We start from the raw sequence: 55749 nt of genomic DNA on the forward strand, positions 1-55749 counted from the left end.
CTGGTAATTATTGATGAGCAACATCGCTTTGGTGTTAATCAACGCCAGCAGCTTAAAACCAAAAGTCGATTCTTCCCGCATTTGCTGAGCATGACAGCTACTCCAATTCCGCGTAGCTTAGCGCTAACCGTTTATGGCGACCTGGATGTATCGATTATTGATGAGCTCCCGGCCGGTCGCAAGCCAATTGCTACCAAGGTAGTTAGTGGACGCGACAAGGAAGTGGCGTATGGTTTTATTGATGGCCAGATCAAGCTTGGCCGTCAGGTGTTTGTGGTTTGCCCGTTAATTGATGATTCTGACAGCCTGGATGCCAAAAGCGTTAATACCGAAGTGGAGCGGCTGCGGTCGGGCCTGTTCCGCCATCGTCGGATTGAGGCGCTCCACGCCAGGCTGACTCCGCCAGAACGCCAAAAGATTATGGAGCGGTTTGTGGCTGGCGATATTGATATCTTGGTCTCAACCACTGTGGTCGAGGTGGGGGTGGACATTCCCAACGCTACCGTCATGTTGGTTGAGGGGGCGGAGCGATTTGGTCTGGCAACTTTGCACCAGCTGCGCGGCCGAGTTGGTCGAAGCCAGCACGATTCGTACTGTTTTTTGGCAAGCGACAGCAGTGCCCCTGGCGCTAGAGAGCGGCTTGAGGCGATGGAGCGGACCCAAGATGGTTTTCGGCTGTCGCAAATCGACCTGGAGCTGCGCGGACCCGGCCAGATTTATGGCAAGCGCCAGCATGGACTACTTGATCTGCGCCTAGCCAATCTAACCGATACCAAGTTGGTGAGCGAGGTGCGCGCAGCCGCCCGCCGCTTTGTTGATGATCCGGCGATCATGGTACAATATCCACAGATAACCGAGCGCATTCAGCGGCTTCAGGCGATTACCACTCTCGATTAACATTAAAGAATGATTAAATTATGTATTCTGGCTTTGTAAGCTCAAAGCGAACCGTTTCGGCCCTTGGTGTGCACCAGCGATTTGATACGGTGGCCTATCGTTTAACTCAGTCTTATTTTCACCCCCAAACCTTTCCGAATCTGGCCCAAATACTGCATTTTGAGGGCATTAACGGTCCAGACGGCATGAAGGTTAAGTCGCCCGGTAAGGGGGAGGTGGGTCACCTTTATGATCCATTAACCGAGCGCGGTGCCATACCTGATTTGATCGAGCAGCATTACCAGGGGCTGGTGCTAGCACTGCAAAAAAACAATCAGGTGCGGGCGGCGTTTGAGGCGGCCTGGTTGGCTCACTACGTTTGTGACGGCTTAACACCAGCTCATCACTTTCCGCTGGACGAAGAGCTGGCTAAGCACCGGTTAACTAAAACCGACAAGAACCGCTACAAGGTGCGCCAGGCCGGTGAGCCGGCGCGTGAAACGCTTAAAAAGGGGTGGGCTGTCTGGGGTGGTAAAGGTCTTTTGACCACTCACGTCAACTTTGAGATGGGCGTAATGGCGGCTTTGGTCGGGCAAAAAATTAAGGTACAGCTGGATGCTAGTAAGCTGGCTCATGCTCGCCAGGTTGGACCGGTTGAGTTCTTTAAGCAAGAGGCGCGCGAGATCGCCAACTTGCAGATGTATGAGCGCTTTTATAAGCAGGGATGGAGTATGAGCCTGGGGCGCGAGGTTAAGTCGATTTTGGCGCCGGTTAGCGTCCAGGCTATCGCGATTATTTGGCTGCTTGCTTATTTAGAGAGCGGCCAACAGCTAGCCGAAGCGGCGCATCGGTCTAAAGCGGTTGCCGAACTGTGAGGATTGTTTCTGGATCACTTGGTGGCAGAACCTTGACTATGCCGTCAACGCGCAATACTCGGCCAATGACGCATAAGGTGCGCGCGGCACTTTTTGATATGCTTGGTCCGATTGATGGCTTGCGCGTGCTCGATACCTATGCCGGCAGTGGCGCACTTGGCTTTGAGGCGCTGAGTCGTGGTGCAGCACACGTTGATGCGGTTGAATTGGCAGGGCCAGCGCTCAAGGCGATTCAAACTAATATTGAGGCGCTCGGAGTGAAAAGTCAGTACAAGGTCTTTCCAGTGCGCGTGGAGTCATGGCTTGAAAGCTTCAAATCTATTTATGACCTTATCTTCGCAATGCCTCCATATAGTTTTATTGACAAGGAAATTTTAGCTAAAATTGGGGAGCGTCTAAAAAAAGATTCAATTATGGTTATTGAGTTTTCGCGTCACTCTCGGCCGATGGAGCTAAAAGGGCTGAACCTTATTAAGCAAAAAGACTATGGAGATCAAATTTTAGCAGTATACCGTAAGCTTTAGCTTGCAACCGGTATTAAAAATTGCTAATCTAGCTCTAGTTAAGTTTGGCGAGACTTGCTGCCAGGTGGCCATCGGGCCACCTTTTGCGTCTGGTGGAGCTATCGGGAATCGAACCCGACAGTCAAGTTTGGCGAGACTCAATGCCGCACCAGCGGTAGCCCCCTGCCACTTAACGTGCTACACCAGACAAAACCGAGCTTAACAAACAAATATTAACGAATTCTAAATCCACTTGGGCGAGTGGTGAAATGGTAGACACGCTAGCCTTAGGAGCTAGTGGGGGAAACCCCGTGGAGGTTCAAGTCCTCTCTCGCCCACCAGGAATTATTGTAAAAACGCTAATTTGTGTTATAATTAAGTCATTGATACGCAGTCAAGCACGCAAATCGACTAGGGGGATGATGTCAGAGCAAGTTGTGAAGGTTTTTTACCTCAAAACCTGTAACGGCATGGGCGAAGTGGAGGTTCAACTGATCGCAATTGGCGCTGGCCGGTTTCGATACGTCTGGGACCCAAGCGCCCAGGCGAATCGCTACGACGCCTGCCAGTTGCAGCAACTCTTTGACCGGGGCCGCCGCGCTGGCAGCCTAGACCCGGTTCAAGAAGACCGAGCGACACAGGGCTTCTACCGGTCTGGTCGTCGGCCAACACGCTGGATGATCGGGCAGCACGAGTTCACCGCGCAGGAGCTTACCAAGCTCCGCCTAAATCAGCCCGGCTGGTTCGAGGTCCTGAGAGGCATCGGCAAGGATCTGCTCGCCGCGTTAATCGCGACGGTGAGTCCACGACGGCGGCACTGCAGCTGACGTATCTAAAACCCCGCTGCGACCAAGGTCGTGGCGGGGACTTTAGTTTATATAGCTCACAAATTGTCACGAATAGGTGGTTGGACGCAAATGGAGTGACAAGCTCCCTAATACCTGGTACAATCAGCACTTATGAAAGCCGAAATTACCAATCAAACCGACAACCAAGTTACCTTAAAGATCGCTGCCACTGCCGATCAAATTAAACACGCGCTGGAGCACACTTATGACCACTACCGCCCCAAGGTAAAAGCCTCGGGTTTCCGGGCCGGTAAGGCACCAGATAATATTGTTGCTCGCGAGATTGGTGATGAGGCGATTCAGGCCGAAACACTTGAGCACACCATGAGCCATGCTTATTCTGACGCGCTGGCAGAATACGACGTGGCGCCAATCGACCAGCCTAAGATCAACCTAATTAAATGGGTACCCTATGAGACTCTAGAGTTCGAGGCAACGGTTGAGGTGATGCCATCGGTTGATCTGCCAGATTACAAAAAGATTAAAAAGGCAGTTAAGCCGGTTAAGATTGAATCGGCCAAGGTTGATGAAATGATTGAGGATTTGCGCCGCCGCGTGGCTAAGCGCATTCCGGCGCTTAATGCAGCCGCCATGGGTGATGAGGTTAAGATCGATTTTGAGGGCAAAAAAGAGGGTAAGATTATTGAGGGAGCGGTCAGTAAGAATTACACCCTCAAGCTCGGCTCAAACACCTTCATCCCCGGCTTCGAAGAAGAGCTAGTTGGCGTTAAGGTTGGTGAGGGGAAAAGCTTTGAGGTAACCTTCCCTAAGGATTATCACGAAAAAAGTCTAGCCGGTCAGCCGGTCACCTTTAAGGTTAACGTACATGAGGTGACGCGATTAAAATTGCCCGAAGTAAATGACGAGTTCGCCGGTGAGGTTGGACCGTTCAAGACGGTAGCCGAACTAAAAGCCGATATTAAGGATCAGTTAAAAGCTGAGGCAGAAGAGTCGGCCAAGCGCGAATACGAAAATGAGCTGCTCGATGAAATTGCTGGCAAGGTTAAGTTTAAGGTGCCAGAAAAAATGGCCACCCAGCAGCTAGAGCGAATGAAGTCTGAGATTAGTCAGCGTTTAATGTCGAGCGGCATGACTATGGAACAATACCTAGAGATGCAGGGCAAAACTCAGGACGAACTTGAAAAAGAGCTACGCCCGGATGCCGAAAAGCGAGTTATTTTGTCCCTAGTATTGCAGGAAGTGGCCAAGGCCGAAAAGCTGACCGCGACCGAAGACGAGATTGAGGCTGAGCTGGATGCACTACGAATGCGTTATACCGACCCCAAAATGCAAGAGCAGCTAAACAGCCATGATGTCCGGAACGACATCTTTAATCATATTCTCACCACCAAGACCATCGCTAAGTTGGTCGAGTACGCCCAAAAGAAGTAGCTAAAACTACTTCTTAGAGCCTTTTTTCTCAGCTTGAGACTGTTGCAGTTCAGACATGCGCTGATTTATTAATTGAAGGTTTTGCTTCGAAATCTCTAAACGCTGCAACTCGTCGTAGGCAAGCGCTTTTAACTTATCTATATCAGAAATTTGACTGAGATCCATAGTACTCCTCGAAGTAATCTGTTTAGTATGTCTTATAGTATATCAAACCAGGCGCCGTTGGCCGGAGCGGTAAATATCCAGCCAGTGTTGCCAGATACATTAGTGGAGTTGGCTCCGGCATACCAAGCTGCTCCTCCGGTGGCAGTTGAGTCTTGAATCGAAAGATAGTCGCAGCTTACCGTTCCACTTGATTTTGAGAGGGTAGCGGCTGAGCCCCCAGTAGAGCTGTTGATTGTCATGAGCTTACCGGATGTTCCATTAACGTTAAACGCGCCCGTTATTGTGGTGGTAGTGCCACTAGTAAATTGAAGCGTCCTGGCGTTACTCGAGTCAGAGAAGTTGATGGTTCCAAAAGTGTTTGATCCGGTAATAATTAGGTTTCCAGTTGATCCGGCTAAAGTGTAGGTGAGAGTACCATATGTTTTATCTGCGCCGTTAAAAGTTCTGCTACTTGAGGTGGTCGTTGTGATGACAATAGTAGCACTACTTGAATTAACCACCGCGCCTGTACTAGTTACATTCCATACCGCACTAGGAGATACCAGTGTCCCGGTTAGGGTCCAGGTGCCAGTTCCCATGTTAACGGTTGCTCCATTGTTAATCTGGTAGTTACCAATCGTGACATTATAGCTATTTGTTTCAAAGACCAAGCCAGATCCAACCGTTACTAAATTGTTCATCTGTAGCGCATCCTGCAAAGAGTATGTTGCGCCAGGTGCAGCTACCTGTCCAAACAAAGCCATGGACTTCCCGGCCGAGGTTATTGTATGTGAGCTCCGACCTGCAAGCGTAAAGGTAGTACCTCCATTTACTGTGCCGACATTTGTCAGGTTGAGGGAGCCATACATGAATGCTGTTGCAGTAACCGACCAGGTTGGGCTGCCGGAGCTTCCTGTCCAGTTTATGTCCTTACCGAGTCTTGGCATGTCTCCCGTAACTGTCTGACTCGCTGAGAATGCACTACTTATTACTACATTGTCTTGCGGTAGCGGCACACGGCTGGTCCATTTTGATACATCAGACCAGTTGCCTCCACTAGTGCCCTGCCAGGTTTGGGTAACCGAAGTGTCGAAAGTTATATTGCTGTTGCCTAGGCAGTTGCCTAGCGAAGTGCCAGTAAAAGGTATGGCTGCACCGCTTGCGTTAATGTCTCTAAAGTCAACATTGGTTAAGGATACCGATGCCGCGCTTACGGTGGCTGCAGAGCCTAGTGACAAAGATGTAGCGAGCACCCTATTGGTAACACTATTGCCGGTAATAGTTAAAGTTCCAGTTACGATAGAGGATCCGCCGTTGAACTGGATGGTGTCTGTTTTCGCCGCCGTGCCAGTACGGGTAAGGTTTTTGCACGTAAAGGTGTTTGCGACAATTGCCACACCAGAACCAGCCATAACAATAGATCCGCCATTAGTGTTAAAGCCAGAGCCACCAAACCAAGTCGAGGTAGCGCCATTTAGAGTAACGGTTGATGTGTTGGTGGTTACGGTAAGGTTGGTAAATGTACTTGTGTCCCAAGCAGTCCCAGTAGAGGTTAGCGTGATGGCGGAACTGCCCATTGTCAACGTACGAGCGCTGCTATTAGAAGATATTAGCTTGCCCCAGTTACAGGTTTGGCCATTTGCATTTAGGGTTCCAGTGGTAAGTGTGACTGCGCCCACCACGGTTGAACCAGCGTTGTGCAGTAAAGTTAGGTCAGACTTATTTATCGTAATGGTGTTGGCGTTGGCGGTTGCGCCAGTAATAGTTACGGTGGCGGCTGTGCCGGAGTTGCTGTCAAAGGTAACGTCGTCAGAAGATGTGGGTACTGACGCTCCACTCGAGCCCCCAGTGGTGGCGGACCAATGAGAGGTGTCCGACCCATCCCAGTTACCGCTACCTCCAACCCAAAAACGACTGGCCATTTAAGCTTCCTGCGAGACCGCCAAGCAGTCCCATTTACTATCGGCGCTGTTATATATGAACCCTAGGTAGTGCGTCTTACTAATAACGGTAGTTGTTGGCAAAGAGGTCCCAACCGCTCGGTAAATCGCATTCCAGGCCAGAGATCTGGCAGTCCCATTATCTTTAATGCGGATAATTAGCGACTGGCCATCGGTTGGTGTCCCGGTTGGCGCGCCGAAGGTGGCGCCAACCGCCAGGGCGGTCAGAAGGTAGACATCGGTAGTGTCGGCATTTGGCGTGGGAGTGGAGCTTGAGGTGTTGCTGGATATTCGCTTAGTGATACGCTTGTTGGTCAGGGTTTGGGTGGCATCGATGTTGGCTACCGAGTTAGCCGCCGTACCGGCCGCAGCAACAATTAGGTTGTCATCGGTCTTGAGGGTGTCGGCAGCTGAGCGATAAAGGTTGGTGTCAGCTGATGCTCCTTGGCCAAACAATATGCCAGCTCCGGGTGTAGCAGAAGCGGTTGCGCCAATGTAGACTTGGTTTGCGGTTCCGTTATTGGCGCTTAAATAAGATGCTGATAAAAACTGATCATCGGTTTTTAGGGTGTCAGCGGCGCTTCTATATAAGTTGGTGTCGGTTCCAAATGTAATACCACTAGCTGCCGTACCAGCGGTGCTACTTAACTGTAGTGTATATGTCGAAGCACCCGCGATACGTACCCCAATATTAGATGAACTACCAGCTGTTTGAGCTGCGACATCTACGCCATATAGATTGACGGGTACTATTGATCCCAAGCTTGGGGCAGATATATACATCGCTACTGCATTGGTTAGAACCCCGGAGTCAGTACCAGTGTCAATGCGATTAAACCCTGCGTAGGCAGTACCAATAGTCACTCCTGTAGGGGGAGTGCTTTTAGCAATATTAATAAACCCATACACCACCGTTGGGTCGGTAGATGGCTTAAATTCGGGCTGTACCGCTAGGCCACCAGGACCAGCGGCGCTACCTGAAAAAATTGGGCTAACCTGCTGGCCTCTTGCGTTTGCTGTTGAGGTCGTAGTGGTGCCGGTAACAAGCATAAGTGTACTTGGGTTGGATGTAGGCTCAACACGGAGCATGTCATCTGTCTTTAAGACATCGGCCGCTGAACGGTAAAGGTTAGTGTCGGTTGCGCTGGCTCCACCGGCTCCCCACTCGTGCTTGCCATCGCCAAAAATTCGAAAGGCGGCGTTTGTATCACCGTTGATTAAATAGTTTGCTATAAATGCGGTTACAGCTGTTTGTGAACCTTGGAGCGCAACCGTTGTAGCTGTATCGGCAAAAAAACCAACAGCTGCGCGTAACCTGTCGTCGGTTTTTAAACTATCTGCTGCCGAGCGATACAGGTTGGTATCGGCACCGAACAAAATACCACCGGCAGCGGTTGTGGCACTATCAAACGTAAGGGCCGAACTAATCGTGGCGCTTGATCCGATTCGGACCTTACCGGAGTTATCGATTCGCATACGCTCGGTTACGGTCGTTGTGCCAGCGGGGGTGGTGTAGAAAGCCAGGCGTCCTGGCATGTCGGCAGCGGCCGGAGTGCCGTCAACCTCCGCCCGGATTAAGGCCGCAAAGGTGTTTGAGTTTGAGCCGTTAGCTCCAATAAAACTGATCTGACCAAGGTTATCGCCTGACTGCACAATTGTCGTGGAGCCATTGGCTGTTCCGCGCGATTTTACAAAATATATACCGGGCGGGTTGGCGTCGGCCGAGTTTCTGGTGGCGGATATGGTGGATCCAGCCGCATCGGTACCTTCTAATTGAAGTTGAGGAATTAGGCCGTTGATTGTTCTGAGAGTTGTATTGTTGTTGCTAATTAAGGTTGCGCCACTAGGATTGACCGTGATCAGCGATGTACCAGAGTACTGTAAACGATAAGCGGTTGTGGCGGCAGAGGTGACATTAAGGCGAATACCAGAGGTATTATTGGTTGAAGTAAACTCCAGGATTGGTGCCGCTGCCGTAAAACGCAGAGTCCCGGTATTGGTCCGGGCAAAGGTGGAGTCGCCACCAAAAGAAAGACCCCCGCTGGTGCTTGCGTTATCGGGGAACAGTATTTGGGTGCTAGCCCCTGACATATTGAGGCTGCCATTCATGGTGTCGCCGGTATCATCCACCTTGCCAGCAATTGCACTGGTATTTGCCTTTAGGTCGAGTGCGGCCTGGGTGGCAGTTGAGATTGGTTTACTTAAGTCGGAGGTATTGTCGACATTGCCCAGGCCTACCGCCGACTTATCTAGCGTTTGCCAGCTTTTGTCGCCCCGCCAGTATTGAAGAGTAGTACCAGCGGTGATAGTTGGCTCTTTGCCGGCTAAGTCGCTGGTTAGATTGGCGACTTTTGCCTGGGCGATATTGGCGCCAACCGCTACCTCGGTGTCGGTTATGGCTAGCGCAATCTTGTTTTGAGAGATATTGGCCGAGTTTGATATATCAATATCGAGGATGGTGCTTGGGGCGATTTTGCCGGTAGTAACGGCATCGTCAGCCAGCTTAACCTCGGTGACCGATCCGTCAATAGGGGTTCGCGCGTTGGTCAAGCGTGAGTCGTCGCCTTTAACAACCTGGGTGGCCGTTGCATCACCGCTAGCGGCAACGTCTTTAGTGGCGGCGGTTCCCAGGCCCGAGACGTCATTGGTATCGAGTGTGACTGCCCCGGTCTTACCGGCGACACTGGTTACCGGTGCGCCTGGCGGGGCAGACCATATACCATCGCCGCGCAAGTAGGTACCAGAGTTGGCAGCGCCGCCGCCAAGTTGACCGGCAACAACTAGCCCCCCGCCATCCAACTCAGCCACACCACCAGGTTGGCCTTTTTGGGCAGCAGGAATAGGCTGAATCTTAAGTGAGCCATCATCATTATGCTCAACTTTTAAGAAATCATTAAGTAACTCACCCCATTGACCATTATCTGATCCTGGAATAGGTAAACGAGTCATGTTTTAGTTCAAAACCCTACACACAAACATTTAGACATACTTCTTATGATTACATTATATTCTGACAGAGCAATTAAACCAAGTAATTTTGCTTATATATTAGAGTTAGTATAGCTAAATTAGCAGTCTAGACAGGGGAGTGCTAAAAAGCTATACTAAAAACCAAGAGATTTGGCAGGAGTAACTCATGAATCAGACCCCAAAAAATTCAATCTTAGTCCCAACCGTTTTAGAAAAAACTCATCAAGGTGAGCGCGCCTACGATATTTACTCGCGCCTGCTTAAGGACCGAATTATTTTTGTTGGTACTGCTATTGATGATACGGTGGCGAATCTAATAATTGCACAGTTGCTTCATCTCGAGAATGAAGATCCTAAGGCTGATATCCAGATGTACATTAACTCGCCGGGTGGATCGGTTTATGCTGGCCTAGCTATGATTGATACGATGAACTACATTAAGCCAGAGGTTTCGACTATTTGTGTTGGGATGGCGTTTAGTATGGGGTCGCAGTTGCTGGCTGCGGGCGCAAAAGGCAAACGCTTTGCACTCCCAAATTCTAAGGTCATGATTCACCAGGGGTCGGCGGGATTCCAGGGGAGCCCATCGGATATCGAGATTACTGCTAAAGAGGTCCTGTCGCTTCGTGAGGTGTTGGATCGGCAGCTAGCTGAGGCTACCGGAAAGTCATATGAGCAGGTTCGTAAAGACTCTGATCGTGACTACTACATGACCGCAAAAGAGGCTAAAGAGTATGGCATTATTGACGAGGTAATTAGCCGTAGCTCGTAAGGTTCATGGCGGGATTGTAAAAACTGTATAAAAAGCGTTGACAATCCTGTCATAAATCGGCACAATAGAGTCTAAGAGGAAGCTTAAATCAAAGGTAGGGCGCACCTACTTGGTTTTTTGCGTGTAGGACTTCTGTACTTGCGAGCTGGTACAAGTGCAAAAGTTCTAGAAGCATCACACACGTACGCGTCACTGCCGATTTAGAAACACCTCTTGATTATTGCTAGGACGAATGTCCCCCTGGCGCCCCACATTACCAATAATCAAGAAGGAGGATGTCTTGGCACAGGCCACCGAGCGTCGATTCTTTAACAAAAACCGCGAAGTTATCGCACTACCAAATTTAATTCAAAATCAAATTGCCTCGTTTGAGTGGTTCACCACCGAAGGCCTTAAGGAGCTGTTTGCTTCGGTTAGTCCAATTGAGGACTTTACCGGTAAGAGCCTAGCGCTCTACTTTAAGGACTTTTACTTTGAAGAGCCCAAGATCGATGAGGCTACCGCTAAAGGTAAGAACATAACCTACGAAGTGCCGCTTAAGGCAGTGGTTGAGCTGGTTAATAAAGAGACCGGCGAGAAGAAGAGCCAGGAAATCTTTTTGGGTGACTACCCCTGGATGACCAGTAAGGGCACCTTCATCATTAATGGTGTTGAGCGAGTAGTGATTAGCCAGTTGGTTCGTTCACCTGGCGTATTCTTTGCTTCCGACATGGTTGGCGACGAGCACCTATTTGGCGCCAAGGTTATTCCAAGCCGTGGAGCTTGGTTGGAGTTCGATACCGCTCCAAACGGCGTGATTTCGGTCAAGATTGATCGTAAGCGCAAGCTGCCGGTTACCACTCTGTTGCGCGCCTTTGGATTTGCCGATGATTCCGAAATTAAAAGTCTGTTTAAAGACGTTGATACCGGTGAGGTTAAGTACATCAATGAGACCCTCGATAAGGACGCTACCAGCAACATGAGCGAGGCCTTGATGGAGGTTTATCGCCGGATTCGTCCGGGTGATTTGGCTACCGTTGATAACTCAAAGCAGTTGATTGAAGGCATGTTCTTTGACCCTAAGCGTTACGACTTTTCGAAGGTCGGTCGCTACAAGATTAACCGCCGATTTGGTACCAAGGTGCCAAACACGGTTGAAAACCGCATCTTCCGCCGTGAGGATTTGGTAGACATCTTGCGCGAGATCATCCGTCTTAACAACGACCCTCAGGCTAAGCCAGAGGATATTGATGATCTGTCAAACCGTCGCTTGCGAATGGTTGGTGAGCTGATTCAGGATCGTTTCCGAATTGGTCTTTTGCGCATGGAGCGCAACGTTAAGGATAAGATGAGCTTGTACGACCGCGAGACAGTTACCCCAGGTCAGCTGGTTAACGTTCGACCGGTAGTGGCTAGCGTTAAGGAGTTCTTTGCTAGCTCGCAGTTGAGCCAGTTTATGAACCAAACCAACCCACTAGCCGAGATTGCGCACAAGCGACGCTTAACCGCGACCGGCGCCGGTGGTTTAAGCCGCGAACGAGCCGGTTTTGAGGTGCGCGATGTACACCGTAGTCACTATGGTCGTATCTGCCCAATTGAAACTCCCGAAGGTCCAAACGTTGGTTTGGTGTCCAACCTGGCTACTTATACTCAAGTTAATGAGTACGGCTTTTTGGAAACTCCTTATCGCAAGGTACTAAATGAGGTTCCGGCGGCTGAGGCGGCGGGGCATATTGCTCGAACCAACATCAAAGACTCTAGTGGCAGTGTGATCGTAAAGACGGGTGAGGTTATCACCGCAGCAGCAGCTAAAAAGCTAGCTAAGCTAGACAGCGAAATGGTGCCGGTTAAGGCTAAGGTTACCAGCGACGTGGTCTACTTGGATTCTGCCGACGAAGCCCAGGCTGCTATCACCGAAGCTTCAACCCCACTAAACGATGACAACTACTTTGCTGAAAGTCGCGTACCGGTTCGTCGTGGTGGCGAGACGGTTGAGGCCGACTCAAACTTGGTCAACTACATGGATGTATCAAGTAAGCAAATCATCTCGGTTTCAACCGCTTTGATTCCATTTATTGAAAACGATGACCCGAAGCGAGCGCTGATGGGCGCGAACATGCAGAAGCAGGCCGTTTCGCTAGTTAAGCCAGAGGCGCCAGTGGTTGGTACCGGTATGGAGGCGATTGTGGCTCGCGATTCAGGTCAGGTGATTGTGGCCGAAGAGGATGGCGAGGTGATTACCGCTACCGCCAGCAAGATCGTGGTTAAGTACAAGAAAAAGGGCGAGCAAACCTACGAGCTGATTAAGTTTTCGCGCAGCAACGAAGGCACCAGTGTTAACCAAAAGGTAGTGGTAACCAGCGGTCAGAAGCTCAAGCAGGGTGACGTGTTGGCCGATGGTATGTCGACCGATAATGGTGAGCTGGCGCTGGGCCAGAACGTGCTGGTGGCATTCATGTCATGGGGTGGTTACAACTTTGAGGACGCCATCATTATCAGCCAGCGGTTGGTACAGGATGATCGTTACAGCTCAATTCACATTGAGACCTACGAGGTCGACGTGCGTGACACCAAGCTGGGGCCGGAGATTGTTACTCGAGACATTCCAAACGTTAGCGAAGACAGCCTTAAAGACTTGGACGAAAACGGTGTGGTCCGCATTGGTGCGGAGGTTAGCGCCGGAGACATTCTAGTCGGCAAGATTACTCCTAAGGGTGAGCAAGAGCTGTCGAGCGAAGAGCGTTTGCTGCGAGCCATCTTTGGCGAAAAGGCCCGCGACGTTAAAGATACCAGCCTGCGGATGCCAAACGGCGAACGTGGTAAGGTGGTTGGCGTTAAGGTCTTTAGCCGCGAAAACGGTGACGAGCTACAGGCCGGAGTAATCGAGCAGTATCACGTATCGGTAGCTCAGCTACGTAAAATGAGCGCCGGCGACAAGATGGCCGGACGCCACGGTAACAAGGGTGTGGTTGCTAAGGTTGTGCCAATCGAGGATATGCCATATCTCGATGATGGTACTCCAGTCGACATGATTTTGAACCCGCTTGGCGTAAGTTCACGTATGAACATCGGACAGGTGTTTGAGACTCACCTGGGTCTTGCCGCTCGAGCGCTGGGTTACAACGTGGCTACACCAGCCTTTGACGGTGTTAACGTCGAAAAGATTAAAGAAGAGCTCAAGCGAGCCGGCCTCCCCGATGATGGTAAGTCGCAGCTGTTTGACGGTAAGACCGGCGAGCCGTTCCAGGAGCGAACTACGGTTGGTTACAAGTACATGCTTAAGCTCGACCACATGGTTGACGACAAGCTGCATGCTCGCTCAACCGGCCCATACGCTATGGTGACTCAGCAGCCACTTGGCGGTAAGGCACAACGTGGTGGTCAGCGCTTTGGTGAGATGGAGGTGTGGGCACTCGAAGCTTACGGTGCCGCTAACACCCTGCAGGAAATCCTGACTATTAAATCAGACGACGTGGTTGGTCGCTCAAAGGCCTACGAGGCCATCATTAAGGGCGAAGAGATCCGCGGACCACGTATCCCCGAGTCATTCAACGTGTTGGTTAAGGAGTTGCAGAGCTTAGGTATGGCAATCGACTTAATCCGCGAAGATGGCGGCGAGGAAAAAGAGCTGGATGCCGAAGAGGTACTAAGCGACCAAATTACGGCTGAAGCCAATGAACTAGGAAACGATAAGTTAATGAAGGGTGATGAGGTAGCTGATATGCCGCTGGTTGATTTAGCTGGTGGGCAAGAAGATCCATTAGAGGTTGAGGCAGAGGTCGCTGCCGAAGCCGCTACTACAGACGCCGTAACTACGGAGCAAGAGGCCTAAGATGATAGCAGAAAAAACCGATAACAATATGCTCAACCAATCCGCTAGCGAGTTCGACGCGGTTCGATTGAGCCTGGCTAGTCCAAAGCAGATTTTGGACTGGTCTCACGGCGAGGTAACCAAGCCGGAAACCATTAATTACCGCACTCAAAAGCCAGAAAAGGACGGACTGTTCTGCGAAAAGATCTTTGGTCCGACCAAGGACTGGGAGTGCTACTGTGGTAAGTACAAGCGAATTCGCTACAAGGATGTGGTTTGCGATAAGTGTGGCGTGCGCGTAACTCGTAGCATTGTCCGCCGCGAGCGCATGGGTCACATTAGCCTAGCCGTACCCGTCACTCACATTTGGTTCTTGCGTGGTACTCCTTCGACCGTTGGCCTGGCTCTGAACATGAGCATTCGTGATCTAGAGCGAGTGGTTTACTTTGCCAACTACATCGTTACCGATGTTAACGACGAGCGCCGCAAGGGTGCCCTCAGCGATTTAGAGGCCGACTATAAGAGCCGTCGTGACGAGGTGGTTAAGGGTCATGAGCAAAAGGCAGCCGAGGCTGATGCCGATGTTAAAGCCATCGCCGAGGCCCAAAGCCGCGAGCTTAGCGATCTTGAAGTTACCTATGATGCCGCAAAGACCGAGCTTGAGGGCTTGGCCCCACTTACGCTGCTAACTGAGGCTAAATACCGTGATCTCAACCTAAAGTACGGCGACGTATTTAAGGCCGATATCGGTGCCGAAGCTATTCGTAACCTACTGGCTGAGATTGATCTTGATAAGCTGGTTGATGATTTGACCAAGGAGGCCGATGAGGCTGTTGGCCAAAAGAAAAAGAAGATCTTAAAGCGCCTCAAGATGCTTGAAGGTATGCGTAACGCTGGCTTGCGTCCTGAGTGGACGGTTATGACCGAGATGCCGGTGATTCCACCCGATCTGCGACCAATGGTGCAGTTGGCTGGTGGTCGTTTTGCGGCTTCCGACCTCAACGACCTTTACCGCCGCGTGATCAACCGTAACAACCGGTTGAAGCGTTTGATTGAGCTGGATGCGCCAGAAGTGATTCGTCGAAACGAAAAGCGCATGTTGCAAGAAGCGGTTGATGCCCTCATGGACAACAACGCCCGCCGCGAACGTGCGGTTAGCTCTACCAGTACTCGTCGCAAGCTCAAGAGCTTGAGCGATGTGCTAAAAGGTAAGCAGGGTCGCTTCCGCCAGAACTTGCTGGGTAAGCGCGTCGACTACTCCGGACGTTCGGTAATCGTTTCCGGTCCAAACCTCAAACTGTATGAATGTGGTTTGCCAAAAATGATGGCCCTGGAGCTGTTTAAGCCGTTTGTGATGGCCAAGTTGATTGAGCGTGATTTGGCTCACAACGTTAAGTCGGCCGGTCGCATGATTGAGCGTGCTCGTACCGAGGTATGGGACACTCTCGAAGAGATCATTGCCGAAAAGTATGTGCTACTAAACCGTGCTCCAACCCTTCACCGTCTTGGTATCCAGGCCTTTAAGCCGATCTTGATTGAAGGTAAGGCGATTCAGCTGCACCCGCTAGTATGTTCGGCCTTTAACGCCGACTTCGATGGCGACCAGATGGCGGTTCACGTACCACTATCTGATGCCGCTCAAAAAGAGGCTCGCGAGATCATGTTGTCATCGCACAACCTGCTCAAGCCAGCCGATGGCTCGGCGGTGGTGAACCCAAGTCAAGATATTGTGCTTGGCTGCTACTACCTAACCTACGACAAGTTTGGCGATGATCAGCCGGTGAAGCACTTTGCTGATGCATCTGAGGCAATTTACGCCTATGAGAATGAGACCATTAAGCTGCAAAACCGCGTCACGGTGCCAATTAACGGCGAGCGAACTCAGACCACCGTTGGTCGAATCTTGCTCAACGAGATCTTGCCAGAAGAGATTGATTTCCGTAACGAAACCATGACCAAAAAGAAGCTGCAGAACTTGGTGGCCGAGGTGTTTACCGTTAGTGGCCCAGAGGTTACCGCGGTAATTGTGGACAAGATTAAGGATCTCGGCTTCCGTCACTCAACCAAGAGTGGTGTGTCGATCGGTATTGACGACTTTGTAACTCCGCACAAAAAAGAGGGTTACGTAAATGATGGCGAAAAGCAGGTAATCGAGATCAGTAAGCAGTACGAAATGGGCTTAATTACTGAAGATGAGCGCTATCGTCGCACAATTGAGGCCTGGCAGGGCACCAACGAGAACATTAAGGGTGATCTTCAGGACGAGATGGCGGTTAGTGATTCTACCATCGGAATGTTTGTTGAGTCCGGTGCTCGAGGTGACTTCAGCCAGGTTAACCAGATTTCTGGTATGTTGGGTCTGGTCAACAACCCAACCGGTCGCATCATCGAGCTGCCAATTCGCAGTAGCTACAAAGAAGGCTTCTCGATGCTTGAGTACTTCAGTTCGACTCACGGTGCCCGTAAGGGTCTAACCGATACCGCTCTGCGTACCGCCGAGTCAGGATATTTGACCCGCCGATTAGTGGACGTGGCTCAGGACATCATCGTAACCATCGAAGACTGTGGCGATAAGCACGGTAGCTTGGTTACCCGAGCCGAGTCTGAGGCGATGGGCGAGGGCTTTGCAGCTCGTTTGGCCGGTCGCTTTGTAGCCGCCGCAGTAAAAGACGGCTCCAGCACCCTAGTTAAGGCTGGTGGGCTGATTACCGATGAGCTGGCCGAGCAGATTGCCGAGACCAAGAGCATTGACGAAGTTCGCTTGCGTAGCGTGCTTGAGTGTACCTCGCAGTGGGGCGTCTGCCAGAAGTGTTACGGTGTTGATCTCGCTCGCGGTCAGGTCGTTAAGCTGGGTGAGCCGGTTGGTGTAATCGCCGCCCAGTCTATTGGTGAGCCTGGAACTCAGCTAACCATGCGTACCTTCCACAAGGGTGCTGCCGCGACCGGTGCCGACATTACTCACGGTTTGCCACGCGTAGAAGAGATTTTCGAAGCTCGTGCTCCTAAGGGACAGGCAGTGCTGTCTGAGGTTGACGGTGTGGCTAGCGTTAAAGAAGCTGGCGGCAAAACCACCATTCGAGTAACACCAGCCAACGTTAAGATTACCGAGTATGCCCTCGAAGAGCGCATCCCAGAGGTTAAGAACGGTGACAGCGTGGTACCAGGAGACATTTTGGCTGCCGACGGCAAGGGCAAGAAGGCGATTAAGGCTAAGGCCGAAGGTACGGTTGAGGTTAAGAAGGATAAGATCCTGCTAACTCACGCCGGCGAAGCTCACCGCGATCATGTGGTGCCAAGCTACCAGCAGGTAGAGGTCTCTAACGGCGACCTAGTCACTCGTGGCCAGCGCCTAACCGAAGGTTCAATCAATCTTCAGGATATGCTCAACCTGTTAGGCGAGCAGGCGGTTCGTCGCTATATCGTATCTGAGGTCCAGTCGATTTACGCCTCACAGGGTCAGACCATTGCCGACAAGCACATCGAGATCATCATTCGACAGATGTTCTCGCGCGTACAGATTGAGGAGCCGGGTGACAGCCTGTTTGTAACCGGCGACATTGTATCGCGTACCGCTGCTAACGAAGAGAACGCAGAGCTTGTAGCTAACGGTAAGAAGCCGTCGACGTATGAGCAGCTACTACTGCCAATCACTAAGATCTCAATCTCGTCCGACTCATTCTTGAGTGCGGCCAGCTTCCAGGACACCAGTCGCGTGTTGATTGGTGCTGCCGTTCGCGGTAAGGTCGACAAGCTACGTGGCCTCAAAGAAAATGTGATCATTGGTCGCTTGATTCCAGTTGGAACCGGCTACAATGTTGACGGCGAGGCTGATGAGGCGGCTGAGCTAGAGCACCCAGTTGTGGTTGGCGCGGTAGAAACCGAACCGACTCCAGCAGCTACTGAGCCGGTCACAGATTGACGGATGAGCCAATTTCTGTTTAACTATCTAGGTCTATAAGGAACACACATGCCAACAATTAATCAATTAATTCGTAAGCCACGCCAGTCTAAGGGACAGAAGTCAAACACTCCTGCCCTAGGCCGGACGTTGAACGCGCTTAAGGGTAAGACCTATGCCAAGGGTGCGCCCTTAAAGCGCGGTGTGTGTACCAAGGTGTCTACCACCACCCCAAAGAAGCCAAACTCGGCTTTGCGTAAGATTGCACGTGTACGCCTCTCTAACGGAATGGAAGTCACCGCTTACATTCCGGGTGAGGGCCACAACCTGCAGGAGCACAGCGTGGTACTGATCCGCGGTGGTCGTGTAAAGGACCTTCCGGGTGTGCGTTACCACATCGTGCGCGGTGCGCTTGATACCGCTGGTGTCAGCAACCGCAAGCAGGGTCGTAGCAAGTATGGCGCTAAAAAAGATAAGAGCTAACAATTTAATCACACCCGCCGTCTAATACGGAGCTCGGGTAGTAACTCATAAAGGAGTGAAGCATGCCACGAAAAAAGACCAAGTCATTTAAACGCCAAATCAACCCGGATCTTCAGTATCAGAGCGTATTGGTATCCAAGATGATCAACAAGATCATGCGCCATGGTAAAAAGCGTCTGGCTGAAAGCCTAATGTATGGCGCAATGAGCGAGATCAAAGAAAAGCTGAAGCAGGATCCGCTAGAAGTGTTTGAGACCGCGATTAAGAACGTCTCACCTCAGCTACAGGTACGAGCTAAGCGAATCGGCGGCGCCACCTACCAGGTACCAATGGAGGTCAAGGGCGATCGTAAGACTCACTTGGCCATGACTTGGATTCTTGATTCGGTGCGCAACAAGTCGGGTAAGCCGTTCGATAAGCTACTAGCCCAGGAGCTAATGGACGCTTACAATAACACCGGTGACGCAATTAAGAAAAAAGAAGACACCCACCGCATGGCCGAGGCCAACAAAGCCTTTGCTCACTTTGCGCGGTATTAAATTAGAGGGAATGCACGATAATGGCACGCGAATATAGTTTAGATAAAACTCGTAACATTGGCATCATTGCCCACATTGACGCTGGTAAAACCACCACTACCGAAGGTATTTTGTACCGTACCGGTAAGACTCACAAGATTGGTGAGGTTCATGAAGGCGAAGCCACCATGGACTGGATGGAGCAAGAGCAAGAGCGCGGTATTACCATTACCTCGGCTGCGACCACCTGTTTCTGGAACGATACTCGTATCAACATCATTGATACGCCGGGCCACATCGACTTTACCGTAGAGGTTGAGCGGTCTTTGCGCGTGCTCGACGGCGCGGTGACGGTGTTTGACGGCAAGATGGGTGTGGAGCCACAGTCGGAGACGGTTTGGCGTCAGGCCGACAAGTACGGCGTGCCTCGCATTTGTTTTATTAACAAGATTAACCAGACCGGCGGAGACTTTTACAAGAGTCTCGAGTCGATTCATGAGCGTTTGAGCAAGCGCGTCTACGCCATTCACCTGCCAATTGGTTTTGAGCAGAGCATCAACGGAATCGTTGATTTGGTTGAAATGAAGGCCTTTACCTACGGCGACTACACCGACAAGGAGCTGAAAGAGGTTGAGATCCCAGCCGACATGAAGGAAAAGGTTGAACGCTACCGCAACCATTTGATTGAGGCGGCGGTTGAGGCCGATGACGACATGATGGAGAAGTATCTGGAAGGTAACGAGCTAACCGTTGAGGAGCTCAAGGGCTTGATCCGTAAGAGCGTGCTTTCGGGTGAGTTCTACGCCGTTAGTGGTGGCGATGGTCGCGGCGTGATTGTTGAAAAACTGCTTGATGCGGTGGTTGACTACCTACCAAGCCCGCTCGACGTTCCTCCAGTTACCGGTACCGATCCAAAGACCGGCGAGACCTTGCTGCGTAAAAGTAGCGACGAGGAGCCATTTTCGGCCCTCGCCTTTAAGATTGCCGCCGACCCATTTGTTGGTAAGCTCGCCTTCTTCCGCGTTTACTCAGGTACGCTTAAGTCCGGTTCATACATTCTTAACTCAAGCACCGGCCAAAAGGAGCGCATCGGTCGAATCCTACGTATGCATGCCAACAGCCGCGAAGAAGTGCAAGAAGTGTACGCCGGTGAGATTGCCGCTGCCGTGGGTCTTAAGGGCACCATGACCGGCCACACCATGAGCGATCAAGCTAACCCAATTATTCTTGAAAGCATCGAGTTCCCGGATCCAGTTATCCAGATCGCGATTGAGCCAAAGACCAAGGCCGACCAAGAAAAGATGAGTTTAGCTCTCCAGCGCTTGGCCGAAGAGGATCCAACCTTCCGGGTTTCGACCAACCATGAGACCGGTCAGACCTTGATTGCCGGTATGGGTGAGCTTCACCTGGACATTTTGGTAGACCGCATGAAGCGTGAATTTAAGGTTGAGGCTAACATCGGTACACCACAGGTAGCGTACCGTGAGACTATCCGCAAGCCGAATCAGGTTCAGGGCAAGTTTGTCCGTCAGTCGGGTGGACGCGGTCAGTATGGTGACGTCTGGCTAGAACTAACCCCACAGGAGCCTGGTGCCGGCTTTGAGTTTGAAAACGCCATCGTTGGTGGTGTGATCCCACGCGAGTACATCAAGCCGGTCGAAGAGGGCGTTAAAGAGGCCATGCAAAACGGCGTGTTGGCTGGCTACCCGGTAGTCGACATCAAGGCCAAGTTATACGACGGCTCGTACCACGATGTTGACTCCAGTGAAATGGCCTTTAAGATTGCCGGTTCAATGGCGCTGCAAGAGGGTGTACGCAAGGGCGATCCAGTTATGTTGGAGCCGGTAATGAAGGTCGAGGTAACCGTACCAGAAGAGTTTATGGGCGACGTAATTGGTGACATCAACTCCAAGCGTGGTCGTATCCAAGAAATGACCGATCGTGGTCAGGCCAAGGTGGTTCAGGCCTTTGTGCCACTGGCTGAGATGTTTGGTTATACCACTACCTTACGTTCGATGACCCAGGGCCGTGCCTCAAACTCAATGGAGTTTGATCACTACGCCGAGGTCCCACCTAACGTAGCCGAGGATATTATCGGCAAGCACGCCGCTTCTAAAGCCTAAGCGGCGGCTTCCGATTTACCTCTTTACAGAGGCGGAAATTCCTCCTATACTATGAGGGTCCGTTTTGGGCAGTTACTCTATTGCCTAAAATATTTAACAACTAATAAATGTTTCATTGCAGATCGCTGACTCTAGTCGCGACACCCTCGATTGGCAGGGTTAACAATCTGAAATGAAACAATAAAAGGAGAACCAATGGCAGAATTTCAGCGAACCAAGCCCCACGTCAACGTTGGTACTATGGGTCACGTCGATCACGGTAAAACTACCCTGACCGCTGCGATCACCACCGTATTGGCTAAGCGCTTGCCAGATGATATTAACAAGCCGGTTAATTACGACCAGATTGATAACGCTCCCGAAGAGAAGCAGCGCGGTATTACCATCGCCACCTCTCACCAGGAGTACAACAGCGAAAAGCGACACTACGCTCACGTTGATATGCCAGGTCACGCCGACTACGTAAAGAACATGATTACCGGCGCTGCCCAGATTGATGGTGCTATCCTGGTAGTTAGTGCGGCTGACGGCCCAATGCCTCAGACCCGCGAGCACATCTTGCTGGCAAAGCAGGTTGGTGTTCCTTACATCCTCGTGTTCATGAACAAGATGGATATGGCCGATCCAGAGCTAGCCGAGCTAGTTGAGATGGAAATCCGCGAACTGTTGGCAGCTCAGGGCTTTGACGAGAATGCCCCAGTGATTAAGGGCTCGGCTCTAAAGGCGCTGGAAGGCGACAAAGAGTACGAGGATAAGATCATGGAGCTGGTTGAAGCAATGGATGCTTCGATCCCAGAGCCAAAGCGTGAAGTTGATAAGCCGTTCATGATGGCCATTGAGGATGTGTTCTCAATTAAGGGCCGTGGTACGGTTGCTACCGGTCGCATCGATCAGGGCAAGTTGGCAGTAAACGACGAGGTTGAAATCGTTGGTATTCGCCCAACCAAAAAGACCACCGTTACCGGCGTAGAGATGTTCAAGAAGTTGCTACCTGATGCTCAGGCTGGTGACAACATTGGCGCCTTGCTCCGCGGTATTGAGCGAACCGATATTGAGCGCGGTCAGGTATTGGCCAAGCCAGGTTCAATCACTCCCCACACCGAGTTTGATGCTGAGGTTTACGTACTAAAGAAGGAAGAGGGCGGACGCCACACCCCATTCTTTAAGGGCTACAAGCCACAGTTTTACATCCGAACCACCGATGTTACCGGCGAGATTCAGTTTGAAGGCGAAATGGTGATGCCGGGCGACAACGTTCAGATGAAGGTTAAGCTGATCGCTCCGATCGCCATGGAAGATGGCCTCCGCTTCGCTATTCGCGAGGGTGGACGCACCGTTGGAGCCGGAGTCGTAACTAAGATTACCAAGTAACACAGAACCATGACCAAAGAAGACGCACCTAAACAACGAATTCGCATCCGCTTAAAGGCCTACGATAACAAGGTTATCGACCAGTCGGCCAAGCAGATTCTTGATACCGCTATTCGCACCGGCGCTAAGGTTGCGGGGCCAATTCCGCTCCCAACCGACCGCAAGGTGACCACGGTCATCAAGAGCCCGCACGTCTTTAAAAAGGGACGAGAGCAGTTTGAGATGCGAACTCACAAGCGGCTATTAGACATCACCGAGCCAACCCCACGAACCGTTGACTCGCTGATGAACCTCAATTTGCCAGCTGGCGTCGATATTGAAATCAAGATGTAGCCATTAAGGCTGATCGCAAAGAAGTCCCGAAAGGGGCTTTTTTGTTTTTAACATTCCAGATGTATTAGTTTAATACTACAAGCGCAGATATGAAATTAAGGCAATATTTGTAATTATTCACCAATGACAATATGATAAAGATAAGAGCATTGTAGAAATAGCTTAACAAAGGAGTTTTTAGTAATGAAAGAGTATCTCCAAACAATGTGGTGGCTTTTGCTACTACGCGGCATATTTCTAATCCTACTAGGATTTTTTGCGGTGGTGTGGCCTGGTCTCACCCTGTACAGTTTTGCCCTCGGCTTTGCGTTGTACCTGGTGCTAGCAGGCATCGTCAATGCAATTAGCAGCCTGATGGGTATTGGTAAGTTGCCACTGTGGTTTTTGTGGCTAGTGGTTGCCATTCTTGAGATTGGCGTAGGTGTATATGCACTTAAGCACCTGACTCTAACGGTGGCCACCATGATCTTGTTGGTAGGCCTGGTCTTTGTGGTCCGCGGCCTAATGGAGCTGATCTCCGCCTTTGGCGATGGCTTTGACGGCAAGCAGCGCACCCTGTACGCCCTGTTGGGTGTATTGAGCTTGATTGCTGGTGTGGCGGTTTGGCTGTACCCGGTTGCGGGCGGCCTAGCCTTTACCTGGATCATTGGTTTGTACGGTATTGCGGCCGGCGCGTTCTTAATTGCGATGGCAATCGAGGCCAAGGGAGAGCTGAACAAGCTTGCGGCCTAACTAGAGCGTCCATAACAGCCACCCTTGATGCTCTGGGTGGCTGTTTGGATCTGCTTATGGTTGCGTTTAGATAAATCACAGGCCACAATGGGTGGCATACGGTAAGGAGAAGTATGGATTTTCAGCAGGCAATTGAGTTTATGGCGGCGGTGTTAGTGGTAGCCGGTTCCGGAATTGTCTTGGGAGTGGCGATTAGAGGTAGAGGGCAGGTTAAGGCTCAAGCTCAAGCGAACCAAGCCCAGAGTAAGTTGGCTGATCTGTATGCAGAAATTATTGGTGAGTTGGACGAAGTTACAAAGGCCGATGAGCGGCGGAAGCAGTGGTTTATACATCGCTACTATCAAGCCTTGGTGACTGCTCCAGATTCGGTGATTCGGGCGCTCAACCGTTATCTCGACGCGGTTGGTACGGTCGAAGATGTTGATACCAAACAGATTATGGAGCTGCGTGGAGCCTTGATTAAGGCGATGAGACAGGATATTCAGCAGTCGGTAGGGACAAAAACCAAGCTGCACCCGCAGGAGCTTTACAAGATTGAGATCCGCTCTGGCGTAATTGATGAGGCGTCCGCCAAAGATACCCGCCGCGAAAGACAAACCTCACGCTAGTAGTAGTAAATTCCTAGCATAAGCAGTATTATCAAAAAGTAAAACTATCAAACGGAAGCAGTTAAATGGCTAGACCAACACAGCGGCGAGTGTATCGCCAAGCTAGTGGCAATCAAAACCTCGCTAGTCGCTATAATAGCCGTCGCTGGTATGAAATTCCCGACTGGGCAAAGGTTTGGGTGGTGGATAATGCCGGATGGGTTACCGCTATCATTGCGCTGGTTTTATTCCCACCGACTTTGCTAGCGCTGGTATTGGGGGTGTACCGACTGCCCTTCCTCGATTTTTTGGGTGTACCGACCAGCGCCAATGGGCTTGGTTTGGCCGCCGCGGTCTTAATTATTAAATTTATTTTTGTGGTGGCAGCGATCCGGCCGCTATTTAAACGAGAAATAAAGGGCTGGTATTTCCTGGTTGCCGCCGCCACTGTCCACTTGGCGCATAGTGTGATCCTCCAGCACGCTATTACTGGTACGGCAGTGCTATTGGGTACGGTGTATCTCTACGTTATGGTGCGCCGTCGATATCACTAAAGGTGTGTTTGCTTTAGTATAAGCATTAGTAGTATGATCACCTTGTAATAAAAGGAAATTATCATGGCAACCTCCCAACCACCAAAAGAGCTAATGGGATGGCTTGAATATTATTTAGTGACCAAGGCTCCGTTTCAGATCCCGCCCAACGCGCGTGAGTGGATTGTAAAATATAGCCCCTGGATTAACATCGTACTGTTAGTATTGTTCGCACCGGCAATTTTGCTTGCACTAGGAGTTGGAGCGGCGTTGGTGCCATTTAGTGCGGTCGGGGGAGCGAGTGCAGCCACCGGACTATCTTTTGCGCTGGTAGCCCTGGTGCTTCAAGTTGGCTTGATGATCGCTGCCCTACCTGGTTTGTTTGCGCGCAAAAAGATTGGTTGGCAACTGGTATTTTATAGTGTGGTGCTGAACCTGATCTTTAGCCTCCTTAACTTTAATATTGTTGGCGGTTTACTCAGCGCGGTATTAGGGTCATACGTTCTGTTCCAGATCAAGTCCTACTACAAATAGGCCGAAGCCGCCTCGGGCCAAACATTAACCGTTGTCAGCTAACGATCTGAAGCGGATAATGACGACATGAGTTTGTTTGCCAAAAATACGTCGCCACTTGCCGATCGGATGCGCCCCTCGAGCCTTGACGAGGTGGTGGGGCAGGACCATGTGGTCGGCCCCGATGGGTTGTTGCGACAGATGCTTGAGTCCGGCAAAATTGGCTCGCTTATCTTGTGGGGGCCTCCAGGAACCGGCAAAACAACCTTGGCCCGCATTATGGCGGCTCACGAGGGGTACGCTTTTGAGGAGCTTTCGGCGGTAACCTCCGGCCTGCCCGAGGTCCGCAAGGTCATGGAGCGGGCTCGCCAGCGGCAGGCGATGGGGCAGTCAACCATTCTGTTCGTGGATGAGATCCACCGTTTCAATAAGGCCCAGCAAGATGCTTTTTTGCCGCACATTGAAGACGGCACAATTATTTTAATTGGGGCCACCACCGAAAACCCATCGTTTGAGGTTATTTCACCACTGCTTTCACGCGCGCGAGTGGTGGTATTAAAGTCGCTAACTAAAGATCAGCTTGAGTTGCTACTCGACCGCGCCGCCGATAACCTTGAGGGCGCAACCGTCACGCCGGAAGCAGTTGAGTTATTGGCTGAACTGGCGGCGGGAGATGCTAGGGTCGCATTAGGTGGGCTGGAGGCGGCTGCCACCCTAGAGCCAAAGGTAACGCCTGCTACCGTGCGCAACGCCATGCAAAAAACTAGCTTGCGCTACGACAAGGGTGGGGAGTTCCATTACAATTTAATATCGGCCTATATTAAATCGATGCGCGGAGGCGCGATTGATGCGGCCTTATTTTACCTAGCTCGCATGTTGGAGGCGGGCGAGGATCCAAAGTTTATTGCGCGCCGAATTGTCATATTTGCCTCCGAAGACATTGGTCTGGCCGACAACAACATGCTCTTACTGGCAACATCGACTTTTCAGGCAATTGAGCGAATTGGCATGCCGGAAGGTCGTATTATCTTGAGTCAGGCCACCATCGCTATGTGCCAAGCGCCTAAAAATCGTGACGCTTATAACGCTATTGGTGCGGCTAGCCAGGCGGTTCGTCAACATCCTGCCGCCGAGCCACCAGCGCACTTACGCAACGCCCCAACCAAGCTAATGAAGGAGTTGGGGTATGGCAAAGAAACAAAATGGGAGCCTGGATTTAAGCACCCCAAGGGTTTTATGCCCGAAGGCTTAGATGACCTTACGCTATATTCGCCGGATAACACTAGTAAGCATTAGAGTTTTGAGGTATATTCTGAGGCATGGCTCGAACTATTAAGTCGACAAACACAGAGTACGACAGCGTTTATTTTTTGAAGGTGTTGTTGTATCTAGTTTTGGCAACAACCTGGCTAGCCCCTTCTGGCCATCGCTATGTACCGGTTGGCCTTATTATTGGTGTGATTATAGTTCAGCACGAACGCTTCCAGATTGATCGAAAGATAGAATATGCGGTGATGTTGGTTGGAGCGGTGCTTGGTTTGGTGGGTATTGGTATTACTATTTCGATTTAGCCCCACCTCCTTATTGCCCTTACGCTTACATCCAGCTACAATAAGTAACAAGTTAAGTGTGAGTTAATTAGCATTCATGGCCCGTCTCCCAACAATAGGAAGCGATAACGGTAATTGGGGAGCTATCCTCAATGACTACTTGTCTCAAGAACTAAACTCAGATGGCTCCCTTAAGATCCGTACCGATGGCACACTATCCTCAGCTGTAGCTGACGGTTCCATTACAGCCTCTAAACTCTCACCCACCGTTAACAACTATCTAGCTTCCGCCCAAACTGCTGTACAGAGTGTTAACGGTAAGGCTGGTACCGCTGTAACTCTAGCTGCCGCAGATATCTCGGGCGTGGTACCCTCCACTCAGTTAGGAGCAGCCTCCGGCGTAGCCACCTTAGACGGCTCAAGCAAGCTTACTAGTAGTCAAATACCAGCAACGGTGTCGACAGCGAGTGGTGGCAGTGACGGCCAGATTTCGGTAGTTTCAGGTGGTTTGTTCACGCTCAAGGACCCTTCGGTAATAGATATAACAATGCCGCCATACAACGCCGACCCAACCGGCACTACTGATGCTTCAGCAGAGTTTCAGGCTGCAATAAATGCACTTTATTCAGCCGGCGGCGGCACTATATACGCCCCAACCGGCACGTACTTATTTTCTAATACGCAAATGTCATGGCGGACCAAAGTATCTTTAAGGGGTGATGGACCTGGGCAAACTATTTTTAAAATGGTTGGCTGGGGAGGGTCATTAATTGAAAAGGGCAATAGCTATGCTTCGCCAATGAAGGATTGTACGTTCTCCGACTTTGAGGTTGATGGCTCACTTATTGATGGTCGAGTTTGTTCTGCGACAAATGGTTCAGCGACGATTACGAGCGCTGGGCATGGATTGAGCAACGGTGACGCTGTTCGCTGGGCAAGCGGTCTTGCTCCTACCAACTTCACCGCACTTACAACAGCGTATTATGTTGTCAACAAGACAACCGATACATTCCAGCTGTCGGCGACACTTAACGGTGCGGCAATTAACGCTGGGTCAACTGGCGGTGCATATAAAACCTTTACGACAGCAAAGGCAATCTATACCACATATAACGTCCGTAACCGTTACGTTAACCTGTATGTTCACGACACCACTGCAACCGGCCTGGGAGTCGATTTTCTTGTCGATTGCGCTTTTGACCGGTGCGTTGTCGAAAATGCCGGGCGCGACTCAGGCGGGAGCCTATTGGGCTCTTCGGGGATTGGCATTGGCACCGGAGCTTGGGATGTCGAAAGCACCACTATTACCGACTGCATAATTCGTAGCAGCGCACGTAATGGAATATTTTTCGAAAGGCAGGCCACATTGCCTAACGGTGGAGGGTCGGGCGGAACCCCATATTATAGCCGCGGAGCCATAGTCCATGGTAATACAATCATTGCTTGCAAGTATGGTATTGCGGATAACGGAATAGAAGGGGCCCAAATTTGGGGTAATAGGATCGAAGACAGCACCTCCTACGGTTTTTATGTTGGTGCCGGGAACGCGGGCACAGCAGGGCGCAAGGGTAAGTTTTTTAAGAACATTGTTAAAAACTCTACCAGTTATGGTATTTACCTTGATGCCAGTACGACAACATTGTCTGGCTATGAGATCAGTTCGAATGACGTTTATGAAAACGATATTGGAATTAAGGTCGCGTCGTCTGCGGCTGTACCGGAGCTAATTATTACCGATAATGATGTTCGCAGTAACGAACGGCAGGGTATGCACGGTGGTGGTTCCGGAGCACTTACCGACGCTACCGTTATTGGCAACAGGTTTTTTAATAACGGCACCGTTACCACCAATGCCGGTCTGGAACTAACAATGGACCTAACCCGATGTCGTATAAATCGCAATCGTGCGTTTGACAACCAGGGCGTAAAGACGCAGAGTACGGGGGTTATTTTATCGGGCACCAATATTGCTGGGGGTGAGATCATGGATAATGATGTTATAGGTAACTCGGGGACAGGTTTAAGCATCACCAATGATACTCAGAGCGGGTGTCTGGTTCGTCGAAATCGAGGCGCAACAACGTATCGCCAGGCTACCGCTACATCAGCGACGATGCGCCTAAACGCCGAAGTGCTTGCCGTAACCGACACATCGGCATTGCGTACCATTACTCTTCCTGGTGCTTCGGGTTTGCCGGTTGGTTCGCGAATTACGGTAAAGGACGAAAGTAATGCAGCTGGAACCAACAATATTACAATTCAGCGTGCTGGTTCGGATACGATTGATGGATCGACATCGACTACCATATCGACCAACAGTGGTTCGAAGTCATTTTATACCGATGGATCCACTAAGTGGTTTAGCGTCTAACAATACAAACGTTACCTGTTGACACCTGATGGTTTTTACTGATATAGTTGTCGGGTAACTTTAGCTCAATGTATTGGGAGCTATCCGCTAGGAGATGAGCAGGTCTGCACTTAGCAGAAACCGTTCAGATCCTAGAATTATTTTTTGTTTAAGGAACGTAATGAAAGCACTGCTTGGCCGAAAACTTGGTATGACTCAACTGTTTGATGAAAACGGTACGGTTTCGCGTGTCACCATCGTGGAGACTGGCCCTTGCGTGATTACTCAAGTAAAAACCGGTGCTCGTGATGGCTACAGCGCAGTACAGCTTGGCTTTGGTAGTGACAAGCATCCATCCAAGCCGTTAGCCGGCCACGCTAGCGTTGACGGTATTACTCCTAAGCACTTTAGAGAGGTTCGCATGGACCAAGACGTAGCCGACATCGAGGCGGTGGAAGGTGACGAAGCCAAGACTCAGGTTAAGGTTGGTGCCAAGTTGGACGTGACTACCTTTGAGGTCGGAGATGCGGTAGAGGTAACCGGCACCAGCAAGGGCAAGGGATTTGCCGGCACCATTAAGCGTCACAACTTTCACCGCGGGCCAATGAGTCACGGTTCGCACAACCACCGCGCACCGGGTTCGATTGGGGCGATGTACCCACAGCACGTATTTAAGGGCATTAAGATGGCCGGCCAGATGGGTGGCGACAAGGTGACAACCAAGGGTCTTAAGATCGTCCAGGTTGACGCCGAAAACAACCTGCTGGCAATTAGCGGCGCAATCCCCGGTCCGCGCAAGGGCATCGTAATGATTCGAGGAGCCAAGTAATGGCACAAGCGGTATTATATTCAAAAACCGGCTCCAAAAAGGAGACCCCAGTTAAGCTGAGCGCAAAGGTGTTTGGCGCCGAAGTTAACCACGACTTGGTTGATCTGGCTTATCGCGCCTACCTGGCTAACGGCCGCACCGGCTCCGCTCAAACCCTGAGCCGCGGCATGGTTCGTGGTGGTGGCCGCAAGCCTTGGCGCCAGAAGGGAACCGGGCGAGCTCGCGCCGGCTCAACCCGCCTGCCGCATTGGACCGGCGGTGGAGTGGCTTTTGGTCCAACCGGTAACGAAAACTACCGCATTGATCTGCCAGTTAAGGCTAAGCGTTCGGCGATTCGTCAGGCACTAAGTTTGGCGGCTAAGGCTAAAAAGGTGTCGGTAATTGAGGCGTTTGACGGTGGCGATGGTAAGGCTAAGCCGACCGCTGCACTGCTTGATAAGCTTGGTCTAGAAGGAAGAGTGGTCCTGGTTGTCGCCAATAAGACCGAAGTTATTGATCGAGCTACTCGCAACCTGCCGGGTCTTACAGTAGTAACCGCAACCTACTTAAACGTGTTTACCATTGTTAACGCCGACCACGTACTAATGACCAGCGAGGCCGAGCAGGCGGTAACCAAATGGCTGGAGGGCGCAGCATGAGTCAGGTAGTTCTTATCCCTCATATCAGCGAAAAGGCAATTGCCCTGGCCGATACCGGCACCTATGTGTTCCAGGTACCGACCAGCTCAAACAAGATTGAGATTGCTAAAACGGTGGAGCAGACCTTTAAGGTTAAGGTGGTCAAAGTAACCACCATGATTACTAAGGGCAAGCAAGTTTCTCGTCGCTATGGCAAGCATGCTGGTAGTCGCAAGGAGGTTAAGAAGGCTTTAGTTACCCTTAAAAAGGGCGACAGCATTAAGCTGTTCGAAGAGGGGGCTAAGTAATGGCAGTTCGTTTATATAAGCCAACCACTCCAGCTCGCCGTGGCATGACCACCGCCGATACCGCTGCTTTAACCAAAAAGAAGCCAGAAAAATACCTGCTGGTTGCTCGCACCGCTCGGGCCGGGCGCAACAACCAAGGTAAGATCACCATTCGCCACCGAGGTGGAGCGGTTAAGCGCCACTACCGACTGGTTGATTTTGCGATCGAGCCTGGTTTTAAGGGTAAGATTGTTGCTCTCGAATATGATCCAAACCGTACCGCTCACCTGGCGCTGGTTGAGCTCGAAAAGGGCGGCAAGGCTTACATTTTAGCTGGTAGCGGCATGAAGGTTGGCCAAATTGTAGAAAGCGGCGCCGAATCGGAGATTCGTCGTGGCAACCGGTTGCCTTTGGCTAAAATTCCTCTAGGTACTCAGATTTATAACGTCGAGTTGGTACTCGGTAAGGGTGGTCAGTTAGCCCGCAGCGCTGGCACCAAGGCCTATTTGGTGGCTAAAGAGGGTGAGTTCTGTCAGGTCCGTTTGCCGAGCGGCGAGGTTCGCCTGGTTCACCAAAATTGCATGGCCACCATTGGAGTGGTCGGCAATGAAGCTCACCAAAACATTAAATATGGTAGCGCTGGCCGCCGCCGCCGCTTAGGGTGGCGACCTCAGGTTCGTGGTAAGGCTATGAACCCAGTGGATCACCCACACGGTGGTGGTGAGGGTGGTACCTCAACCGCTATTCATAAGTACGGTCAAAAGACTCCATGGGGCAAGCCAGCTCTAGGTCTTAAGACGCGCCGTCGTAAGCTAACCGATGCCATGATTGTGCGCGGTCGCAAGAAGGGAAGGAGACGCTAAATGAGTCGTTCACTTAAAAAAGGTCCATTTGTGGACGAAAAGTTGATGAGCAAGGTGGCCAAGCTCGGTCCCAACGATAAGACTGTGATTAAGACCTGGGCACGCTCAAGCACTATTACCCCAGAAATGGTAGGCTTTACCTTTGCTGTGCACAATGGCAAGCAGCACACCCCAGTGTTTGTAAGTGAAAACATGGTAGGCCACAAGCTGGGAGAGTTTTCTCCTACCCGTAAGTTCCGTGGTCACGGCGGTAAGCTAGCTAAAGGTGGCAAATAATGAACGTTAAAGCTACAGCTAAGTACGTTCGTACCTCGCCCCGCAAGGTTGGACTGGTTGCGGCTCTGATTCGTGGCCGAAAAGCTCAGGAGGCAATGACTGTTTTGGCTAACACTCAAAAGGGTGCTGCCGATCCAGTTGGCAAGGTACTAAAGAGCGCAATTGCTAACGCCGAGAACAACCACAAGTTGTCATCTAGCGATCTGTTGATTGAATCGGTATTGGTGGGTCCAGCCGCTACGCTTAAGCGATTCCGCCCGCGAGCTCGTGGTCGGGCAGCGGCTATCCGCAAGCGCAGCAGCCACATTACCGTGGTGCTAACCGATGCCAAGGCTGCAGCTAAGCCAGCCGCCAAAACAACCGCCAAGAAGGAGGCCAAGTAATGGGTCAGAAAGTAAATCCGCGCAGTCTGCGCCTACAGCTAGATAAGGATTGGTCTTCAAAGTGGTTTGCCTCTAAGGATTACGCCGATCGCCTGATCGAAGATGTCAACTTGCGCCGAGCTGTTGCCAAAAAGCTATCGCGTCGCGCCGGTGTGGCCCGAGTTGATATTGAGCGTTCAGCCAACCAAGTAACGGTGACCATCTACACCGCTAAGCCGGGTGTGGTGATCGGTCGCGGAGGTAGCGGTGCCGAAGAGCTTAAGAAAGAGCTCAACAAGCTAATTGGCGCACCGGTTAAGGTCAGCATTGAAGAAATTAAGCGACCAGAGACCAATGCTAAGTTGGTAGCCGAAAACATTGCCGGTCAGCTAGAGCGCCGTATTTCGTTCCGTCGCGCCATGAAGATGGCGGTTGAAAACGCCATGAAATCGGGCGCTAAGGGCGCCAAGGTGATGGTAGCCGGTCGACTGAACGGGGCCGAGATGGGTCGCCGCGAAAAGGTAGCTCAGGGATCGATCCCGTTGCACACTTTGCGTGCCGATATTGATTACGCTCACGCTGAAGCCCGCACCACCTACGGTGTTATCGGGGTAAAGGTTTGGGTCCATAAAGGGACGAAGTTTTAGAGGTTTATTATGTTGATGCCACGTAAGACAAAATATCGAAAGCAGTTCAAGGGTCGCATCCCCAAGGGTGTGGCTACCCGCGGTACCGAATTGAGCTTTGGCCAGTTTGGCCTCAAGGCCGAAGCAACCGAGCGGATTACCTCGCGCCAGATTGAGGCTGCTCGACGCGCAATGACTCGCCACATTAAGCGTGGTGGTAAGGTTTGGATCCGGATTTTCCCTGATCTACCGGTTACCCGCAAGCCGGCTGAGGTTAGCATGGGTAGCGGTAAGGGAGCCATTGACCACTACGTTGCTAGGGTTCGTCCTGGCCGAGTGTTGTTTGAGATGGATGGCGTTAGCGAGGAGCTGGCTCGAGAGGCGATGCGCCTAGCTGGTCGCAAGCTGCCAATTAAAACCAAGTTTATCAGTCGCCAAAGCGCGTCGGAGGCAGGTGAATAATGAAGTATAAAGATTTAACCGCAAAAAGCGATAAAGAGTTGCAGAATTTGCTGCAAGATACCCGTAAGGAGTTAGCTCAGGCCGCTCAGGACCTGAGAGTTAAGCAGGTGTCTAACGTAAAGCAGATCCGAGCTCATAAAAAGACTGTGGCCAGAGTTTTGACTCTGCAACAGCAGCGCTTATTGCAGCACAAGGAGGAAGCACATGGCTAGAACACTGCGAGGAACGGTTTCCTCTAATGCAATGGATAAAACGGTAGTCGTAACCGTTGAGCGGGTTAAGGAGCATCCTATTTACCGCAAGAAGTACACCGTAACCACTAAATTTAAGGCTCATGATGAAAAAAATGAGTGCCAGGTTGGTGATGTGGTCGAGATTGTTGAAACCAAGCCAATCAGCCGTGACAAGCGCTGGCAGGTTAACAGCCGGCTCGAAAAGGCTGGAGGTGCCGCATGATTCAAGCTGAAACTCGCATGAAGGTAGCCGACAACAGCGGCGCCCGCGAGGTGTTGTGCATCAAGGTGCTGGGCGGTTCTCGCCGTCGGTACGCTGGTGTCGGTGATGTGGTTACCTGTAGCGTCAAAAGCGCCACGCCTAATGGCGGCGTCAAGAAAAAAGAGGTGGTACAGGCGGTAGTGGTTCGCACCACCAAACCAACTCGTCGACCAGACGGCTCGCAGATTCGCTTTGATGATAACGCTGTAGTGATTATCAACAAGGACAAGCAGCCACGGGCCACTCGCGTTTTTGGACCAATCGCTCGCGAGCTGCGCGAAGCCGGCTTTATGAAGATCATTTCGCTGGCTCCGGAGGTGCTCTAATGAAGATCCAGAAGAACGATCAGATTATGGTGCTAGCCGGTAAGGATAAGGGTAAAACGGGTAAGGTGACTGCGGTTTATCCGGCCAAGGACAGTGTTTTGGTCGAAGGCATTAATGTGGTTAAGCGCCACACCAAGCCATCCAGCAAGAACCCGCAAGGCGGTATTCTGGAGATTGCTAAGCCAATCGCCGCTTCAAAAGTGATGGTGATTGATCCAACTAGCGGTATTCCAAGTCGAGTAAGTTACACCAAGACAAAAGACGGCAAAAAGGAGCGGGCATTCAAACCCTCTCGTTACGCCAAGGTTAAGAAGGCATAGTCATGAGTAGACTAAGAGATAAGTATTACAATCAGGTACGCCCAGAGCTGGCTAAGCAGGCTGAGTACACCAATCCCCACCAGATTCCGAAAATTGAAAAGGTGGTGGTTAACGCTGGTGTCGGTCGAGCGGTTAGTGACAGTAAGCAGTTGGAGCTGGTTGGCAGCACCTTGATCAAGGTTACCGGCCAGGCCCCGGTTCAAACTGTAGCCAAAAACTCAATCGCTGGCTTTAAGCTTCGCGATGGCAACAAGATTGGCACCATGGTGACTTTGCGCGGCGAACGAATGTATGAGTTTTTGGACCGAGTGGTCGCAATCGTGCTGCCACGAATTCGAGATTTTCGAGGTATTTCTGACACCGCTTTTGACGGTCAGGGTAACTACAGTATTGGTTTGCGCGAGCAGTCGGTATTCCCAGAGCTGACCTTCGAAGAGACCCAGGCGACTCATGGTTTACAGATTAACATTATTACTTCTGCCCAAACCCCGGCAGAAAGTAAGCAACTGCTAACATTAATGGGGTTCCCATTTAGGAGGAAGAACTAATGGCGCGAAAAGCACTGGTAGTAAAGGCTCAGCGAAAGCCAAAGTACTCAACTCGCCAGGTAAATCGCTGCAAGTTATGTGGTCGACCTCGTGGGTATATTCGCCAGTTTGGCATGTGTCGTATTTGTTTCCGCGAACATGCTAGCCGCGGGCAAATCCCTGGCATAACCAAGGCCAGTTGGTAAGGAGAGAGATGATGACAGATCCAATAGCAGACATGTTAACCCGAATTCGCAACGCCGTAGCTGCTTCACGCAGCCACGTGGTGTTGCCGCATTCCAAAATCAAGGAGGGTATTGCCCAGATCTTGAAGGACAACAACTTTGTGGCCGACTACAAGGTTGAGGACAGCAAGGGCTTTAAGACCATCTCAATTACGCTTGCCAAGGACAACCAGTCGGTTGCAATTAGCAACCTGCAGCGAGTGTCTAAGCCAGGACGACGCGTTTACACTAGCAGCCAGGACATTCCCTTGGTGCTTGGTGGACGCGGAATGGTTATCCTGTCGACCCCTGGTGGGCTGATGACCGGCCGAGAGGCTCGCAAGCAAGGCCTTGGTGGTGAATTAATCTGTAAGGTGTGGTAAGATGAGTCGAATTGGACGCAGCCCAATTGAAGTTCCAGCTGGTGTTACGGTTGAAATTACCGATAGCCAAGTTACTGCTCGCGGCCCTAAGGGCGAGCTATCGGTAGCTTTGATGCCTGGACTAGAAGTTAAGCAACAGGATAGCGTGCTACAGGTTAGTCGCCCGGTTGAAAACGCCGAAACCCAGCGTACCTTTGGCTTGCAGCGTACTCTAATCAACAACATTGTGGTTGGAGTTAGCAAGGGCTATGAGCGACGCCTCGAGATTAACGGCGTTGGCTACCGCGCTAACGTAGCCGGACAGACCGTCAACCTTACACTAGGTTACTCGCACCCAATTGCCTTCAATCTGCCGCAGGGCATTGAAGCAAAGGTTGAAAAGAACATAATTGTAATCAGTGGCGCCGATAAGCAACAGGTTGGCCAGGTTGCGGCTAACATTCGCGCCCTGCGCAAGCCGGAGCCTTATAAGGGCAAAGGAATTAAGTACGTCGAAGAGCACATTCGACGCAAGGCCGGAAAGGCGGCAGCAAAGTAAGATGAGTAAGATGATGATTTCACCAGCACAACAGCGACGACGTCGCGTTCGAGCCAAGGTCCAGGGCACTACCCAGCGACCCCGATTAAGTGTGTTTGTAAGCAATCGCCAGGTATCGGCTCAGCTTATTGATGACAGCCAGGGAGTCACGCTAGCTAGCGTTACTTCTCTAGGTACTACCGGCACAATGACCGAAAAGGCCACCAAGGTTGGTGAGCAAATTGCGGCAGCTGCCAGCAAAAAGAAAATTAGCGCCGTGGTGTTTGATCGCGGTTCTCGACTGTATCATGGGCGGCTTGACGCTCTAGCTACCGCCGCGCGCAACAAAGGACTGGAGTTTTAAATGGCAATTCAAGCTCAACCAAAAGAGTTCGAAGAGAAAGTAATTGCAATCGACCGAGTCGCTCGAGTGGTTAAAGGCGGTCGACGTTTCCGCTTCCGTGCCATCGTAGTGATTGGTGATGGCAAGGGCCGAGTTGGTCTTGGTATTGGTAAGGGCGGTGAGGTTATTACCGCGATTGCTAAGGCGGTTTCCCGAGCACGCCGCAACTTGATTACCGTGCCAATTCATAACGGGACCATCCCTCATGAGGTAAAGGTACGTTTTTCTGGCGCCCATGTACTGCTTAAGCCCGCCTCAGAAGGTACCGGTGTGATTGCCGGAGGGGCGGTACGTAACGTGGTGGAGGTAGCCGGTATTCACAACCTGCTAACCAAGTCACTTGGTTCGACCAACAAGGTTAACAATGCGTATGCCACCATTATGGCGTTGTCGCAGCTGCAAGAAGTGCCTGCAAGTAGCAAGCCAAAGGCCGATTCTAAGCCAAAGGCGACTGCCAGTAAGACCAAAGAAGCTGCGGTAGCCTAGGAGATTTTATGAAGATTCACGAACTTACAGTCACCAAAAAGGCAAACTCAAAGCGAGTTGGTCGCGGTATTGGTTCCGGCACCGGTAAGACCGCCGGTCGCGGTACTAAAGGTCAGAACTCACGTAGCGGCGGTGGCGTACGACCCGGTTTTGAGGGTGGTCAAAACCCCCTCGCCAAGCGTCTGCCTAAAAAGCGCGGTTTCCGTTCGCTCAATCCAACCAATTACGCCGCTATTAATTTGGCACGTCTTGATGAGCTCAAGGCTGGATCAACCGTGACCAACCAATCGTTGGCGCAGGACGGCTGGGTTGACGATGTCCATACTCCAGTTAAAATTCTGGGTAAGGGTACGCTTACCAAAAAGCTGACAGTTCAGCTCCAAGCCGCTTCGGCAACTGCCCAGCAGGCAATCGAAAAGGCTGGTGGCAGCTTTGTAGCCACCGCGCTGGCTAAGCGCCCCAAACAGCCATCGGCACGTAATCGAAAGTCGTAAAATATGACACTGAGGGTTTTTAGAGAAGCGTTTCGTTCGCCAGACCTACGGCGACGAATCTTGTTTGTGCTTGGCATAGTGGTGATTTACCGCTTCCTGTCTTATGTTCCGGTTCCAGTGCCCGACAATGCTGCTCTGGCCCAGTTTCTAGAGAGGCTATTTAATAGCAGCCAGCTGCTTGGCTTTGCTAACCTGTTTACCGGGGGTAGCTTGGGTAACTTCTCGATTGTAATGATGAGCCTGGGGCCGTATATTAACGCTTCAATCGTGATGCAGCTGTTTACTAAAATTATTCCCTCGCTAGAGGCGCTAAGCAAAGAGGGTGAGAGCGGCCAACGCAAAATTATTCAGTACACCAGGCTGCTCACGCTACCGTTTGCCATCTTGCAGGCGATTGGAATGGTCATATTGATCCGCCAAAGCTCAATCCAGATCGCGCAAACCGATTTAATTGGCAACCCGGACTTGGCGCAGTGGTTCCTGATGATTACGGTGATGACGGCTGGTAGCATGCTGCTGATGTGGCTGGGGGAGTTGATTACCGAAAAAGGCGTCGGCAACGGAATTTCAATTATCATTTTAGCCAGCATCGTCTCAACCCTACCGGGCACCTTTGGGCAGTCGTTGGATCTAGCGGCTAACGATAGCACCAAGATAATTCAGATTATACTGTTTGCGGCCGGTGCGCTGGCGGTAATTATGGCGATGGTGTATCTAAATGAGGGTCAGCGATCGATACCGGTGTCGTATGCGCGTCGAGCCCGCGATAATCGTATTTACTCGGGGGTAGATACTCATCTGCCAATTCGCTTGATTACAGCCGGGGTTATTCCAATCATCTTTGCGCTGGCATTTTTGGCGGTACCACCGTTCTTGGGGCAGCTGCTTAGTGGTGCCAGTACTCCATGGGTAGCAGGCTTCGCTCAGTGGCTGACCACCACCTTTGCCACCACCAATCCCTGGTATGCTGCCGCTTACTTTGGACTGGTAGTGGTCTTTACCTTCTTTTACACCTCTATTGTGTTTAACGCTAAGGACATTGCTGAGCGGATTCAAAAGCAGGGAGGGTTTATTCCCGGTATCAGGCCGGGTAACGAGACCGCCAAGTACCTGGCAAACGTGGTCAACCGCCTGACGTTAACCGGAGCGGTAGCGCTTGGTTTAATCGCGATTCTGCCCTTTGTGGTTGAGCGCTTAACCAATACCCAGTCTTTGACCATTGGGGGTACCAGTTTGCTGATTATTGTGAGTGTAGCGCTTGAGACGATGAAGCAGATTGAGTCGCGGCTGATCCAGACTAGTTATGACGGCTATAATGTTCGTTAAAACTCTTTACAGATCAGGTAAAAAAACATATAATACCCAATTGTAGCTCACTATGGCAGGAACAAAGGAAGTAATCGAATTCACCGGGACCGTTCTGGAGACCCTACCAAACGCAATGTTTAAGGTAGAGCTTGAGAACGGCCACGTTATTTTAGCCCACATCTCGGGCAAAATGCGCATGCATTATATTCGGATACTTCCCGGTGACAAAGTGACGGTGCAGATGACCCCATACGACCTATCTAAGGGCCGTATAACCTATCGTCATAGGAATTAAAGGATTAAGGGAAACAGATGAAGGTACGCGCTAGCGCCAAAAAAATGTGCTCAAAGTGTAAGATCGTTCGACGACAAGGAACGGTGTATGTTATCTGTGATGACCCAAAGCATAAGCAGAGGCAGGGCTAAATGGCACGTATCGCTGGCGTAAACATTCCAACCGGTAAAAGAGTAGAGATAGCACTTACCTCTATCTACGGCGTTGGTTTGAGCACTAGTCAAAAGATTCTAGCTGAGACCGGCATTGATCCTAGCACTCGAGTTAAGGATTTAACCGAGTCGGAGATTTCTAAGCTGCGAGAAGCGATTGATAAGCAGCTAACCGTTGAAGGTGACTTGCAGCGTTTGGTATCGCTATCAATTGGTCGTCTCAAGGAAATCAACTCCTATCGCGGCCTGCGCCACAAGAACAGCTTGCCGGCTCGGGGTCAGCGCACCAAGACCAACGCTCGAACCAAGCGTGGCAAAAAGGTAACCATGGGTAGTGGCCGTAAGAAGGCTGCGGCAAAGACCTAAAATTTACGAGGAATATAAGAGATAATGGCAACCAAAACCGCATCTAAATCAAATCGTCGTCGCAAGGCTAAGCGCACACTGTCAACCGGACAGATGCACGTCCATGCGACCTTCAACAACACCATCATCAGCATGACCGATGAGCAGGGTGGAGTGGTTGGCTGGGCTAGCGCCGGCGGTAGTGGTTTCCGCGGTTCACGCAAGTCTACCCCTTATGCTGCTCAGGTAGCAGCAGAGCGAGTCGCCAACCTCGCCAAAGACATGGGCTTGCAGCGAGTAGCGGTACAGGTTCGAGGTATTGGCAGCGGTCGCGAATCCGCGATTCGAGCGCTGTCAGCGGTTGGCATTCAAGTAACCAGCATTAAAGATGTGACCGGCATTCCGCACAACGGTTGTCGTCCACGTAAGCCGAGGAGAGTGTAGTATGGCTCGCGATTTAGCCCCAATTGTTAAGCGCTCTCGCCGCGAAAAGGTAGCTTTGCACCCTAAGGCGGTTAAGGGACTGACCCTGCGTAATTACGCACCGGGTGAGCACGGTCAAACCACCATGCGCGCCAAGCAGAGCGAGTACGCCCTGCAGCTGCGTGAAAAGCAAAAGGTAAAGCGCATGTACGGCTTGCTCGAAAAGCAGTTTCGTCGCGTGGTAGCTGAGGCCGATCGTCGTCCTGGCGTAACCGGTGAGAACCTATTGCAAATCCTGGAGCAGCGACTAGATAACGCCATCTACCGACTCAACTGGGCGATTAGTCGTCAGGCCGCTCGTCAGGTTGTGACCCACGGTCACGTTATGCTAAACGGTCGTCGTGTGGATATCCCTTCGATTCAGCTAAAGCCAGGTGATGAACTTGAGATTCGTCCTAAAAGTGCTTCTAACGCCTACTTTACTACTCGTAAGCAGGAGCTAGAGAATGATCAAACCGCCATCAGTTGGTTGAGCGGAGATCATAAGAAGCTGAAGGCTAAGGTAACCGGTACCCCGTCACGTGAAGACGTGATTGAGGAGATAACAGAGCAATTAATCGTTGAGTTCTACTCAAGGTAAGTAATAAGGAAGGAATAAGAAGGTGTTGTACGACATTCAACTACCCAATCTAACCACCACTAAAGAGGATGGCAACCGCGCAACCTTTGCGATTGAGCCACTCCACCCTGGCTATGGTATGACTTTGGGAAACTCGCTTCGCCGTGTGATTCTTTCAAGCTTAGGCGGTGCAGCTGTTACCGCGGTTAAGATTGACGGCGTGTCACATGAGTTTTCGACAATTGACGGCGTAAAAGAGGATGTGGTCGAAATCATTCTCAACCTTAAGCGATTGCGCTTTAAGGTATACAGTGACGAGCCGCAGTATCTGATGCTGACCAAAAAAGGTAAGGGCGAGGTTACCGCAGGTGACATCAAGACCAATGCCGATGTTGAGATCGTAAATGCAGATCAGGTTATTGCAACCATCGACAACGATAAAACACAGGTTGGCATGGAAATTAAGATCGAAAAAGGCCGAGGTTACGTGCCGGTAGAAGCCCGCGAGAACGAGAAGCTTGAGGTTGGCATGATTGCGGTTGACGCTCTCTACAGCCCGGTTAAGCGCGTTCGTTACAACGTTGAAAATACCCGCGTGGGTCAGGCTACCGACCTAGACCGCTTGGTGCTTGAGATTGAGACCGATGGCTCAATCACCCCTCATGATGCCGTACAGCAAGCCGCTCAGGTTTTAGTTGGTCACTTTGGCGTGGTATCCGGCCAGCCGGCCGCTGCTGCTAGCGCTTCGGCCGCTACTCCTAAATCTAGCGACGAGGCTGGAGACAGCAAAGCCGCTAGCATCATGATTGAGGAGGTTAACTTTACCCCTCGTACCACCAACGCTTTACTGAACAACGAAATTCGTACCGTTGCCGATCTGTTGATGCTAAGCGATACCGAACTCAAGGAGCTTAAGGGCTTTGGCGCTAAGGCTTACGATGAGGTTCGCGACAAGATCGTTGAGCTTGGCTTTAACCGCGAGGCAGAGGTAGACTAATGCATCGCCACGGTTACAAAGGTCGTAAGTTACAGCGAGCCGCCGGTCCACGTCGGGCATTGGTGCGAGGTCAGATTACCTCGCTGGTGCTACACGAGCAAATTACGACTACCGTAGCCAAGGCCAAGGAGATCGCTCCTCAGTTCGAAAAACTGGTTACCAAGGCTAAAAAGGGTGATTTGCACAATCGTCGTCTGATTCGGGCGGTGTTGCTGACCGATAAGGCTACCACTAAGTTGGTTGAGGAGATCGCACCGGCGTTTAAGAATCGAGAAGGTGGTTACACCCGGATTGTTAAGTTGGGGAACCGACTAGGTGATAATGCACCTATGGCTGCGGTTATGTTAACCGACAAGCCACAGCGCGTTGCCGAAAAGCCCAAGGCTAAGCCGGCTACCAAAAAGCCAGCAGCCAAGAAGGCGGAAGCCGACTCGGCTAAGGCTAAGAAGCCAGCCGCCAAAAAGGCACCAGCCAAGAAGGAGGCAGCTAAGTGAAAACCTTTTCCGTAAAACCAAGTGAAACCACTCACGATTGGTACGTGATTGATGCTAGCAACCAAACTTTGGGTCGTCTGGCTACCGAGGTCGCCCGCCACTTGATTGGTAAGCACAAGCCGACCTACACGCCGCACATTGATGGTGGTGATAATGTGGTGGTCATTAATGCCGCCCAAGTAAAGGTTACCGGCAACAAGATGGCCGATAAAAAGTATTACCGACATTCCGGTTACCCAGGCGGATTGACCGAGCTCACGCTCGAAGAGATGATGCAAAAACACCCAACTCGTGCCGTTGAGTATGCGGTTAAGGGCATGTTGCCAAAAAACCGTTTGCAAGACGTACGTCTCAAGCGTCTACGTGTGTACGCCACCGCTGAGCACCCGCATGACCCACAGCAACCCAAGACCTTAGGAGAGATTAATGGCTGAAGCAGCTAAAGAAAAGTATTTTTACGGAGTTGGTCGTCGCAAAGAGGCGATTGCTACCGCCCGACTTTACCAGGGTGGAGGTGAGATTATGATTGGCGAGGAGACTGCCGGAGCCTACTTCAATAATGAGGCTTTTGTGCAGCTATTGGAGCAGCCAATTGAGCTAACCGGTCACGCTAAGAAGCTTAAAGTCACCCTTAAGGTTAGCGGTGGGGGTAAGCGCGGCCAGGCCGAAGCTGCCCGTCTGGCAATTGCTCGCGCCCTTGAAGTTAAAGACGAAGGTTTGCGCACCACCCTTAAAAAGGCTGGCTATCTAACTCGCGATCCACGTGAGAAAGAACGTAAAAAGCCTGGTCTCAAGCGCGCCCGTAAGGCACCTCAGTTTAGTAAGCGTTAAGCTTATTGTCGTATAGCCAGGCAAGCGTAACCATTATATAATGATGGGGTGAGCGCATATCATACACCCTGGAAAATACTAGGTTTTACCGTCCTGGCAGTTGTCGTTGGGACCGTTGGGTTTATGCATTTTGAAGGTTTATCGCTGGGTGATGCTAGTTACCAGTCGATGTTGATTATGCTGCGACACTATGGACACGTTGAGCTGCATGATCCAGCGGCCCGAGTATTAAACATTCTATTAATTATTTCTAGTTTGGCTATCATCGGCTATTTGATTAAGTGGATGGCTGAATATATGATGGGTGTAAGCGATAATGTACGGAAAAGACGATTGGCGGCAAAAGTTAAAAAAATGAGACAGCACTATATTATTTGTGGATTAGGCCGCGTTGGCAGCCAGGTTGCGCGCGAGATGGCGATTGAAGAAATTGAGTTTATTGGGATGGATCGCGACCAGGCCAAGGTAGGTGACGCGGTTGGTTTGGGTTACACCGCTTTTCAGGCCGACAGCACTTCAGAACAAGCTTTGCGCGAAGCCGGCATCGATCACGCAGCCGGAGTGGTAGCGAGTTTGGGTGATGATTCAGCCAACCTGCTGGTAACCCTGGCGGCGCGGGCCATCAACCCCGATATCTACATTGTGGCGCGAGCCAACCGGGCGGAAAATGAGGTTAAGTTAAAGCGTGCTGGGGCCGATCGCGTTGCCTTGCCATACCAAATTGGAGGCTACCACATGGCCTCCATGGCGTTGCGACCGAGTGTGGTCGACTATATGGACATTGTGAGTAGCTCGGGTGCAAGTACCGACCTACAGGTTGAGGAAATGGTGGTTGGCGACGGTTCGCGCCTGGCCGGGCATCATCTGGGCAAGGCTTTGACAGAAGGAGCAATTGGCGCAACTGTGATTGCAATTAACGGCTCTGATGGCACCAGCAAGGTTAGGCCAACCGGCAATGAGGTGATTTACCCGGGTGATCGCTTAATAATTCTTGGAGCCAAAGCCGACCTCAACAAGGCCTCCGCCTTAATCCGATGAGTCAGGCCCAGCGTATTCCGGAATCGGCGGCGGGTCAGCGGCTGGATGTCGCCTTGAGCCAGCTGCTTGGTCAAACTCGCAGCCAGGTCCAGCGGATGCTCAAGGAACAGAGGGTGAAGGTAGATTCAGAGCTACGCCCAGCTAAGTGGCAGGTTGAAGGGGGAGAGCAGATAACTGTGACCCAACCCGAACCGCAAGTTGGTTTTGAGGCACCCGATTTAACGATTTTATACGAAGATGATGACGTCATGGCAATTGATAAGCCTGCCGGCCTGGTGGTGCATGATACCGAAACCGGTCGCATGCAGCCAACGGTGGCGGCCTTTGCTGCGGCTCAAGGCGTAGAGGACGATGACGATGACCGCCAAGGTATTGTTCACCGCCTCGACAAGGACACCTCCGGGGTGATGTTGCTGGCCAAAAACCCCAAGGCTAAAGCTTACTTGCAGCAACAGTTTCGTGAACGTAAGGTAGACAAGCGCTATATTGCGCTAGTACGGGGGCGCTTAAACGAAGATGAAGCGACTATTAAACTGCCAATTGGCCGCAATCGAACCACTCCCATTAAGAGGGCGGTGCTGCCGCATGGTCGCCAAGCGGTCACTCACTACCAGGTGCTTGAGCGATTAGCCGGTGCCTGTTTGGTCTCAATTGGTCTAGAAACCGGCCGAACACACCAGATTAGAGTTCATTTTGCTCATTTAGGGCATCCGGTGGTGGGAGACACTCTTTATGGCGAACCAACTCCTGGTTTGAACCGCCAGTTTTTGCACGCCGAGCAGATTGAGTTTGTAGCACCGTCAGGTAAGACGGTTAAGGTGAGTAGCCCCCTGCCACAAGAGCTTAGCGACTACCTTGATGCCTTGCGTAACAAGGTATAATGGGTTCATGAAGCTGTTTGTCCACCCTCAGACTGACTCACAAATAAACGCGCTCATAAAACACCCGAAGCGTACGGTATTGCTGTTTGGCCCGGAAGGCGTGGGCAAGTTTACGGTTGCTCGCGAGATAGCTCGGCGTTTAACCTGTGCTGGTTGCGAAAATGGCAGCTGTAGCGCCTGCGTACTGGCCGCCGTCGGTTCTAGCCCAAACATTATCTTGGTTGAACCAGATGCTAAGAACACAATTGGCGTACAAGCGGTTCACCAGCTTCATCACACCCTTAATTATCGACCATATGGCGACAACCAGCGTCGGATAGCGATTATTCATAATGCCGACAGTTTAAGCCTGCCGGCTCAAAATGCGTTGCTCAAGCTGCTCGAAGAACCTCCGGTGGACACCTTGCTGATTTTGACTGCCATTGACCGAACCGCCCTACTGGATACGGTGGTGTCGCGCTGTCGTTTGCTGTACGTGCCGCCACTTTCGGTTAAGGCGATTGAGGGTTTCTTGTTAGAGCAGTACGGTATTGACCAGCAGGCCGCTCGTCACGCCGCTACTCTTAGTCATGGCGCGGTTGGCAAGGCCATTAGGTTGGTTCGGGACGTCGACCAGCTTCAACACGCTCAGCAGATTCAACAAACCGCTCAAGGGTTGGTTGAGGGCCAACTGTTTGACCGGCTGCAGGTAGCCGCCACGCTAGCCACGGCACCACAGCAGATCCCAGAATGCCTAAGCGCGCTTGCCGATTTAGCGCACTTTCAAGCTCGTCATGCCGACCGATTGCTACCGGAGCCGCTTGAGGCGATCCAAAAGCTTCAGCAGCGGCTAAAAGCCCATATCGCTCCGCGCGTTGCGCTTGAGGCCTATGTGCTGGAGGCGGGAGTAAGTACGTGATTGGCTTACTGATTATCGCCGCGGCCGCCTTCTTTTTATTCCGGCTGCTTGGTGGCGCGCCAAAGCTTCGGTTAAACCCCAAGGCACCCGCTGTCGCCAACCAAAACAAGATTGAGGAGCTCACCGATTACGCTCGACGTTTACGGGCGGCCGGCAAATATACCGCCGCCGAAAAGGTTTATATGCAAATCCTTAAAATAGATCATCGCCATGTTCAAACTTACAGCCGGATGGGGACTCTTTACTCGGCCCAGCGGAACTATCCTGATGCGATTGAGGCATTCGAGATGTCGACCAAGCTCAAGCCGTCTGGCACGACTTACTATAATTTAGGGTTGGCTTTCTTTGAAAATCGTAACTACATGAAGGCCGCGGCGGCTTTCGAAAAGGCGGTGATGTTTGAGCCAACGCTGCAGCGCTATATTGGGCTAGCCAAAACCTTTAAAAAGCTTGATAACAACCCCCGGATGATACAAGCTTTAGAGCAGGCGGTACAGCTTGAGGCGAGTCCAAGGGTTTTGTGGCTACTGGCTGATGCTTACGAAGCCAGTCGTCAGCCAGCTAAGGCCGAAGCCGTGCGCAAGCAAATAGCCACTCTTGACCCGAGTGACGAGCGCTTACGCCGCCAAAAGCCGACTCGCATCTAGCCTAAAAGCTGGTTGAATGTTCCAGGTTAAAATGCTATGCTAATTCGGTTGAAAGACAGCTGGCCGACCGAGGTATGCGTCCTGCCGACGTAGCTCAATGGTAGAGCAACAGTTTTGTAAACTGTAGGTTGCGGGTTCAATTCCTGTCGTCGGCTCCAGAAAATCTATGCCGGGTTACCCAAGCGGTCAACGGGGGCAGACTGTAAATCTGCTGGCGTACGCCTTCGGGAGTTCGAATCTCTCACCCGGCACCAAATTGCATCATCTCGCCCAGGTAGCTCAGTGGTAGAGCACTTCCATGGTAAGGAAGGGGTCACGAGTTCAATCCTCGTCCTGGGCTCCATGTAATTTTTATGGTATAATTATAGTAAATAACCGAGAAAAACAGTGGCAACTAAGACTAAAAAGTTAACCTTAAGTAAAGACAAGAAGCTATCCGGCGTTTGCGGCGGGATTGCTGAATACTTTGAGTTTGACCCTACCATCGTTCGACTAGGCATGGCATTCTTCATCCTAGTGACCGGTGTGTTCCCGGGGCTGATTTTTTATGTTGTTGCCGCCATTGTGATGCCGGAAGCAGAAGGAGCCAAGTAAATGGCTAAAAAGAACCGCCCAATCATCACTTTGCGTTCAAACGAGGATCCGGAGACGGTGTACACCACCACCAAGAATCCTAAAAACACCCCTGATCGTTTAGTGATGAAAAAGTATTCTAAGCGCCTTAACAAGGTTGTTGAATTTAAAGAGAGCAAGTAGCTCACCTGCTCATAGCCTTGCGTTGTGAGCGCACTTATCGCATAATCTAGCCATTCTGCACCTTCACTAGGAGTTGATCGTGGCTATCTTGCTTGAAAAGCGCAATAACCTCGAAGACCCGTGGAAGTTTTTTACGCTGCAAGGCTTTAGCAGGGCAAGCATTGAGCTAAAATCCCCTGGTTTTTCTAGCATGACCTTTGCCGCCCATCTGTTTCAGAACAATCCAAAGACAGACGCGGTTGAGGTATATGGCCTCAGAACAAGGACTAAGGTTAGGCTAAAAAGCCTTGCTCCGGGGGAATCTTGGAATGGCACAGTTTGGAGCGAAAACACCAGCAGCGGCTACATCTGGGGTCGCATAACCAACTTTGACGTCAGCTGGCTGCCCCATATCTACTGCCCGGCTTGCAGCCAAGCCTTTACTCCGTTTGAGCTTGAATATCACCTCAACCGGCACACCATATATGAGGCCGTCAGGTACGGAGTTGGCTACGGGGAGATTTGGCGTGACGTTGTACTAGACATTGAGGAGTACATCAACAGCGGAATTGCTTCTGGTATTGCACAGCTTGGACTGACTCGCCTACTTAGAAGGCTTCTTGAAAGAGCTGTGACCGCCCAGCTTAGCGAAGCCAGTATGCAGAACTAAAAATGCCAGCGGGCTCATGGATATAGGACGCCATGAGCCCAGTTTTACTCAACAAATAGGCATTAATAAGATACAATTATGTGGTCCTATCTGATATAGGGGTGTAGCTCAGCTGGTAGAGCATCGGTCTCCAAAACCGAGTGTCGTGGGTTCGAGTCCTGCCACCCCTGCCATGGAATAATTGTATATAATATAAGTATGATCAAAGATGCGGCAGACAAGTCAGATCAATTTTGGCAGCAAAAACTGACGCCCGAACAGTACCGGATTGTTAGAGAGCATGGTACAGAGGCGCCGTTTAGTGGAGCCTACCTAGACAATAAAGAGAGTGGCATGTATCGGTGTGTCGCATGTGGGCAGGAGCTCTTTAGTTCGGACACCAAGTTTGAGAGCGGCACCGGTTGGCCAAGCTTTTATGATGCAGTGAGTAAATCAAACGTAAAGTTTAAAGACGACTACAGTCTGGGTCATCATCGGGTAGAGGTGAGCTGTTCAAACTGCGGAGCTCATTTAGGGCATGTGTTCCCTGATGGACCAAACCCTACCGGGCAGCGATATTGCATTAATTCGGTGGCCCTCGATTTCAAGCCAAAACAATAGATTTAATTTGATATATTGACAAAACATAAGTAGTATGGTATTATGGCAATTATCACTCTCGATAAGAGACGTGAAACCTGCACCTACTACCCGAGAGGGAATCAATGCGTAAGTTTCTGAAGAACTCAGTCGACTGGCTGGACACCTTCCCCGGCGTCGGCATCTCCCTTGTGGTGGTGGCGGTTGCCGGTGCGGTGGTCGGCTACACCACGGGCTTCGGCTCCACCCTTGCCGGGTGGATCGTGGAAGACGGAGTGGTCGGATCCGACTGGGAGGCCGCGATCTTGGTCTCGACCTGCGCTGCGACCGGCTGGTTCTTACTCCTGATCCTGGTCATCGGCGTCCAGGGGGTCATCAAGGACTTCCGGCAGGACGCCCGCTAGCAGCGGTTACGCGAGGTATCACCTCAACGCCCAGTGCGTTAATCTGGGCTCACCCCCGAGTCTGTCAGCTCGACTGATCGGCTCAGGGGAGAAATCCTCAGCTCTTTACAGTAGTACATGGCGCCTGGGCTGCTTTGCCGCAGTAGTGGCAACCGAGCTTCCAATGCTCAGCCCTTGGCATCCTCCTTTGTACCCACAATAGGAGGAAAAGCCGTGCTTTACATCATCACGCAAGAAGAGTTCGTTCACACCCTGGAGGGCTACCTCCAAGAAGAGTTCCCCGCGCTCCGTAGTGAGTGGTACTGGGACGATAGCGACTGCGACATGCCGACCGAGTATGGCGTCAAGGTGGCGATCGATACCGATCACCCGTTGTGGGACAAGGTGGTCCTCAAAGTGGCGCGTTACTGCCTCTGCCGAGGTGGCAACGTTACCCTTGAGGTACCTGAGTAGTGTAGTAAAGAGTTTTGGCGGACGGGTTTACCTCGTCCGCCTTTACTTTTGGTTTTGAAGTTATTCTTATTAAGAATAAAAAGCTTGCCATGTTAGTTTTGTCTGTATAGAATAATAGTTAACTAGACAACTATTACACAAGAAGGGTAGCAAAAAAGAATGAAGGACTTATCGAAGCAGCAAAAAATTGGAGTGCTAATCGCAGTTGCGGCTGGTATGTTTTTGGCTGCGCTGGACCAGACCATCGTGGGTACGGCGTTGCCAAAGATTATTGGCGATCTGCACGGACTTAGCGAGATCGGCTGGGTGGTATCGGCTTATATGCTGGCGGCAGCGGTAACCACGCCAATAACTGCTAAGCTGTCGGACATCTACGGCCGCAAAAAGTTGTTTTACTTCAACGTCATTGTTTTCTTGCTTGGCTCTTTGGTGGCCGGCATGTCTCACGCGATGTGGATGCTTATCCTGGGCCGCGCAATTCAAGGTGTTGGTGGTGGAGGTTTGATGGCTAGCGCCTTTACCGTTATTGCCGATGTGTTCCCGGCCCGCGAGCGGGGCAAATACATTGGCATGATCGGGGCTCTGTTTGGTATTGCTTCGGTGGTTGGGCCAACCCTTGGCGGCTGGCTAACCGATACCTTTAGCTGGCGCTGGGTCTTTTTAGTCAACCTACCGGTTGGTATTGCCGCGCTGGCAATTGCAAGTCGAACTCTGCCTAACATCACCCGTGATGCCCACGGCAAGATCGACTGGCTGGGTTCGGTTGGAGTGGCCGCTACGGTTATTCCTTTCTTGCTGGCATTAATTTGGGGCGGTCACGAGTACGCCTGGAATAGCCCGCAAATACTAGGCCTGTTTGGCTTGTCGGCAGTAATGCTGCCAATCTTCCTCTGGATTGAGCACACGGCGGCCGATCCGTTACTGCCGCTGAGACTGTTTAAGGAGCGTATTTTTACTCTTGGTAACATCATCGTGATGCTTGGGTTCCTGTCGATGTTTGGGGCTGTGCTGTACATCCCAATTTTTGTACAAATGGTTCAGGGTTCAAGCGCAACCAACTCCGGTATCATTTTGCTGCCAATGATGTTTTCGCTAGTGGTGATGAATATTGTATCGGGGCAGATAGTGTCGCGAACCGGACGCTATAAGTGGTTGGTGGTAGCAGCGCTGGCAGTAATGTCGCTAGGCATGTACCTGATGTCGCAGCTAAAGGTAGATTCCAGCCATGCCGAGGTGGTAACCTATATGATTCTACTGGGCCTTGGTATTGGGCCAACCTTCTCGGTAATGCCGATCATAATTCAGAATGCTTTCCCCAATAAAGATCTGGGCGTTGTAACCGGCTCGGTAACCTTCTTCCGAACGCTGGGAGGAGCAATTGGCGCAAGCGTGCTTGGGGCGGTGTTTAACAATATTCTGAGCGACAAGATCCAAAACATTTCGGTAAAGGGCTTGCCACAACAGCTGGAGCCGGTGCTTAAGAACCCGGATGTGGTTCAGAACCGTGATGCGGTGGATCAAATTACGGCGCAGCTACATTCACTGACTTTGCCGCCACAAATTAAGGGTATGATTTTACAGGCTTTTGATACCTTTATGGCGGCCACCAAGCTAGCTTTGACCGATGCGGTGACCGGCGTGTTCTTTGTCTCCTTTGTGTTGGCGGTAGTGGCCATGGTATTGATGTTCTTTGTACCAGAACGCGAGTTACGCTCGGAACACTAGGATTAGGTTGAGCAGGCTTTAGGCTTCAACCTAATAGCATAAGCGTTTTATTGACTTTGGCTTAGAGCCGGCCGATACTTAACAGTATGAATCCGTTTCGTATTTTAACCATGCCGCTTGGTCCTTTGCGCCGAGCCTGGACCGGCGATTACCAGCAGAGTGGGGAGTTGAGCCAGGCCGACTGTGTGATTGGGTTTTCTTTTGGCTATAGGGGTAAGGGTAAACGGATTGAGCCGGGCTTAAGTAATGAGGACTTGGCGGCAGTAGCGGCCAGGCACTACGACCATCTACCAAAAATCTTGCAGTGGGAAATTGCAGATGCGTATCTTAAGCAGGTTAAAAAACCGACTCAGCCAATCATTAAAATTACCAAACACCGCCGCAAAGGCAAATATTTAGACACCCAAGAGGTGGCGATGCAGGCTAAGGAGGCCATGCGCCAGCGAGGTTATAAAACCGCTGTGTTACTGGCCAACGCTTACCATCTGCCGCGAGTCCAGGCTGTTTGTACTCAGTTAGGGATTAGCTGGGTCACTACCGATGACTTGCGCGGCGCGGTTGAGTTTGACCTGCGCTCAAGCCAAAAATGGACGCGTAGTCGGGACGCATGGCGAGGCTACGAACCGCTAGCAATGATGTTTTACCGCATGAGGGGATGGCTATGAAGCACGTTTTAATTGTCGGAGCAGGGTTTGCTGGTATTAAATTGGCCCGCGAGCTAGACCGGGATCATCGCTTTCATATCACCCTGATTAGCGATCGGCGCAGCTTTGAGTATCATGCGGCGCTGTATCGATCGGTTACCGGCCGCTCGCACTTGGAGGTTGAGGTGCCGCTGGTTGATATTTTCGCCGGCAGTCGGGTAGAGGTGGTTTACGATCAAGTCAAGAAAATTGATGCCAAAAATCAAACGGTTACCTGCCAAAGCAAAGAACGCTATCATTATGACGAGCTGGTTTTGGCTTTGGGTAGCGTAACCGCTTACTTTGGCATCGCTGGCTTGCCAGAATTTTCTTATGGCATGAAATCGATAGCCGAGGCGGCTGAGCTTAAGCAGCATCTACACGCGGAGTTAACAGCTGGCCACAAGCCGGATGGTCATTACGTTGTGGTTGGTGGCGGCCCAACCGGGGTAGAGCTCGCAGGTGAGCTGGTCAGCTACCTTAAGCAACTGCGGCAGAATCACAACATCCGCAAGCCCTTTACGGTTGATTTGGTCGAGGCTGCCCCGCGAATACTGCCAGCTCTACCAGAGCGTTTTGGGCAGATGATTCATTATCGGTTGGAGAAACTAGGGGTAAGAGTTTACACCGGCGTGGCGGTTAAGGGTGAGACCGCAAGCGAACTTAAGCTGCCTGACGGCAATATCGATACTCACACCGTTATTTGGACCGCCGGAATGACCAACAACCCGTTGTTTGCCGATCACCCAAAGCTGTTTAAGTTGGCCAAGGGCCAAAAGGTAGAGGTTGATGAGCACCTGTCGGCCGCTCCTCACGTGTGGGTGGCGGGGGATAGCGCCTCAACCCAACATGCTGGCTGGGCCCAGACCGCCTTATATGATGGCCGGTACCTGGCAGAGGTTATGCGCTCGCTTGAAGATGGTTTGCCACTGCCAACTTATGCTCCAAAAGCTCCGGTTGGTGCAATTCCGGTTGGGCCACACTGGTGCGCGGTTAATACCCCCAGGGGCACTCAACTGTTTGGGAGAATTGGCTGGTGGGGTCGTCGCTGGGTTGATTTTAAGCTGTTTTGGGGCCTGCTACCGGCTCGACTGGCCTGGCGAGCCTGGATTATGGGCACTCGGCAAGAAGAAAGCTGCCCCCACTGCCGTCATTAGGTGGCTTTTAAGCTAAAAAAACGGTATTGTAGTAGCTATGAAATCTTCTACTCCAGCGGTTCAAGTCGCCGAAACTCTGCATCACATTGACTCAACCGTGGTGGTACAGGGCTGGGTCCACACCATACGCGATATGGGTAAAATTGCTTTTATTGAGGTGCGCGACCACACCGGCTTACTGCAAGTGGTGGTCGATGACCCTTCAACTCTACCTAAACTTGGGCCTGAGTACGTAGTATCGATACGTGGTGCTGTTCGCAAACGGGGAGAGCGCTACATCAACCCCAGACTAGTCACCGGCACCGTCGAGCTGGGGGCAGAGTCGGTCGAGGTGCTTAATGACAGCCAGGAGCTACCATTTGAGGTTAAAAAGGACACCTTGGATGTTAATGAGGAGCTGCGCTTAAAGCACCGGTATCTGGACTTGCGCAGCGAACGGATGGTCGCAAACCTAAAGTTACGCCACCAAGTTAACAGCATTTTACGTAATCATCTCGACGAACAAAGCTTTACCGAAGTTGAGACGCCGCTTCTTACTAAGGGTACTCCTGAGGGTGCTCGTGAGTTCTTGGTTCCAGCCAGACTGCATCCGGATCAGTTTTATGTTTTACCGCAGTCGCCGCAGCAGTTTAAACAAATGCTAATGGTTGGCGGAATTGGGCGGTATTACCAGATTGTCCGCTGCTTACGAGACGAGGACCAGCGAGGCGATCGCCAGCCCGAGTTTACTCAGCTGGATGTAGAAATGTCCTTTGTTGACCAAGAAGACATTCTACGACTCAACGAGAAGCTTTTAATCAAAGTGGTGCAGCAGACGGTGCCAGATGCTCAGATTACCACCGTTCCGTTTCCGCGCTTAACCTACGCGGAAGCGATGGAGCAGCACGGTACCGACAAGCCAGATTTGCGCAAAGATAAGAATAACCCCAAGGAGTTCGCCTTTTGCTGGGTGACCGATTTCCCGTTGTTTGAGATTGCTACCGAAGGCAGTAAGCTCGACGCGGTTCACCATCCGTTTACCGCGCCTAATCCAGAAGACATGCCATTACTTGATTCTGAGCCCGACAAGGTCCGCGCTCTAGCCTACGACATAGCCCTAAACGGCTTTGAGGTTGGCGGTGGCTCAATTCGAATCCACGATGCTAAGTTGCAGGCTAAGGTGTTTGAACTGCTCGGGCTGGGTCGTCAAGAGGCTGAGCAGCGATTTGGCCATATACTGGAGGCCTTTAAATATGGCACGCCGCCGCATGGAGGTATCGCCTGGGGCTTAGACCGTTTATTGATGCTGCTAGCTGGTGAGCCAAATATTCGCGAAGTTATTGCTTTTCCTAAGACCGGCGATGCTCGCGATCCTTTAACGGGCGCTCCAACCACAATGCCAACCGAAAGATTGGACGAAGTAGGAATTGCTCTCAAGCCTAAAAAGCCTAATAAGCGGGCTGGTTCTTAGGCTATATGCAGGGGTCAGAGTCGACAGTTAACCCTCAGCAGGGAGTATCGGGGCTACAGTCAACGCCAGAACAGCAGTTGCAGCCCACCGGAGAGGGCTCTGGTCAGGCAAGTACGTCGGCTAGTGCCGTGTTGCAGTCGCCAGCAACCAGCCAACAAACGCAGCTATTTTTACGGGGTGAAACCGCTGGTCAAAAAGTGTCTGGAGATGGAGAATGGATGCCTCCTGCCGTTAGTGCGGTTTTGATTGTGTTATTGGGTGTAATACTGGTTTTGCTGATCGGGTTGTTGGTGCAGCGCTTTTCCAGACGGCATACCCATTAATTTGTAATATTGCACAAAGTACCTGGGGAAGCCGGGGAAATCAATGATTGTGCTTACGCTTGGAAATAGCTTATAATAGATGTATGTCTGAACGCTGCCAAAATTGTGATTCAACAGATATAGTTGAAATCCAAGGACAGAAATTTTGTATCAACTGTGGTGAACCCTATACGGCACCGGCAGGGGGTTCGGTTTCGGTTAAGCCGGCGGTTAAAAAACAGCCTGATCCGGTGGCGGTAGCAACACCCGTGGCAATAAAGTCGGCTACTGGTGCTGGTAAACCAAAAGCGGTTAAAAAACCTGTTGCTGCCAAGCCAAAAGCACCCATCGAACCAAAGCTTAAGGAAGTTAAGGTGACAAAAAGAGCTGAGGCTGAGGTGAAGGCTGTACCGGTTAAGTCGGCCGCTGCTACCGACTCGGCTTTAGATCTACGCTACAGTACAACCGCCCAGCCAGCGGCTGCTCGAGCAACCCATCAGCCTGTTGCCCCAATAGCGCCACCGGCTCAAAAACAGGCTGAAACCAAGCTTGATGAGCCCAATCAGTCAACCAAGGAGCATAAGCTGCAGCCACCTACCGACACCAAGCCGCACCCATTTGGCTTTAGCTTCAAGGTGGCAACCTTGGTGGCAGTGCCTCTGGCGGCGATATTTGGAGCGATGGTCTGGTTTTTGATTGGCGTGGATATTGTGCTTTACGCCGTAGTCGCTGCGGCTTTGTTAATTTTTGCGGTTTTGACCTTAGCGCAATCGGCAATCTTGTACGGCATGTCACGGGCCTCCGATCATCGTCCGGTAGAGCGGAGGCAGTGGTGGTCGGCCGCTCGAAGCGGGTTTATGGATGTTGTTAACATCAACTTAATGACAGTAATTGTGGTCATAATAACGGTATCGCTGGCAGCCGCTGGCTGGCAGGGGGTTGGCAGGCTTGGTTTGCCAGATTGGGCCGAAACCGGCTTGTTACTTGCGCTGAACGCGGTTGCGGCTTGGCTGCTACTAGGGGCCCTGGTGTCTCGCCACATTGCCATACCGGCAGCCATAATTG

The 55749-nt window shown here is 51.3% G+C and carries 67 protein-coding genes and 5 tRNA genes (2 of these 72 cut by a window edge); 70 read left to right on the forward strand and 2 right to left on the reverse strand.

What is annotated here, in order from left to right; genetic code table 11:
* From recG to tig, 6 genes are all read left to right on the forward strand, one after another.
* Positions 1–897 carry the 3' portion of an ATP-dependent DNA helicase RecG gene (recG, locus tag EPO04_00685; protein ID TAK89611.1) on the forward strand. It extends 1140 nt beyond the left edge of the window, so 897 of the gene's 2037 nt are visible here — the last part of the coding sequence; its start codon lies beyond the left edge, outside the window; it ends in the stop codon at positions 895–897.
* A 20-nt stretch (positions 898–917) separates the two neighbouring features.
* Entirely contained in the window at positions 918–1751 is an 834-nt protein-coding gene (locus EPO04_00690; protein ID TAK89612.1) for a hypothetical protein, read from the forward strand.
* Between the two features lie 38 nt (positions 1752–1789).
* Positions 1790–2275 carry a 16S rRNA (guanine(966)-N(2))-methyltransferase RsmD gene (locus EPO04_00695; GenBank protein ID TAK89613.1) on the forward strand — a complete coding sequence of 162 codons (486 nt, stop codon included), beginning with the start codon at positions 1790–1792 and terminating at the stop codon, positions 2273–2275.
* Between the two features lie 234 nt (positions 2276–2509).
* Positions 2510–2595 (forward strand) — tRNA-Leu (locus EPO04_00700).
* Positions 2596–2637: 42 nt separating this feature from the next.
* Positions 2638–3081 (forward strand): hypothetical protein, encoded by a 444-nt coding sequence (locus tag EPO04_00705; GenBank protein TAK89614.1) that lies wholly within the window; start codon positions 2638–2640, stop codon positions 3079–3081.
* 132 nt (positions 3082–3213) lie between these two features.
* Complete coding sequence (gene tig / locus EPO04_00710) at positions 3214–4494, forward strand: trigger factor (GenBank protein ID TAK89615.1); 1281 nt, start codon at positions 3214–3216, stop codon at positions 4492–4494.
* A gap of 197 nt (positions 4495–4691) precedes the next feature.
* On the opposite strand, the gene EPO04_00715 is transcribed toward tig, so the two are convergent.
* Complete coding sequence (locus tag EPO04_00715; GenBank protein ID TAK89616.1) at positions 4692–5402, reverse strand: hypothetical protein; 711 nt, start codon at positions 5400–5402, stop codon at positions 4692–4694.
* 382 nt (positions 5403–5784) lie between these two features.
* On the opposite strand from EPO04_00715, the gene EPO04_00720 reads away from it, so the two are divergent.
* The gene (locus EPO04_00720) at positions 5785–6504 is read left to right on the forward strand and encodes a hypothetical protein (GenBank protein ID TAK89617.1); all 720 of its coding nucleotides are present in this window, start codon (positions 5785–5787) and stop codon (positions 6502–6504) included.
* A 56-nt stretch (positions 6505–6560) separates the two neighbouring features.
* On the opposite strand, the gene EPO04_00725 is transcribed toward EPO04_00720, so the two are convergent.
* The gene (locus EPO04_00725; GenBank protein ID TAK89618.1) at positions 6561–9527 is read right to left on the reverse strand and encodes a hypothetical protein; all 2967 of its coding nucleotides are present in this window, start codon (positions 9525–9527) and stop codon (positions 6561–6563) included.
* A gap of 187 nt (positions 9528–9714) precedes the next feature.
* Here EPO04_00725 and EPO04_00730 point away from each other — a divergent pair, with 187 nt between their 5' ends.
* The 63 genes from EPO04_00730 to EPO04_01040 form a co-directional block, all read left to right on the forward strand.
* Complete coding sequence (locus tag EPO04_00730; protein ID TAK89619.1) at positions 9715–10320, forward strand: ATP-dependent Clp protease proteolytic subunit; 606 nt, start codon at positions 9715–9717, stop codon at positions 10318–10320.
* Positions 10321–10552: 232 nt separating this feature from the next.
* Positions 10553–14131 (forward strand): DNA-directed RNA polymerase subunit beta, encoded by a 3579-nt coding sequence (locus EPO04_00735; GenBank protein ID TAK89620.1) that lies wholly within the window; start codon positions 10553–10555, stop codon positions 14129–14131.
* A 1-nt stretch (position 14132) separates the two neighbouring features.
* Complete coding sequence (gene rpoC, locus EPO04_00740; GenBank protein TAK89621.1) at positions 14133–18029, forward strand: DNA-directed RNA polymerase subunit beta'; 3897 nt, start codon at positions 14133–14135, stop codon at positions 18027–18029.
* Between the two features lie 48 nt (positions 18030–18077).
* Positions 18078–18491 (forward strand): 30S ribosomal protein S12, encoded by a 414-nt coding sequence (locus tag EPO04_00745; protein TAK89622.1) that lies wholly within the window; start codon positions 18078–18080, stop codon positions 18489–18491.
* A 62-nt stretch (positions 18492–18553) separates the two neighbouring features.
* On the forward strand, positions 18554–19030 hold the full coding sequence (locus EPO04_00750) for a 30S ribosomal protein S7 (protein ID TAK89623.1): 477 nt from the start codon (positions 18554–18556) through the stop codon (positions 19028–19030).
* 20 nt (positions 19031–19050) lie between these two features.
* Positions 19051–21132: an elongation factor G gene (fusA, locus tag EPO04_00755; protein ID TAK89624.1), complete on the forward strand. Its 2082-nt coding sequence runs from the start codon at positions 19051–19053 to the stop codon at positions 21130–21132.
* A 195-nt stretch (positions 21133–21327) separates the two neighbouring features.
* Positions 21328–22503, forward strand: coding sequence for an elongation factor Tu (gene tuf / locus EPO04_00760; GenBank protein TAK89625.1), 1176 nt, complete (start codon positions 21328–21330; stop codon positions 22501–22503).
* A gap of 9 nt (positions 22504–22512) precedes the next feature.
* Positions 22513–22836, forward strand: coding sequence for a 30S ribosomal protein S10 (locus tag EPO04_00765; protein ID TAK89626.1), 324 nt, complete (start codon positions 22513–22515; stop codon positions 22834–22836).
* 183 nt (positions 22837–23019) lie between these two features.
* Positions 23020–23568 (forward strand): hypothetical protein, encoded by a 549-nt coding sequence (locus EPO04_00770; GenBank protein ID TAK89627.1) that lies wholly within the window; start codon positions 23020–23022, stop codon positions 23566–23568.
* Positions 23569–23681: 113 nt separating this feature from the next.
* Entirely contained in the window at positions 23682–24176 is a 495-nt protein-coding gene (locus EPO04_00775) for a hypothetical protein (GenBank protein TAK89628.1), read from the forward strand.
* A gap of 65 nt (positions 24177–24241) precedes the next feature.
* Complete coding sequence (locus EPO04_00780) at positions 24242–24709, forward strand: hypothetical protein (GenBank protein ID TAK89629.1); 468 nt, start codon at positions 24242–24244, stop codon at positions 24707–24709.
* Positions 24710–24772: 63 nt separating this feature from the next.
* Positions 24773–25222 carry a chromate transporter gene (locus EPO04_00785; protein TAK89630.1) on the forward strand — a complete coding sequence of 150 codons (450 nt, stop codon included), beginning with the start codon at positions 24773–24775 and terminating at the stop codon, positions 25220–25222.
* A 66-nt stretch (positions 25223–25288) separates the two neighbouring features.
* On the forward strand, positions 25289–26497 hold the full coding sequence (locus tag EPO04_00790) for a replication-associated recombination protein A (protein TAK89631.1): 1209 nt from the start codon (positions 25289–25291) through the stop codon (positions 26495–26497).
* Positions 26498–26520: 23 nt separating this feature from the next.
* Entirely contained in the window at positions 26521–26772 is a 252-nt protein-coding gene (locus tag EPO04_00795; protein TAK89632.1) for a hypothetical protein, read from the forward strand.
* Between the two features lie 76 nt (positions 26773–26848).
* Complete coding sequence (locus EPO04_00800) at positions 26849–29122, forward strand: hypothetical protein (protein ID TAK89633.1); 2274 nt, start codon at positions 26849–26851, stop codon at positions 29120–29122.
* A gap of 160 nt (positions 29123–29282) precedes the next feature.
* Entirely contained in the window at positions 29283–29930 is a 648-nt protein-coding gene (locus EPO04_00805; protein TAK89634.1) for a 50S ribosomal protein L3, read from the forward strand.
* Positions 29930–30568, forward strand: coding sequence for a 50S ribosomal protein L4 (locus EPO04_00810; protein ID TAK89635.1), 639 nt, complete (start codon positions 29930–29932; stop codon positions 30566–30568). Before EPO04_00805 ends, EPO04_00810 begins: the two co-directional genes overlap by 1 nt.
* The gene (locus EPO04_00815; protein ID TAK89636.1) at positions 30565–30855 is read left to right on the forward strand and encodes a 50S ribosomal protein L23; all 291 of its coding nucleotides are present in this window, start codon (positions 30565–30567) and stop codon (positions 30853–30855) included. The genes EPO04_00810 and EPO04_00815 overlap by 4 nt, the downstream gene beginning before the upstream one ends.
* Positions 30855–31697, forward strand: coding sequence for a 50S ribosomal protein L2 (locus EPO04_00820; GenBank protein ID TAK89637.1), 843 nt, complete (start codon positions 30855–30857; stop codon positions 31695–31697). The genes EPO04_00815 and EPO04_00820 overlap by 1 nt, the downstream gene beginning before the upstream one ends.
* The gene (locus EPO04_00825) at positions 31698–31973 is read left to right on the forward strand and encodes a 30S ribosomal protein S19 (protein ID TAK89638.1); all 276 of its coding nucleotides are present in this window, start codon (positions 31698–31700) and stop codon (positions 31971–31973) included.
* Positions 31973–32356, forward strand: coding sequence for a 50S ribosomal protein L22 (locus tag EPO04_00830; protein ID TAK89639.1), 384 nt, complete (start codon positions 31973–31975; stop codon positions 32354–32356). Before EPO04_00825 ends, EPO04_00830 begins: the two co-directional genes overlap by 1 nt.
* Positions 32356–32982, forward strand: a complete 627-nt coding sequence (locus EPO04_00835) for a 30S ribosomal protein S3 (GenBank protein ID TAK89640.1) — start codon at positions 32356–32358, stop codon at positions 32980–32982. Before EPO04_00830 ends, EPO04_00835 begins: the two co-directional genes overlap by 1 nt.
* Positions 32983–32991: 9 nt before the next feature.
* Positions 32992–33423 carry a 50S ribosomal protein L16 gene (locus EPO04_00840; protein TAK89641.1) on the forward strand — a complete coding sequence of 144 codons (432 nt, stop codon included), beginning with the start codon at positions 32992–32994 and terminating at the stop codon, positions 33421–33423.
* Positions 33423–33635: a 50S ribosomal protein L29 gene (gene rpmC, locus EPO04_00845; GenBank protein ID TAK89642.1), complete on the forward strand. Its 213-nt coding sequence runs from the start codon at positions 33423–33425 to the stop codon at positions 33633–33635. Before EPO04_00840 ends, rpmC begins: the two co-directional genes overlap by 1 nt.
* Complete coding sequence (gene rpsQ / locus EPO04_00850) at positions 33628–33879, forward strand: 30S ribosomal protein S17 (protein ID TAK89643.1); 252 nt, start codon at positions 33628–33630, stop codon at positions 33877–33879. Before rpmC ends, rpsQ begins: the two co-directional genes overlap by 8 nt.
* Complete coding sequence (locus tag EPO04_00855; protein TAK89644.1) at positions 33876–34244, forward strand: 50S ribosomal protein L14; 369 nt, start codon at positions 33876–33878, stop codon at positions 34242–34244. Before rpsQ ends, EPO04_00855 begins: the two co-directional genes overlap by 4 nt.
* A complete protein-coding gene (locus tag EPO04_00860; protein ID TAK89645.1) occupies positions 34244–34564 on the forward strand; it encodes a 50S ribosomal protein L24 in 321 nt (106 codons plus the stop codon). The genes EPO04_00855 and EPO04_00860 overlap by 1 nt, the downstream gene beginning before the upstream one ends.
* Before the next feature lie 2 nt (positions 34565–34566).
* Entirely contained in the window at positions 34567–35112 is a 546-nt protein-coding gene (locus EPO04_00865; protein ID TAK89646.1) for a 50S ribosomal protein L5, read from the forward strand.
* A complete protein-coding gene (locus EPO04_00870; protein TAK89647.1) occupies positions 35112–35297 on the forward strand; it encodes a type Z 30S ribosomal protein S14 in 186 nt (61 codons plus the stop codon). The genes EPO04_00865 and EPO04_00870 overlap by 1 nt, the downstream gene beginning before the upstream one ends.
* A gap of 8 nt (positions 35298–35305) precedes the next feature.
* On the forward strand, positions 35306–35698 hold the full coding sequence (locus EPO04_00875; protein ID TAK89648.1) for a 30S ribosomal protein S8: 393 nt from the start codon (positions 35306–35308) through the stop codon (positions 35696–35698).
* Position 35699: 1 nt separating this feature from the next.
* Entirely contained in the window at positions 35700–36236 is a 537-nt protein-coding gene (locus EPO04_00880; protein ID TAK89649.1) for a 50S ribosomal protein L6, read from the forward strand.
* Position 36237: 1 nt separating this feature from the next.
* On the forward strand, positions 36238–36579 hold the full coding sequence (locus EPO04_00885; protein ID TAK89650.1) for a 50S ribosomal protein L18: 342 nt from the start codon (positions 36238–36240) through the stop codon (positions 36577–36579).
* The gene (locus tag EPO04_00890; protein TAK89651.1) at positions 36580–37104 is read left to right on the forward strand and encodes a 30S ribosomal protein S5; all 525 of its coding nucleotides are present in this window, start codon (positions 36580–36582) and stop codon (positions 37102–37104) included.
* Between the two features lie 8 nt (positions 37105–37112).
* Positions 37113–37598 carry a 50S ribosomal protein L15 gene (locus EPO04_00895; GenBank protein ID TAK89652.1) on the forward strand — a complete coding sequence of 162 codons (486 nt, stop codon included), beginning with the start codon at positions 37113–37115 and terminating at the stop codon, positions 37596–37598.
* 9 nt (positions 37599–37607) lie between these two features.
* Positions 37608–38924 carry a preprotein translocase subunit SecY gene (secY, locus tag EPO04_00900; GenBank protein TAK89788.1) on the forward strand — a complete coding sequence of 439 codons (1317 nt, stop codon included), beginning with the start codon at positions 37608–37610 and terminating at the stop codon, positions 38922–38924.
* Between the two features lie 52 nt (positions 38925–38976).
* A complete protein-coding gene (locus EPO04_00905; GenBank protein TAK89653.1) occupies positions 38977–39201 on the forward strand; it encodes a translation initiation factor IF-1 in 225 nt (74 codons plus the stop codon).
* Positions 39202–39218: 17 nt separating this feature from the next.
* A complete protein-coding gene (rpmJ, locus tag EPO04_00910; GenBank protein TAK89654.1) occupies positions 39219–39332 on the forward strand; it encodes a 50S ribosomal protein L36 in 114 nt (37 codons plus the stop codon).
* Positions 39333–39719, forward strand: a complete 387-nt coding sequence (locus tag EPO04_00915; GenBank protein TAK89655.1) for a 30S ribosomal protein S13 — start codon at positions 39333–39335, stop codon at positions 39717–39719. It begins immediately after the preceding gene.
* Positions 39720–39743: 24 nt separating this feature from the next.
* Complete coding sequence (locus tag EPO04_00920; protein TAK89656.1) at positions 39744–40142, forward strand: 30S ribosomal protein S11; 399 nt, start codon at positions 39744–39746, stop codon at positions 40140–40142.
* A gap of 1 nt (position 40143) precedes the next feature.
* Positions 40144–40761 (forward strand): 30S ribosomal protein S4, encoded by a 618-nt coding sequence (locus EPO04_00925; GenBank protein TAK89657.1) that lies wholly within the window; start codon positions 40144–40146, stop codon positions 40759–40761.
* Between the two features lie 22 nt (positions 40762–40783).
* Positions 40784–41737 carry a DNA-directed RNA polymerase subunit alpha gene (locus tag EPO04_00930; GenBank protein TAK89658.1) on the forward strand — a complete coding sequence of 318 codons (954 nt, stop codon included), beginning with the start codon at positions 40784–40786 and terminating at the stop codon, positions 41735–41737.
* Positions 41737–42231, forward strand: coding sequence for a 50S ribosomal protein L17 (locus EPO04_00935; protein TAK89659.1), 495 nt, complete (start codon positions 41737–41739; stop codon positions 42229–42231). The genes EPO04_00930 and EPO04_00935 overlap by 1 nt, the downstream gene beginning before the upstream one ends.
* Positions 42228–42665: a 50S ribosomal protein L13 gene (locus EPO04_00940; protein TAK89660.1), complete on the forward strand. Its 438-nt coding sequence runs from the start codon at positions 42228–42230 to the stop codon at positions 42663–42665. The genes EPO04_00935 and EPO04_00940 overlap by 4 nt, the downstream gene beginning before the upstream one ends.
* Complete coding sequence (locus tag EPO04_00945; protein ID TAK89661.1) at positions 42658–43062, forward strand: 30S ribosomal protein S9; 405 nt, start codon at positions 42658–42660, stop codon at positions 43060–43062. The genes EPO04_00940 and EPO04_00945 overlap by 8 nt, the downstream gene beginning before the upstream one ends.
* 48 nt (positions 43063–43110) lie before the next feature.
* The gene (locus tag EPO04_00950) at positions 43111–44100 is read left to right on the forward strand and encodes a potassium channel protein (protein TAK89662.1); all 990 of its coding nucleotides are present in this window, start codon (positions 43111–43113) and stop codon (positions 44098–44100) included.
* Positions 44097–44981, forward strand: a complete 885-nt coding sequence (locus tag EPO04_00955) for an RluA family pseudouridine synthase (protein ID TAK89663.1) — start codon at positions 44097–44099, stop codon at positions 44979–44981. Before EPO04_00950 ends, EPO04_00955 begins: the two co-directional genes overlap by 4 nt.
* Positions 44959–45879, forward strand: coding sequence for a DNA polymerase III subunit delta' (locus tag EPO04_00960; protein ID TAK89664.1), 921 nt, complete (start codon positions 44959–44961; stop codon positions 45877–45879). Before EPO04_00955 ends, EPO04_00960 begins: the two co-directional genes overlap by 23 nt.
* Positions 45876–46526 (forward strand): tetratricopeptide repeat protein, encoded by a 651-nt coding sequence (locus EPO04_00965; protein ID TAK89665.1) that lies wholly within the window; start codon positions 45876–45878, stop codon positions 46524–46526. Before EPO04_00960 ends, EPO04_00965 begins: the two co-directional genes overlap by 4 nt.
* 83 nt (positions 46527–46609) lie before the next feature.
* Positions 46610–46684 (forward strand) — tRNA-Thr (locus tag EPO04_00970).
* 10 nt (positions 46685–46694) lie between these two features.
* A tRNA-Tyr gene (locus tag EPO04_00975) sits at positions 46695–46780 on the forward strand.
* A 14-nt stretch (positions 46781–46794) separates the two neighbouring features.
* A tRNA-Thr gene (locus EPO04_00980) sits at positions 46795–46869 on the forward strand.
* Between the two features lie 44 nt (positions 46870–46913).
* Entirely contained in the window at positions 46914–47120 is a 207-nt protein-coding gene (locus EPO04_00985; GenBank protein TAK89666.1) for a PspC domain-containing protein, read from the forward strand.
* Complete coding sequence (gene rpmG / locus EPO04_00990; protein ID TAK89667.1) at positions 47121–47282, forward strand: 50S ribosomal protein L33; 162 nt, start codon at positions 47121–47123, stop codon at positions 47280–47282.
* Between the two features lie 79 nt (positions 47283–47361).
* Positions 47362–47931 (forward strand): hypothetical protein, encoded by a 570-nt coding sequence (locus tag EPO04_00995; protein TAK89668.1) that lies wholly within the window; start codon positions 47362–47364, stop codon positions 47929–47931.
* Positions 47932–48028: 97 nt separating this feature from the next.
* Positions 48029–48104: transfer RNA gene (locus EPO04_01000), tRNA-Trp, on the forward strand.
* Between the two features lie 25 nt (positions 48105–48129).
* Complete coding sequence (gene msrB, locus EPO04_01005) at positions 48130–48531, forward strand: peptide-methionine (R)-S-oxide reductase (GenBank protein ID TAK89669.1); 402 nt, start codon at positions 48130–48132, stop codon at positions 48529–48531.
* Positions 48532–48635: 104 nt separating this feature from the next.
* The gene (locus EPO04_01010; protein TAK89670.1) at positions 48636–48914 is read left to right on the forward strand and encodes a hypothetical protein; all 279 of its coding nucleotides are present in this window, start codon (positions 48636–48638) and stop codon (positions 48912–48914) included.
* 213 nt (positions 48915–49127) lie between these two features.
* Positions 49128–49367 carry a hypothetical protein gene (locus EPO04_01015; protein TAK89671.1) on the forward strand — a complete coding sequence of 80 codons (240 nt, stop codon included), beginning with the start codon at positions 49128–49130 and terminating at the stop codon, positions 49365–49367.
* Positions 49368–49526: 159 nt separating this feature from the next.
* Complete coding sequence (locus EPO04_01020) at positions 49527–51092, forward strand: DHA2 family efflux MFS transporter permease subunit (protein TAK89672.1); 1566 nt, start codon at positions 49527–49529, stop codon at positions 51090–51092.
* Between the two features lie 86 nt (positions 51093–51178).
* Entirely contained in the window at positions 51179–51757 is a 579-nt protein-coding gene (locus tag EPO04_01025; protein TAK89673.1) for a hypothetical protein, read from the forward strand.
* Positions 51700–52932: a hypothetical protein gene (locus tag EPO04_01030; protein TAK89674.1), complete on the forward strand. Its 1233-nt coding sequence runs from the start codon at positions 51700–51702 to the stop codon at positions 52930–52932. Before EPO04_01025 ends, EPO04_01030 begins: the two co-directional genes overlap by 58 nt.
* A gap of 37 nt (positions 52933–52969) precedes the next feature.
* A complete protein-coding gene (gene aspS / locus EPO04_01035) occupies positions 52970–54382 on the forward strand; it encodes an aspartate--tRNA ligase (GenBank protein TAK89675.1) in 1413 nt (470 codons plus the stop codon).
* A 406-nt stretch (positions 54383–54788) separates the two neighbouring features.
* Positions 54789–55749: the 5' portion of a hypothetical protein gene (locus EPO04_01040; protein ID TAK89676.1), read on the forward strand. Its footprint extends 353 nt past the window's final position; the window shows 961 of its 1314 coding nt (coding positions 1–961); the start codon lies at positions 54789–54791; its stop codon lies off the right edge, out of view.

The sequence above is a fragment of the Patescibacteria group bacterium genome, from assembly GCA_004297735.1.
Classification (GTDB): Bacteria; Patescibacteriota; Saccharimonadia; order UBA4664; family SCTI01; genus SCTI01.

Coding starts and splice junctions, on each gene's coding strand:
- EPO04_00690 (TAK89612.1), top strand. CDS start 918: ATGTATTCTGGCTTTGTAAGCTCAAAGCGAACCGTTTCGGCCCTTGGT.
- EPO04_00695 (TAK89613.1), top strand. CDS start 1,790: ATGCCGTCAACGCGCAATACTCGGCCAATGACGCATAAGGTGCGCGCG.
- tig (TAK89615.1), top strand. CDS start 3,214: ATGAAAGCCGAAATTACCAATCAAACCGACAACCAAGTTACCTTAAAG.
- EPO04_00715 (TAK89616.1), bottom strand. CDS start 5,402: ATGGCTTTGTTTGGACAGGTAGCTGCACCTGGCGCAACATACTCTTTG.
- EPO04_00720 (TAK89617.1), top strand. CDS start 5,785: ATGGCTGCACCGCTTGCGTTAATGTCTCTAAAGTCAACATTGGTTAAG.
- EPO04_00725 (TAK89618.1), bottom strand. CDS start 9,527: ATGACTCGTTTACCTATTCCAGGATCAGATAATGGTCAATGGGGTGAG.
- EPO04_00730 (TAK89619.1), top strand. CDS start 9,715: ATGAATCAGACCCCAAAAAATTCAATCTTAGTCCCAACCGTTTTAGAA.
- EPO04_00735 (TAK89620.1), top strand. CDS start 10,553: ATGTCCCCCTGGCGCCCCACATTACCAATAATCAAGAAGGAGGATGTC.
- rpoC (TAK89621.1), top strand. CDS start 14,133: ATGATAGCAGAAAAAACCGATAACAATATGCTCAACCAATCCGCTAGC.
- EPO04_00745 (TAK89622.1), top strand. CDS start 18,078: ATGCCAACAATTAATCAATTAATTCGTAAGCCACGCCAGTCTAAGGGA.
- EPO04_00750 (TAK89623.1), top strand. CDS start 18,554: ATGCCACGAAAAAAGACCAAGTCATTTAAACGCCAAATCAACCCGGAT.
- fusA (TAK89624.1), top strand. CDS start 19,051: ATGGCACGCGAATATAGTTTAGATAAAACTCGTAACATTGGCATCATT.
- tuf (TAK89625.1), top strand. CDS start 21,328: ATGGCAGAATTTCAGCGAACCAAGCCCCACGTCAACGTTGGTACTATG.
- EPO04_00765 (TAK89626.1), top strand. CDS start 22,513: ATGACCAAAGAAGACGCACCTAAACAACGAATTCGCATCCGCTTAAAG.
- EPO04_00770 (TAK89627.1), top strand. CDS start 23,020: ATGAAAGAGTATCTCCAAACAATGTGGTGGCTTTTGCTACTACGCGGC.
- EPO04_00775 (TAK89628.1), top strand. CDS start 23,682: ATGGATTTTCAGCAGGCAATTGAGTTTATGGCGGCGGTGTTAGTGGTA.
- EPO04_00780 (TAK89629.1), top strand. CDS start 24,242: ATGGCTAGACCAACACAGCGGCGAGTGTATCGCCAAGCTAGTGGCAAT.
- EPO04_00785 (TAK89630.1), top strand. CDS start 24,773: ATGGCAACCTCCCAACCACCAAAAGAGCTAATGGGATGGCTTGAATAT.
- EPO04_00790 (TAK89631.1), top strand. CDS start 25,289: ATGAGTTTGTTTGCCAAAAATACGTCGCCACTTGCCGATCGGATGCGC.
- EPO04_00795 (TAK89632.1), top strand. CDS start 26,521: ATGGCTCGAACTATTAAGTCGACAAACACAGAGTACGACAGCGTTTAT.
- EPO04_00800 (TAK89633.1), top strand. CDS start 26,849: ATGGCCCGTCTCCCAACAATAGGAAGCGATAACGGTAATTGGGGAGCT.
- EPO04_00805 (TAK89634.1), top strand. CDS start 29,283: ATGAAAGCACTGCTTGGCCGAAAACTTGGTATGACTCAACTGTTTGAT.
- EPO04_00810 (TAK89635.1), top strand. CDS start 29,930: ATGGCACAAGCGGTATTATATTCAAAAACCGGCTCCAAAAAGGAGACC.
- EPO04_00815 (TAK89636.1), top strand. CDS start 30,565: ATGAGTCAGGTAGTTCTTATCCCTCATATCAGCGAAAAGGCAATTGCC.
- EPO04_00820 (TAK89637.1), top strand. CDS start 30,855: ATGGCAGTTCGTTTATATAAGCCAACCACTCCAGCTCGCCGTGGCATG.
- EPO04_00825 (TAK89638.1), top strand. CDS start 31,698: ATGAGTCGTTCACTTAAAAAAGGTCCATTTGTGGACGAAAAGTTGATG.
- EPO04_00830 (TAK89639.1), top strand. CDS start 31,973: ATGAACGTTAAAGCTACAGCTAAGTACGTTCGTACCTCGCCCCGCAAG.
- EPO04_00835 (TAK89640.1), top strand. CDS start 32,356: ATGGGTCAGAAAGTAAATCCGCGCAGTCTGCGCCTACAGCTAGATAAG.
- EPO04_00840 (TAK89641.1), top strand. CDS start 32,992: ATGTTGATGCCACGTAAGACAAAATATCGAAAGCAGTTCAAGGGTCGC.
- rpmC (TAK89642.1), top strand. CDS start 33,423: ATGAAGTATAAAGATTTAACCGCAAAAAGCGATAAAGAGTTGCAGAAT.
- rpsQ (TAK89643.1), top strand. CDS start 33,628: ATGGCTAGAACACTGCGAGGAACGGTTTCCTCTAATGCAATGGATAAA.
- EPO04_00855 (TAK89644.1), top strand. CDS start 33,876: ATGATTCAAGCTGAAACTCGCATGAAGGTAGCCGACAACAGCGGCGCC.
- EPO04_00860 (TAK89645.1), top strand. CDS start 34,244: ATGAAGATCCAGAAGAACGATCAGATTATGGTGCTAGCCGGTAAGGAT.
- EPO04_00865 (TAK89646.1), top strand. CDS start 34,567: ATGAGTAGACTAAGAGATAAGTATTACAATCAGGTACGCCCAGAGCTG.
- EPO04_00870 (TAK89647.1), top strand. CDS start 35,112: ATGGCGCGAAAAGCACTGGTAGTAAAGGCTCAGCGAAAGCCAAAGTAC.
- EPO04_00875 (TAK89648.1), top strand. CDS start 35,306: ATGATGACAGATCCAATAGCAGACATGTTAACCCGAATTCGCAACGCC.
- EPO04_00880 (TAK89649.1), top strand. CDS start 35,700: ATGAGTCGAATTGGACGCAGCCCAATTGAAGTTCCAGCTGGTGTTACG.
- EPO04_00885 (TAK89650.1), top strand. CDS start 36,238: ATGAGTAAGATGATGATTTCACCAGCACAACAGCGACGACGTCGCGTT.
- EPO04_00890 (TAK89651.1), top strand. CDS start 36,580: ATGGCAATTCAAGCTCAACCAAAAGAGTTCGAAGAGAAAGTAATTGCA.
- EPO04_00895 (TAK89652.1), top strand. CDS start 37,113: ATGAAGATTCACGAACTTACAGTCACCAAAAAGGCAAACTCAAAGCGA.
- EPO04_00905 (TAK89653.1), top strand. CDS start 38,977: ATGGCAGGAACAAAGGAAGTAATCGAATTCACCGGGACCGTTCTGGAG.
- rpmJ (TAK89654.1), top strand. CDS start 39,219: ATGAAGGTACGCGCTAGCGCCAAAAAAATGTGCTCAAAGTGTAAGATC.
- EPO04_00915 (TAK89655.1), top strand. CDS start 39,333: ATGGCACGTATCGCTGGCGTAAACATTCCAACCGGTAAAAGAGTAGAG.
- EPO04_00920 (TAK89656.1), top strand. CDS start 39,744: ATGGCAACCAAAACCGCATCTAAATCAAATCGTCGTCGCAAGGCTAAG.
- EPO04_00925 (TAK89657.1), top strand. CDS start 40,144: ATGGCTCGCGATTTAGCCCCAATTGTTAAGCGCTCTCGCCGCGAAAAG.
- EPO04_00935 (TAK89659.1), top strand. CDS start 41,737: ATGCATCGCCACGGTTACAAAGGTCGTAAGTTACAGCGAGCCGCCGGT.
- EPO04_00945 (TAK89661.1), top strand. CDS start 42,658: ATGGCTGAAGCAGCTAAAGAAAAGTATTTTTACGGAGTTGGTCGTCGC.
- EPO04_00955 (TAK89663.1), top strand. CDS start 44,097: ATGAGTCAGGCCCAGCGTATTCCGGAATCGGCGGCGGGTCAGCGGCTG.
- EPO04_00960 (TAK89664.1), top strand. CDS start 44,959: ATGCCTTGCGTAACAAGGTATAATGGGTTCATGAAGCTGTTTGTCCAC.
- rpmG (TAK89667.1), top strand. CDS start 47,121: ATGGCTAAAAAGAACCGCCCAATCATCACTTTGCGTTCAAACGAGGAT.
- msrB (TAK89669.1), top strand. CDS start 48,130: ATGATCAAAGATGCGGCAGACAAGTCAGATCAATTTTGGCAGCAAAAA.
- EPO04_01010 (TAK89670.1), top strand. CDS start 48,636: ATGCGTAAGTTTCTGAAGAACTCAGTCGACTGGCTGGACACCTTCCCC.
- EPO04_01020 (TAK89672.1), top strand. CDS start 49,527: ATGAAGGACTTATCGAAGCAGCAAAAAATTGGAGTGCTAATCGCAGTT.
- EPO04_01025 (TAK89673.1), top strand. CDS start 51,179: ATGAATCCGTTTCGTATTTTAACCATGCCGCTTGGTCCTTTGCGCCGA.
- EPO04_01030 (TAK89674.1), top strand. CDS start 51,700: ATGGCGAGGCTACGAACCGCTAGCAATGATGTTTTACCGCATGAGGGG.
- aspS (TAK89675.1), top strand. CDS start 52,970: ATGAAATCTTCTACTCCAGCGGTTCAAGTCGCCGAAACTCTGCATCAC.